Origin of the sequence: Bradyrhizobium forestalis, from assembly GCF_002795245.1 — a bacterium.
GTDB lineage: Bacteria > Pseudomonadota > Alphaproteobacteria > Rhizobiales > Xanthobacteraceae > Bradyrhizobium > Bradyrhizobium forestalis.
In genome coordinates, this window is sequence record NZ_PGVG01000026.1 from 53,568 (window position 1) to 102,305 (window position 48,738).

The window sequence follows — 48,738 nt, forward strand, 5'->3', positions numbered from 1 at the left end:
GGCTGGTCTCGAACACGAAGTCGAACGTGCCGTCCTTGAACGGCATGTCGGTGATTGATCCGAGCTTGTTGTACTTCTTCAGCGCTTTCGGTGTTTTGGCATGGATGGCGCGGTTGCTCTCGATTCCCCATGCATCGATACCGCGATCGCGCAGCGCGCCGATCAGTTCGCCGCTGGCAGAGCCCGCAACCAGCAGCTTGGCGCCCGCAGCCTTGCCCCAGACGATGCCGATCAGCTTGGTGAGGTAATCGGGATCGGTGAAGTGCCGCCACGCTTCATGATAGGGACCGAGGCCGCGATAATTCTCGAAATAATCGCGATCGATCTTGTCCGAGAGCGGCTTGTCCTCCTGCGCGCGTTCGCGGCGCAGGCGCATCATCTCGGTGAGGATGATGTCGGTCGCCGCGTCCGAGGAGTCGAGCAGGCCGTTCAACGTCGAATCGAACAGATAGTCGCCGACCACCACGATGCCGGGATGCTCCTTCGGCTCGGGCCGGTGATTGGTCATGACGTCGCGTACCGGCAGGCTACCCGGCAGCGCGTTCACCGACGACAGCCAGCGGTGGATCTTGCCTTCCACGAAATGCAAACGCGCATCGCCGAGAGAAGCCGGCAGCGATTTCAGAGCGGCATCGATCAGCTCCTGGTCCGACAGATTGGCAAAAGCCAGCGCGTCGGAGCCGGGAATGAGCCAGTTCAAAACGCCATGCCTGCCGACGTCGTGGCGCGCGCCCTCGTTGTAGACGCAGCAGCCGCCGAAGGCCTCCGACATGAACCAGGCGCCCGGAATCTTCTCGCCCCAGAACGGCTCGTCGAACAGGATCGAGACGCGCAGATAGTGCGCGGGGCGGTCGAAATAGGCAACGTGCTTGACCATCGACTTGCGCAGCTGCTCGCCCTCCCAACCGAGGGTAGCGAGCCAGGAATGCGGCAAGCAGACCAGCACGAGGTCGAAGTCGCGGGTCTCCGGTCCCTTGCCGTTCATCATCTTGAGCTGATAACGGCCCGTCGGCGCCTTGCCGACGGTGAGCACGCGGTGATTGAGCTGGATGTCGGCATTGACCTCCGACTGCAGGCATTCGATCAGCTGCTCGTTGCCGTTCTGGATGGAATAGAGGCCGATATAGCCGTCGACGTCCATCAGATAGTTCTTGAGCGCGTTGAGACCGTTGGTGTTGTGGCTCTCGGTCGCGATGTCGGAGCGCGCCATCACCTTGAAGAAACGCTTTGCCGTCTCGTCCTCGACCTCCTCGTCGAGCACCTGCTCGGCGGTCTTGTAGGCCCAGGGATTCTCGTTGTCGTGCGCGCCAACGCCCTCGTAATATTCGATCGGCGACATCACCTCGGTGCAGCGCTTGCGGAACGCCTCGATCGCGGCCGCGGTCTTGGCGCCGTATTTGCGGCGCATGCCCGGCACGTCATTGAGGAGCTCGCCGCCGAAATGCACCTGCTCGGCGTCCATCGGAATGGTCTGGAGGCCGAAATGCTGGATCAGCTCGCGCAGCGGATCGGGGCCGGTCATCGAGTAATCGTAGATCTCGGCAACGCCGGCCTCGTACATCGCGGGCGCCGAATCGAATTTACGCGTGACGATCTTGCCGCCGAGCCGGTCGGAGGCCTCGTAGATGGTGACGCGGCAGAGATCGCCGAGCTTGCGCTTCAGATACCAAGCGCTCATCAGCCCGCCGGGGCCGCCGCCTACGATTGCGAGATCAAGCATGAGAGTCCCGTGGTCTTCCGGCCCTGCCCCCTTCACGGGACCACCGGTCTAAGCTCTCCTAGCAGAAGCGCTTTTGCGACTGAAGGAAAGATGAACAAACGTTGATCCTGCATCGCAACAAGCAAAGAAAGCAGCAAAAAGGCCGGCAAAAGCCGGCCTTTTCATTGTCCTCGGTATTCCTACGGATGAACGATCATTCCGCAGGCGGCAGCGCAGGAAGCTCGGCTTCCGGCGCGGGCGACACGACGGCCGCCTGCTTCTCGCGCTCGTCCAGGATCAGCTTGTCGCGCTTCATGGCGACTTCGCGGATCTTGGCCATGGAGGCGCCGGTGCCCGCCGGGATCAGCCGGCCGACGATGACGTTCTCCTTGAGGCCTTCGAGCGGATCGATCTTGCCGTTGACCGCCGCTTCGGTGAGGACGCGTGTGGTCTCCTGGAACGATGCCGCCGAGAAGAAGGACCGGGTCTGGAGGCTCGCCTTGGTGATGCCGAGCAGAACCGGCGTTCCCGTGGCGGGCTTCTTGCCCTCTTCCTTGGCCTTCACGTTCAGCGCGTCGAACTCGATCTTGTCGACCTGCTCGCCGGAGATCATGTCCGTATCGCCCTGATCGGTGATTTCCACCTTCTGGAGCATCTGACGGACAATCACCTCGATGTGCTTGTCGTTGATGAGCACGCCCTGCAGCCGGTAGACCTCCTGGATCTCGTTGACCAGATAGGCCGCGAGCTCCTCGATGCCCTTCACCGCAAGGATGTCGTGCGGCGCCGGGTTTCCTTCCACGATGAAGTCGCCCTTTTCGACGACGTCGCCGTCCTGAAGGTGGATGTGCTTGCCCTTCGGGATCAGGTACTCGCGCGGCTCGTCGGTCTTGTCCATCGGCTCGATCGAGATGCGACGCTTGTTCTTGTAGTCGCGCCCGAACCGGATGGTGCCCGCGATTTCGGCGATGATCGCCGCATCCTTCGGGCGCCGAGCCTCGAACAGTTCCGCCACCCGCGGCAGACCGCCGGTGATGTCACGCGTCTTGGCGCTTTCGGTCGAGACACGGGCGAGGATGTCACCCGGCTGGACCTTGGCTCCGATGTCGACCGAGAGAATGGCATCGACCGACAGCATGTAGCGGGCATCGCCGCCACGGGCGAGCTTGAGCACCTTGCCGTCCTTGCCCTTGACCACGATGGCCGGACGAAGGTCCGAGCCGCCGCGCGTCGAGCGCCAGTCGATGACCACGCGCTTGGCGATACCGGTGGCCTCGTCGAGCGTTTCCGAGATCGACTGCCCCTCGACCAGATCCTCGAAGCCGATGGTTCCTTCGACTTCGGTGAGCAGCGGACGGGTGTAGGGATCCCACTCGACGATGCGCTGGCCGCGCTTGACCATGTCGCCCTCGTCGACGTGCAGGCGCGAACCGTACTGGATACGGTGCGTCGCACGTTCGGTGCCGTCGGCATCGACGATGGCCACCACCATGTTGCGCACCATCGCGATCAGGTGACCTTCGCTGTTGCGGGCGATGGCCTTGTTCCTGATCACGATCTTGCCGTCGAAGTTGGCTTCGACGAAGGACTGCTCGTTGAGCTGCGCCGCACCACCGATGTGGAAGGTGCGCATGGTGAGCTGGGTGCCCGGCTCGCCGATCGACTGCGCCGCGATGACGCCGACCGCTTCACCGTGGTTGACCGGCGTGCCGCGGGCGAGGTCGCGGCCGTAGCACCTGCCGCAGATGCCGTTGACGAGCTCGCAGGTCAGCGCCGAACGGATCTTCACCTCCTGGATACCGGCCTGATGGATGGCATCCACGTGGCTTTCTTCCATCAGCGTGTCGCGCTTGATGATCACCTTGCCCGAGCCGTCACGCACGTCTTCGCAGGCCGTGCGTCCGAGAATGCGCGAGCCGAGCGAAGCGACCACGGTGCCGGCATCGACGATGGCGCGCATCTTGATGCCGAGCTTGGTGCCGCAGTCGCTCTGCGTGATGATGCAGTCCTGCGCCACGTCGACCAGACGACGGGTCAGGTAGCCCGAGTTCGCGGTCTTCAGCGCGGTGTCCGCGAGGCCCTTGCGGGCGCCGTGGGTCGAGTTGAAGTACTCGAGCACCGAGAGGCCTTCCTTGAAGTTCGAGATGATCGGCGTCTCGATGATCTCGCCCGACGGCTTGGCCATCAGGCCGCGCATGCCGGCGAGCTGGCGCATCTGGGCCGGCGAACCGCGGGCACCGGAGTGAGCCATCATGTAGATCGAGTTGATGTCGGCGTCGGCTCCGCTCGCCGTCTTCTTGGTGGCGGAGATCTCCTTCATCATCGCCTTGGCGATTTCTTCCGTGGCCTTCGACCAGGCGTCGACGACCTTGTTGTACTTCTCGCCATGGGTGATCAGACCGTCGTTGTACTGCTGCTCGAAATCCTTCGCCAGCGTACGGGTGGTGTCGACGATCTTCCACTTGCCGTGCGGCACGACCATGTCGTCCTTGCCGAACGAGATGCCGGCCTTGAAGGCGTTGTAGAAGCCGAGCGCCATGATGCGGTCGCAGAAGATCACCGTCTCCTTCTGGCCGCAGTGGCGGTAGACCTGGTCGATCACGCCGGAGATCTCGCGCTTGGTCATCAGCTTGTTGATGATCTCGTACGAGATGCGCGGGTTCTTCGGCAGCAGATTGCCGAGCATGACGCGACCGGCGGTGGTCTCGATCCAGCGCTTGGAGACCTTGCCGGTCTCGTCCATGCCTTCCCACCGGTACTTGATCTTGGTGTGGAGGTGGATGACCTTCGCGTGCAAGGCGTGCTCGAGCTCGGCCATGTCGCCGAACACCTTGCCCTCGCCGGGCAGGCCTTCGCGCATGATCGAGACGTAGTACAGACCGAGCACGATGTCCTGCGACGGCACGATGATCGGCTGGCCGTTCGCCGGGTGCAGGATGTTGTTGGTCGACATCATCAGGACGCGCGCTTCCAGCTGCGCTTCGAGCGACAGCGGGACGTGCACGGCCATCTGGTCGCCGTCGAAGTCGGCGTTGAACGCGGAGCAGACTAGCGGGTGGAGCTGGATCGCCTTGCCCTCGATCAGCACGGGCTCGAACGCCTGGATGCCGAGGCGGTGCAGCGTCGGCGCGCGGTTGAGCAGCACCGGATGCTCGCGGATCACCTCGTCCAGGATGTCCCAGACCTCGGGCCGCTCCTTCTCGACCAGCTTCTTGGCCTGCTTCACGGTGGTGGACAGGCCCTTGGCGTCGAGCCGCGAATAGATGAACGGCTTGAACAGCTCGAGCGCCATCTTCTTCGGCAGGCCGCACTGATGCAGGCGCAGCTCGGGACCGACCACGATCACCGAACGGCCCGAATAGTCGACGCGCTTGCCGAGCAGGTTCTGGCGGAAGCGGCCCTGCTTGCCCTTGAGCATGTCGGCGAGCGACTTCAGCGGGCGTTTGTTGGCGCCCGTGATGACGCGGCCACGGCGGCCGTTGTCGAACAGCGCGTCGACCGCCTCCTGAAGCATGCGCTTCTCGTTGCGGATGATGATGTCGGGCGCGCGCAGCTCCATCAGCCGCTTCAAGCGGTTGTTACGATTGATGACGCGGCGATAGAGGTCGTTGAGGTCCGAGGTCGCGAAGCGGCCGCCGTCGAGCGGCACCAGCGGACGCAGGTCCGGCGGGATCACCGGCACCACGGTCATGATCATCCATTCCGGCTTGTTGCCGGAGTGGCGGAACGCTTCGACGATCTTCAGGCGCTTGGCGAGCTTCTTGTGCTTGATGTCGGAGTCGGTCTCCTGCATCTCGACACGCAACGAGGCCTCGAGCTTCTCGAGGTCCATGCCCTTGAGCAGCTCGCGGATAGCTTCGGCGCCGATCATGGCGGTGAAGGAATCCTGGCCGTACTCGTCCTGCGCCTTCAGATACTCGTCTTCCGACAGCAGCTGACGGTCCTTCAGCGCGGTGAGGCCCGGCTCGAGCACGACGTAATATTCGAAGTAGAGGATCCGCTCGAGATCCTTCAGCGTCATGTCGAGCAAGAGGCCGATGCGCGAGGGCAGCGACTTCAGGAACCAGATGTGGGCGACGGGGGCTGCGAGCTCGATATGGCCCATGCGCTCGCGCCGGACGCGCGACAGCGTGACCTCGACCGAGCACTTCTCGCAGATGATGCCCTTGTACTTCATGCGCTTGTACTTGCCGCACAAGCACTCGTAGTCCTTGATCGGCCCGAAGATGCGGGCGCAGAACAGGCCGTCGCGCTCGGGCTTGAAGGTCCGGTAATTGATGGTCTCCGGCTTCTTGATCTCGCCGTAGGACCAGGACAGAATCTTCTCTGGAGACGCGATCGAGATCCGGATCTGGTCGAAGACCTGAGCCGGAGTCGTCGGGTTGAAGAGATTCATAACTTCTTGGTTCATCGTGTTCTCCTCGCGTGCCGGTCGCCTCCGGCCGCAAATTCGAAAATCACTCAAGCGGGGCGCCCTGCCCTCAAGGCCTCGGGAGGGGCGCCAATGCCCGGCTGTGAAGGCCGGGCATGAAAGGTCGAATTACTCGGCCGCTTCCGACGTCGGCGCCGGTCCCATCTTGGAGTTGTGCAGGTCGACGTTGAGGCCGAGCGAGCGCATTTCCTTGACCAGCACGTTGAACGATTCCGGAATACCGGCCTCGAACGTGTCGTCGCCGCGCACGATCGCCTCGTACACCTTGGTGCGGCCGGCGACGTCGTCCGACTTCACCGTCAGCATTTCCTGGAGCGTGTACGCCGCGCCGTAAGCCTCGAGCGCCCACACCTCCATTTCGCCGAAGCGCTGACCGCCGAACTGCGCCTTGCCGCCCAGCGGCTGCTGGGTGACGAGCGAGTACGGACCGATCGAACGCGCATGGATCTTGTCGTCGACCAGATGGTGCAGCTTGAGCATGTAGATGTAGCCCACCGTCACCTTGCGATCGAACGGATCGCCGGTACGGCCGTCATAGACGGTCGACTGACCCGAAGCGTCGAGACCGGCAAGCTTCAGCATCTCCTCGATGTCGGCTTCCTTGGCACCGTCGAACACCGGCGTCGCGATCGGCACGCCGCGGCTGAGGTTATGGCCGAGTTCGAGCAGCTCGTTGTCGTTGAGCGTCTTGATCGTCTCGTCCTCGCCGTAGACCTTCTTCAAGGTTTCCTTCAGCGGCTTGATGTCCTGCTTCGACAAATAAGCATCGACCGTCTGGCCGATACGCTTGCCGAGACCGGCGCAGGCCCAGCCGAGATGGGTCTCGAGGATCTGTCCGACGTTCATGCGCGAGGGCACGCCGAGCGGATTGAGCACGATGTCGGCATGCGTGCCGTCTTCGAGGAACGGCATGTCCTCGATCGGCACGATCTTCGACACCACGCCCTTGTTGCCGTGGCGGCCGGCCATCTTGTCGCCGGGCTGGATCTTGCGCTTCACCGCGACGAAGACCTTGACCATCTTCATCACGCCGGGCGGCAATTCGTCGCCGCGCTGAAGCTTCTCGACCTTGTCGAGGAAGCGCTGTTCCAGCCCCTTCTTCGACTCGTCGTACTGCTTCCGCATGGCCTCGATCTCGGCCATCAGCTTGTCGTTCGGCGAAGCGAACAGCCACCACTGCGACTTCGGGTACTCCTCGAGCACCGCACGGGTGATCTTGGTGTCCTTCTTGAAGCCCTTCGGACCCGCAATGCCCTGCCGCCCCTCGAGCAGCTCGGCAAGACGGTTGTAGACGTTGCGGTCCAGGATCGCCTGCTCGTCGTCGCGGTCCTTGGCCAGGCGCTCGATCTCCTCCCGTTCGATCGCCAGCGCGCGCTCGTCCTTGTCGACACCGTGGCGGTTGAACACCCGCACTTCCACGATCGTGCCCTGCACGCCCGGAGGAACGCGCAGCGAGGTATCGCGAACGTCGGAGGCCTTCTCGCCGAAAATGGCGCGCAGGAGCTTCTCTTCCGGCGTCATCGGGCTTTCGCCCTTCGGCGTGATCTTGCCGACCAGGATGTCGCCGGCGCGCACCTCCGCACCGATGTAGACGATACCGGCCTCGTCGAGGTTCTTCAGCGCTTCTTCCGAGACGTTCGGAATGTCGCGGGTGATTTCCTCAGGTCCGAGCTTGGTGTCGCGGGCCATCACCTCGAACTCCTCGATGTGGATCGAGGTGAAGACGTCTTCCTTCACGATCCGCTCGGAGAGCAGGATCGAGTCTTCGAAGTTGTAGCCATTCCACGGCATGAACGCGACCAGCACGTTCCGCCCCAGAGCGAGCTCGCCGAGATCGGTCGACGGACCGTCGGCGATGATGTCGCCCTTCTTGACGATGTCGCCGACCTTCACCAGCGGACGCTGGTTGATGCAGGTCGACTGGTTGGAGCGCTGGTACTTCATCAGACGGTAGATATCGACGCCCGACTTGGTCGGATCGAGATCTTCCGTGGCGCGGATGACGACGCGGGTGGCGTCAATCTGGTCGATCACGCCCGAACGGCGCGCCGCGATCGCAGCACCCGAGTCGCGGGCAACGACGCCCTCCATGCCGGTGCCGACGAACGGCGCCTCGGCGCGAACCAGCGGCACCGCTTGGCGCTGCATGTTCGAGCCCATCAGCGCGCGGTTGGCGTCGTCGTTCTCGAGGAACGGGATCAGCGCCGCGGCAACTGAAACGAGCTGCTTCGGCGACACGTCCATGTAGTCGACCTTGTCGGGCGTCATCGGCACGACGTCGCGGGTCCCGCTCGAGCGGCAGACCACCAGGTCTTCGGTAAAGCGACCCTTGGCATCGACCGGCACGTTGGCCTGGGCCACCGAATAGCGCCCCTCTTCCATCGCCGACAGATACACGACCTCGTCCGTCACGCGGCCGTCTTTCACCTTGCGATACGGCGTCTCGACGAAGCCGTACTTGTTCACGCGCGCGAAGGTCGCGAGCGAGTTGATCAGGCCGATGTTCGGACCTTCCGGCGTCTCGATCGGGCAGATGCGGCCGTAATGCGTCGGATGCACGTCGCGCACCTCGAAGCCGGCGCGCTCGCGGGTCAGACCGCCCGGTCCAAGCGCCGACAAGCGGCGCTTGTGGGTGATTTCCGACAGCGGGTTGGTCTGGTCCATGAACTGCGAGAGCTGCGAGGAGCCGAAGAACTCGCGCACGGCGGCCGCCGCCGGCTTGGCGTTGATCAGGTCCTGCGGCATGACCGTGTCGATGTCGACCGAGGACATGCGCTCCTTGATCGCGCGCTCCATGCGCAGGAGGCCGATGCGGTACTGGTTCTCCATGAGCTCGCCGACCGAGCGCACGCGGCGATTGCCGAGATGGTCGATGTCGTCGATCTCGCCCTTGCCGTCGCGCAGGTCCACTAGCGTCTTGATGACGGAGAGGATGTCCTCCTTGCGCAGCGTGCGCTGGGTGTCGGGCGCATCGAGGTCGAGGCGCATGTTCATCTTGACGCGGCCGACCGCGGAGAGGTCGTAGCGCTCGGCGTCGAAGAACAGCGACTGGAACATGGCCTGCGCCGATTCCAGCGTCGGCGGCTCGCCCGGACGCATCACCCGGTAGATGTCGAATAGCGCGTCCTCGCGCGTCATGTTCTTGTCGGCCGAGAGCGTGTTGCGGATGTAGGGGCCGACATTGACGTGGTCGATGTCGAGCAGCGGCAGCTCCTTGTAGCCCTGCTCGTTGAGCGCCTTCATCAGCTTGTCGGTGATTTCCTCACCGGCCTCGGCGTGGATCTCACCGGTCTTCGGGTTGACGAGATCCTCGGCGACGTAGTTGCCGACCAGCTCCTCGTCGGCCATGCGCAGCGCCTTCAGCCCCTTCTCCTGGAGCTGGCGGGCGGCACGGACGGTGAGCTTCTTGCCGGCCTCGAGCACGACCTTGCCGGTGTCGGCGTCGATCAGGTCGTTGACCGTGGAGTAGCCGCGGAAACGGTTGGCGTCGAACGGAACGCGCCAGCCTTCCTTGGTCCGCTTGTAGAGAATCTTCTTGTAGAACGTGGACAGGATCGCCTCGCCGTCGAGGCCGAGGGCGAACATCAGCGACGTCACCGGAATCTTGCGGCGACGGTCGATACGCGCATAGACGATGTCCTTGGCGTCGAACTCGATATCGAGCCAGGAGCCGCGATACGGGATGACGCGGGCGGCGAACAGCAGCTTGCCCGAGGAATGGGTCTTGCCCTTGTCGTGGTCGAAGAACACGCCGGGCGACCGGTGCATCTGCGAGACGATGACGCGCTCGGTGCCATTGACGATGAAGGTGCCGTTCATCGTCATGAGCGGGATGTCGCCCATATAGACGTCCTGCTCCTTGATGTCCTTGACCGACTTCGCGCCGGTTTCCTCGTCGATGTCGAACACGATGAGACGCAGCGTCACCTTCAGCGGCGCAGCGAAGGTCATGCCGCGCTGGCGGCACTCGTCGACGTCATATTTCGGCTGCTCGAACTCGTAGCGGACGAATTCCAGCATCGAGGTGCCCGAGAAGTCGGAGATCGGGAACACCGAGCGGAACACCGCCTGCAGACCCTCGTCGAGACGGCCACCCTGGGGTTCGTCAACCATCAGGAACTGGTCATAGGACGCCTTCTGAACCTCGATGAGGTTCGGCATCTCGGCGACTTCCTTGATGTGTCCGAAGAACTTGCGAACGCGTTTGCGACCGGTGAATGTCTGCTGCGCCATCGTGGCCTCTCATTTTCGTCGCCCGCTCTGGGCGCGCCGTCCGGAACGCGGCTGCCACCGCTTTCCGGGTTGAATTTTCGAACCCGTCTTGGGGGCCGGAGACGCAGTTTCAGGCGCCGATGTCCTGAATCTGTTCTTCAGACCTTCAAAACGCAAAACGACGCGCGGGGCGCAGATGCGCGCCCGCCCGTCACAACGATCATCTTCACGGACTGCAAAAGCCCGAAATAGCCTGCTCTCCCAACGGCTTACAGGGAAATCCGGCATCCCTGCCCACCGCGCTTTCGTGCTGCCGACCCGATATGGGGCGACAATAGTGCAGATTCGAGGGTTAAACCCTCAAATCCCCACACTTTTTCGTGTTCGGCCTGCGTCGGGACGTTCCGTCGCACGCCTTTTGCATTCGGTCCACCCTCTTGAGGAGCGGACCGGGATCCCGGACCTTGCCGATGCGCGGCCGGGATCCCGCCAGCAAGCGTTGCTTACTTGAGCTCGACCTTGGCGCCAGCCTTCTCGAGCTGGGCCTTGATCTTGTCGGCTTCTTCCTTGTTCACGCCTTCCTTCAGCGGCTTCGGAGCACCCTCGACGAGGTCCTTTGCTTCCTTCAGGCCGAGACCGGTGATGGCGCGGACTTCCTTGATGACCTCGATCTTCTTGTCGCCAGCGCTGGCGAGAACGACCGTGAACTCGGTCTTCTCTTCCGCCGGAGCGGCAGCGCCGCCAGCAGCAGCCGGACCGGCCACGGCGACAGCCGCGGCAGCCGAAACGCCCCACTTCTCTTCGAGGAGCTTCGCCAGTTCAGCAGCTTCGAGCACGGTGAGGCTCGAGAGGTCGTCAACGATCTTCTGCAAGTCAGCCATTGTTCAGTTTCCTTACGTGTAAGTCTGGTTCGGGTTTGAGTTTTGCGAAGGGCGTCAGGCCGCTTCGCCCTTTGAGGCATGAGCCTGGATGACGCGCGCGAGCTTGCCCGCGGGCGCATTGGCGAGCTGGGCCAGCTTGGTCGCCGGGGCCACGATGAGGCCGACGATCTTGCCGCGCAGTTCGTCAAGCGACGGCAGCGAGGCAAGCGCCTTCACGCCGTCGACATTCAGGACGGTCTTCCCCATCGATCCGCCGACGATGACGAACTTTTCGTTCGCCTTGGCGAATTCGATGGCGACCTTTGGCGCCGCTACCGGATCGTTCGAAGTGGCGATCACGGTCGGTCCCTTCAGCATGGGGCCGATGGCAACGACGTCAGTGCCTTCAAGAGCAATTTTGGCGAGACGGTTCTTCGAGACCTTCACCGCAGCGCCCGCCTGCTTCATCTGCTGGCGCAGCTTCTGCATCTGGGCGACGGTGAGGCCGGAATATTGAGCAACGACCGCGACGCTCGTGGTCTTGAAGACCTCATTGAGCTGTTCGACCGCTTCTTTTTTTGCCGCTCGTTCCACAGCAAGCTCTCTCCGGTTGGCGGTCATCGCGAGAAGCGGGACCGCCGGGTTGCACCCATCGTCCCGCCCAAACCTGAACCTCGGGGCCAAATCCCCCAGGACACGCCGGGCAAGACGACAATTCAAAGCCTGCCCTCCGGGAGCCTCTTAAGAGGCCCACGGCGTGTCGAGGTCCGAACCAGACCCGTTTCGCAAAGCCAGCCCTTAAAGCTGGATGCGAAGTGAAATCCGGTCTTCACCCGTCTATGCAGGCCATGCGATTAAGCCTTTGAGAAATCGAAACTTCCCGCGGGCGCCTGCAGTCTTGGACAGGACAAGGTCAGCCGGCGAACCGTCCGACCTCTGCCCGCATCCCAGCCGACCGACGGGTTTTCCTTCCTTTTCGGGCCAATCCTCGCGGACGTCCTGAAAAGGAATGATCTCCTGCCGTATCGGGTTTTTCGGAATGCGTGCACAGACGCGCCAGCCGAGGCCGGCACGTCCGGAGGCGGTTCTTTAACCGCTCTCTGCCTGCTTGCCAAGAGCAAAATTCACACCAGTTCCAATCCATTGCCGGCCGGGCTTGAACCCGGCCGACAAGGGCCGGTTCAGGTCGATCTGACCGCGTAAGGCAGCGGCTTGCCTTCGAAAAACGCAGTCAGGTTCGCCAGCACGCAACTCTGCATGGCGACGTGCGAATCCAGGGTGTGGCCGCCGATATGCGGGGCGAACACCACGTTGGGGAGCGCGGTCAGCGCGTCCGGGGCGTGCGGTTCCTTCTCGAAGACATCGAGACCGGCACCGGCGATGGTCTTGTCGGAGAGCGCCGCGACCAGGGCCTTCTCGTCGACGACCGAGCCGCGGGAGATGTTGACGACATAGCCGTCCGCGCCGAGCCGCTTCAGGATATCGGCATTGACGACATGCTGAGTCTCGGCCCCTGCCCGCACCGCGATCATCAGCACGCTGCACCAATCAGCCAGCGCCTCGAGGCTTGGGAAATATTGATAGGGCAGATCGTACTTGGTGCGGCTGAAATAGCCGACCTCGCTCTCGAAGGCGGCGCAGCGCGCCGCGATCTTGCGGCCGATCTCGCCCATGCCGTAGACGCCGATGCGCCGGCCGGGCATGCCCGCTTGCGGGCGCATCATCGGCGACTGCCTTGACGCCGCCCAGTCGCCGCTGCGGACATATTGGTCGGCAACCAGGATCCGGCGGGTCGTCGCCAGCATCAGGGTCATCGCGATATCGGCGACCGAGGCCGCATTGGCGCCCGGGCTGTGACCGACTGCGATGTTGCGGGCGGCGGCCGCCTTCAGATCGACACCGTCATAACCGGTTCCATAGCAGACGATGGCGCCGAGCTTTGGAAACAGCTCCATCGCCTCCGCGCCGAGCGGGGTGCCGCCCGCGGTCAGCAGCGCGCGAATGCCGCTCAGCTCATCCGCCGAAAACAGCTCGCACGCGGGCTTGCCACCGGTGTCGAGCAGCTCGAACCGCTCGGCGAAACGCGCCATCATCGACTTGGGAAAGCGCGAGTAGATCAGGACCTTGTCAGCCATTTTTTCTTGTTTCCGGTGAGCGCCGCCAAAAACGACGAGGGGCGGAATCGGTTGCCCAATTCCGCCCCTCGGCCTCATGTAATTTCGAGACCTTAGCCGAGGATGGTGCCCGGCTCGACCTTGACGCCGGGGCCCATCGTCGAGGACACCGCAACGCGCTGGATGTAGGTGCCCTTGGAACCGGCCGGCTTTGCCTTGGCGACGGCGTCCGCGAGAGCCTTGATGTTCTCGACCAGCTTCTCCTCGGAGAACGAGGCCTTGCCGACGCCGGCCTGCAGGATGCCGGCCTTCTCGACGCGGAACTCGACCGAGCCGCCCTTGGCGCCCTTCACCGCACCGGTGACGTCCATGGTCACGGTGCCGATCTTCGGGTTCGGCATCAGGCCGCGCGGGCCGAGCACCTTACCGAGACGGCCGACCAGCGGCATCATGTCGGGGGTGGCGATGCAGCGGTCGAAATCGATCGAGCCGTTCTGCACCTTCTCGACCAGGTCCTCGGCGCCGACGACGTCGGCACCCGCAGCCTTGGCCTCGTCAGCCTTGGCGCCGCGGGCGAACACGCCGACGCGGAGCGTACGACCGGTGCCGTTCGGCAGGGTCACGACGCCACGGACCATCTGGTCGGCGTGACGGGGATCGACGCCGAGATTGATCGCAACCTCGATGGTCTCGTCGAACTTCGCTTTCGCGCGTTCCTTGACCATCTTGATGGCGTCCGCGAGCGGGTAAAGCTTTTCGCGGTCAATGCCTTCGCGGGCTTTGTTCAAACGCTTTCCGATTGCCATGACCGCTTACCCCGCAACTTCCAGACCCATCGAACGGGCGGAGCCCTCGACCATCTTCATGGCCGATTCGATGGTGTCGCAATTCAAGTCCTTCATCTTCTTCTCGGCGATCTCGCGCACCTGCGCCTTGGTCACCTTGCCGGCCTTGTCGCGGCCCGGCGCCTTCGAGCCGGACTGGATCTTGGCGGCCTGCTTGAGGAAGTAGGACATCGGCGGCGTCTTCATCTCGAAGGTGAAGGAACGGTCCGCATAGATGGTGATGATCACCGGGATCGGGGTGTTCTTCTCTTCCTTCTGGGTCTGTGCGTTGAACGCCTTGCAGAACTCCATGATGTTGAGACCGCGCTGACCGAGCGCGGGACCGATCGGGGGCGAAGGATTCGCCGCACCGGCCGGGACCTGAAGCTTCAGGTATCCGGTCACTTTCTTTGCCATGTATCACTCCTGTTGTGCCGGCCAGGCCGGCGGTTTCAGGTTCGTGGTCGGGATCTTGAGCGGCTGGCAACCGCCCTCGTCCTCCCACGGCCTCGTTTTAGAGACGTCGCCGTCTCGACTTTTGTCATGCCCGGGCTTGACCGCGGGCATCCATCAATCTTCGCAAAAGCACTTCTACGAAGAAGATGGATTGCCGGGTCAAGCCCGGCAATGACAAACGATCAGACCTTCTCGACCTGACCGAATTCCAGCTCGACCGGCGTGGCGCGGCCGAAGATCGACACCGCGACCTTTACGCGCGAGCGCGCCTCGTCGATTTCCTCAACCACACCCGAGAACGAGGCGAACGGGCCGTCGGCCACGCGCACGTTCTCGCCGATCTCGAACGACACCGACGCCTTCGGCCGTTCCACGCCCTCCTGCACCTGGTGCAGGATGCGCATGGCCTCGGCTTCCGAGATCGGCATCGGCTTGTTCTCGGCGCCGAGGAAGCCCGTGACCTTCGGCGTGTTCTTGATCAGATGAAACGCCTCGTCGGTCAGCTTCATCTTCACCAGCACGTAGCCGGGAAAAAACTTGCGCTCGGCGTCGATCTTGCGGCCGCGGCGCACTTCCGTGACCTTCTCGGTCGGAACCAGCACCAGCTCGAACAGCTCCTCGAGCCCGCGCTGCTTGGCCTGCTCGCGGATCGATTCGGCGACCTTCTTCTCGAAGTTCGAATAGGCGTGGACGATGTACCAGCGCTTGTCGGACACTTGAGCGGTTGCGGTTGCCATCAGTGAATGCCCAGAAGGAAGGTGATGAGGACGCGGATGATCTGGTCGGCGGCGAAGAAGAAGATCGAGGCGACCGCGACCATGACGAACACCATGATGGTGGTGATCGTGGTCTCGCGGCGGGTCGGCCAGGTGACCTTGGCAGTCTCCGAACGCACTTCCTGCAAGAACTTGAACGGGCTGACTGCCATCGTTTGATGTCCAACGTCCGTCGACAGACGCAAAATGAATTTCAGGGATCCGAACAGCCGACGTTGGCCCAACCCTCTGTCTCGAAGGATGAGCCGGGAACCGGGCTCGATTGTTCGGGGATTTAAAGCCGCGCCGGAGATCCGCGTCTAACGGGCCGGCTGCGAGTGCGGGGTATCTACTGCGGATGGGACCAAAGGTCAAGATATAGAGGGTTCGTGCGGGCAAGCCGCCCTCCCCTGGACGACCATGCAGAGGCCATGTGGATCAAGGACTTATCCACCGCCCGCAAGCCGCCATCCCCGGGGAGGCCTTCAGCCGCCCTGCACCCTCAGTCGGCCCGGTCAACCATGGAAATGCCCGGCAGCGGCACCACGAACTTTCCACCTTCGGCGAAATAGCGGGCGTGCTTGGCTCGGATCGGGTCGACATAGCGCCAGGCGAAGACCACGACGAACGCGGGCTTGCGCTCGTAAAGGGCGGCCGGAGGCAGAATCGGAATGTCGTAACCCGGGCCGGCCATCACGTTCCCCTTGTTGGGGTCGTCGTCCACCAGGAAGTCGATCTTGTTCTCCAGGCCGAACTGCGGAAGCAGGGTCGTGGTGCCGACCGAGACGCCGTAGCCGGCGACCTGCTGACCGCGCGCATGCGCGGCATCGGCCATCGCGACCAGCTCATCGCGGATGGCAGCAATCCTCTTCACATAGGGCGCATAATAGGCCGGCTGATCGACGCCGAGCCGGTCCTCCTCGGCGATGAAGCGGGCGACTTCCGCGGACGGCTTCTTCGTCCCGCCGGCGCGCTGGACCGTCACGCGGATCGAGCCGCCCTTGGTCCAGATGTGCTGGACGTCAATCACTTCCATGCCAAGCCGGGCGAAGAAGCGCGTCAGCGGCTTGATGTTAAAATACGACAGATGCTCGTGATAGACGGTATCGAGAAGGTTCTTCTCGGTGACGTCGACGCCATACTGCGTTTCGAACACGAACAATCCGTCCGGCGCAAGCACATCGCGAACCCCGATCACCAGCGGATCGAGATTGTCGACATTGGCGATCATGTTGTTGGCGATCACGACGCTCGCCGCACCATGGCTCTGCAGGATGCGGTGCCCGATGGCATCGGTGAAGAAATCGCCGATGGTCTCGATCCCCGCTTCCGTCGCGCGCCGCGCGATGTCGACAGCGGGGTCGACACCCAGCACCCGCATGCCACGCTCCCTGAAGAAGCCGAGCAGCGATCCGTCGTTGCTGCCGAGCTCGACGACCAGCGAGCCCGGCGCGATGCCGAAGCGGCTGACGACGTCGTTGGCATAGCCCGCGAAATGCTCCCGCAGGCCGAGCGAGAGCGAGGTGGTATAGACGTAGTTGCGGTACTGGATCTCCGGATTGCCGACATGGAGAATTTGGAGATGGCCGCAGTCCCTGCACAGATGCAGCGCCATCGGTACCGCAGCCCGGAAGACGGGATCATCGACGCTGGCGTTCGGCACCTGGAAGTTCGGCGTGCCAATGGGCATGCCTGCCATCGGGACGACCAGCTCTTGCTTGTCCGAATGACAGAGGCGGCAGGTATGGCGGACGTAGAACAGGTTTTTCATCGTGGAACCGAAAAATGAGATACGCGAGCGAGTGAGATAATCCCACCCTGTGAAGACCAGATCGGCAATGGGCTCAAGCGGGTCATGGGTGGCTCGAGGCTTCCTTGCCCAGCCCGTAGCTGGGGGCTTCCTCCGCCGCCTTCGCCGCCTTGTCCGCCGAATACGAGCCACGCTCCGGACTCGCGAGCCAGATCACGCCGCCGACGAGCCCGATGATCACGCTGATCGCCCCCAGCAGAAGCGAAACCGACAGTGCTTCCTCGGACGGCACCCCTGCCAGACCGAGGCAAGCGACCATCGCCCCCTCACGCACGCCCCAGCCGCTGATCGAGATCGGGACGGCCGTCAACAGCACGACCGGCGGAATCAGGATGCCGGCGTCCAGGATCGAGAGCTGCGCTCCGACTCCGCGCGCCAAGGCGTAGCATGCCGCCGCGGTCACAAGATGGATGAGGAGCGCCGATCCGAAAAGCAGCGCGCGGCGCTCGGACTGCAGGAGAAGAAACCTGACCAATGTTCCGAAGCGGACGAAGCTCGCGATCGCGGGAAGCGCGATGAGGCGTTTCGGCAGACGGTCGAGCGTCAACAGGACCACGGTGCCGGCGACCCCCGCCAGCGTCAGCCCGCCGATGGCCAGAATCGCGGCCTGATTGGACACGCGGGACAGCAGAACCGGCAATCCGGCCACCATCAGCACGATGAGCCCGATCAACGCCGTGAAGCGGTCTGCCGCAACGCCCTTGACCGCCTCCGGCCATTGCACGCCACGTTGGCGCAGCAGCCACATCCGCACCGCGTCTCCGCCGACCGACGACGGCAACACCTGATTGAACCAGAGGCTGATCATGAGGATTCGCCATCCCGCGAGCCAGTCGAGCGACACGCCGAGCGCGCGCATGATCAGCTCCCACCGGCCGTTGAGCACGAAGGTCTGAAAGAAGATCAGCGCAAGCGCGACGACGAACAGGACGGGATCGACCGAGACGAGATGAGCTCGCAATTGGCGCAGGTCGAGCCCGCGCGCAATGTAGACCAGCACGGCGATCGACAGCAGCAGCTTCACCGAAAACAGGGCCGCATGCTTGAAACGCGACTGCATCAGATGCCTGCCTCAGGACGCCGGATATTCTGCACGACCGATGACGAGGTCGATTGCGGCCATCATCCAGAACTGGTGCGTGGTCTCGACAATGTTGTAGCTGCGGCTGTCCACCCAGAAATTGACGTCGCCGAGATTGCGCAGCGGATTGTCCGCGTTCATGCCCGACAGCGTGATCACGTCGAGCTTCATCGTGCGCGCCTGCGCAACCGCGTTGAGGATGTTCTTCGAACGTCCCGACGAGCTGATCGCAACCAGGCAATCGCCGGCGCGCGCATTCAGCCGCACGGCGTGCGCGATCCAGTCCTCGAACCCGTAATCGTTGGCGAGGCACGACATCATGCTCGCATCGCTGAAGCAGAGTGCAGGCACTGACGCATTCTTAGCCAGATCGATCGCCAGATGCGAGGCGATGCCGGCCGAACCGCCATTGCCGATGAAGATGACGCGACCGTCCTGCTCGCGCGTGCGCAACCAGGACGCGCGCGTGGCGGAGATCCTGGCAAAAATACCGTCGTCGACCGCCGTCGCGCGATGCAGGCGCCCCACATAATCGTCGAGGAAGGCCTTGTGATCGGGATCGACGGACTCGGCAGGCATGGGCTGGCGGCTCGATTGCAACATGGTCGGGTGATACCGGCTATTACCGAGGATTGCAAAGGTATAATACTTGCAAAGTTTGCGAGCGGCTGATAGTCGGCTTTCGGGTTTCACTCAACATTGGCGAGCCTGTTTCGCTGGGCATTCGCATCACGGATGTTCCCCATGAAATGCATCGTTACTGGCGGCGCCGGTTTCATTGGAAGTCACCTCGTCGATCGCCTGCTCGATGACGGCCACGAAGTCACAGCGCTCGATAACTTCGTGATCGGACGCGCCGAAAATCTGGCCGCGCGCACCGGTTCGAGCCAGTTGAAGGTCGTGCGGGCGGACGTCACCGACCTCGACGCGATCAAACCGTATTTCCACGGTGTGGATTGGGTCTTCCATCTTGCCGCGCTGGCCGACATCGTTCCCTCGATCGAGTCGCCGATCCCCTATCATCGCGCCAACGTCGACGGCACGGTCAACGTTCTCGAAGCGGCACGGCACGCGGGCGCGAGTCGCTTCGTCTATGCGGCGTCATCATCCTGCTACGGCATTCCGGACGTCTATCCGACGCCGGAGAGCGCCGAGATCCGGCCGATGTATCCCTACGCGCTCACCAAGAATCTCGGCGAGCAGTGCGTCATGCACTGGTGCCAGGTCTACAAGCTGCCTGCCGTGGCGCTACGCCTGTTCAACGTGTTCGGACCGCGCCATCGCACCACCGGCACCTACGGTGCCGTGTTCGGCGTGTTCATGGCGCAGAAGCTCGCGGGCAAGCCCTTCACGGTGGTCGGCGATGGCGAGCAGACCCGCGACTTCACCTTCGTCAGCGATGTCGCCGATGCATTCGTGACCGCCGCGCGCTCCGATGTCTCGCACGAGATATTCAACGTCGGTTCGGACAACACCTACAGCGTCAACCGGCTGGTCGAGCTCCTCGGTGGCGACAAGGTCCACATTCCCAAGCGTCCCGGCGAGCCCGACTGCACCTACGCCGACATCACCAAGATCAAACGGGTCTTGAAATGGACGCCGAAGGTGAGGTTCGAGGACGGCGTCGCGATGATGTTGAAATCGATGGACCAGTACAAGGACGCTCCCCTGTGGACGGTGGACAAGATCGCCGACGCCACCAAGGACTGGTTCAAATATCTCGGTGACGACAACGCTGCGCCGCAGAAGGCAAGCCGTTGAGCAGGTTCGTTCACCCCCGACATTTGCCGCCAGCCGATCATTTCCGGGCCGGCCACCTGAGACCTACCGGCGCGTTAGGTAATCCACATGGGTAATGCTGCGACAGACAAGCTGACCGGCCATCCGGCACCGCACGAGAAGATCAAGACGATCGAGGAGCTGGGCGAGATTGCGCGCGCCGCGCAGGCAAAGGGCCTGACCGTCGCGCTCTGCCACGGCGTGTTCGATCTCGTGCACCTCGGCCACGTCCGGCACATCCTGGCGGCGCGCAGCGAGGCCGATGTGGTCATCGTGACCATCACCGCCGACCGTTATGTCAACAAGGGCCCGGGACGGCCGATCTTTCCGGAGAACATGCGCGCCGAGATGCTGGCCGCGCTCGGCACGGTCGACTGGGTCGGCATCAACCGGACCTCCAGCGCCGAGCCGGTGCTCGATACCGTCCGCCCCGACATTTATGTGAAGGGCTCGGATTACGAAAACCCTGAAGATGACGTCACCGGCAAGATCGCCACCGAACGCGAGGCGGTCGAGCGCCATGGCGGCCGCATCGTCTTCACGCGCGACGTGACCTTCAGCTCGTCGTCGCTGCTGAACCGTTACTTCGACATCTACGACCCCCCTCTGCGCGACTACCTCCAGAAGGTGCGCGAAAGCGGCGGCGCCGAACGCCTGCTGAAGCTGATCGACAAGATCCAGGACATGCACGTCGTGCTGGTCGGCGATACCATTATCGACGAATACCAGTACGTCACAGCGCTCGGAAAGGCCTCCAAGGAGAACATCGTCGCCACCCTGCTCAAGAACGGCGAGCAATTTGCCGGCGGCGTCATCGCTGCGGCCAATCACGTCGCAAGCTTCTGCAAATCGGTCGAGATCGTCACGACGCTCGGTGGCAACGACTACCCCGACGAGTTCATTCGCGCGCATGTCCGCCCGAATGTCACGCTGACGCCGATCCGCATTCAGGGCCGTCCGACCACCCGCAAACTGCGGTACGTCGAGATGGGCTACTTGCACAAGCTGTTCGAAGTCTACACGATGGACGACACGCCGCTCGACGAGGCCGCGCGCAAGGAGATCGACCGCGTCACGGCGGAGCGCGTGCGCGGCGCGGACGTGGTCATCGTCACCGATTTCGGTCACGGCATGATCGCATCCAGCACGATCGACACGTTGATTGCGAACTCCAAATTCCTGGCGGTCAACGCCCAGAGCAACAGCGGCAATCACGGCTACAACCTGATCACGAAGTATCCGCGGGCCGACTACATCTGCATCGACGCGCCGGAAGCGCGGCTGGCGGCCACCGACAAGTTCAACGACATCGCGTCGGTGATCGAGGACGGCCTGCACGGTAAGATCGCCTGCGACAACATGATCATCACGCACGGCTCCTTCGGCTGCTACCCCTTCTCGTCGAAGACCGGCGTCGCGCGCGTGCCCGCCTTCACCAAGACCGTCGTCGACACCGTCGGTGCGGGCGATGCCTTCCTGACGATTACGGCGCCGCTGGTGGCGGCCGGCGGCAATATCGAGGACGTCGCCTTCATCGGCAATGCGGCGGGTGCGATCAAGGTCGGCATCGTCGGTCACCGCAACTCGGTCGAAAAGGCCCCGTTGGTCAAGTTCGTCACCGCATTGTTGAAATAGCGCAAAAGAAAAATTCCGGAGAGCGACAGTGATTGGTCAGAAATGGAACGTGATGGTCACCGGCGGCGCCGGCTATGTCGGCAGCGTGCTGGTTCCCCGGTTGCTGGCGGCGGGCCACAAGGTCACCGTGCTCGACTTGTTCATGTATGGCGAGGACGTCTTCGACGCCGTCCGTGACAATCCCAACCTGCGCCTGATCAAGGGCGACATCCGCGATGAGGCAGCGGTCAATGAGGCCCTGCGCGGCAACAACGCGGTGATCCACCTCGCCTGCATCTCCAACGACCCCTCGTTCGAGTTGGATCCGGCGCTGGGCAAATCCATCAACTACGACTGCTTCCGGCCGATGGTGCGCGCCGCCAAGAAGGCGGGCATCAAGCGCTTCATCTACGCATCCTCCTCGAGCGTCTATGGCATCAAGGACGAGGCCGAGGTAACCGAGGAATTGTCCTGCGAGCCGCTTACGGACTACTCCAAGTTCAAGGCGATGTGCGAGACCGATCTTGCCGACGAGGCCGCGTCCGGCTTCGTCACCTGCACGGTTCGTCCTGCCACCGTCTGCGGCTACGCTCCGCGGCAGCGGCTCGACGTCGTCGTCAACATCCTGACCAATCTGGCGGTCAACACTGGCCGCATCCGCGTGTTCGGCGGAACGCAGAAGCGGCCCAACCTGCACATCGAGGACATGTCCGCGGCCTATCTGTTCCTGCTTCAGCAGGATGACGCGAAGATCGACGGCAAGACCTACAACATCGGCTACGAAAACCACTCGCTGATGAAGATCGCCGACATCGTCAAATCGGTGGTCGGAAGCAATGTCGACGTGGCCGTCGAGCCGACCGACGATCTCCGCTCCTACCACGTGTCTTCGGAGAAGATCCGCCGCGAGCTCGGATTTGCGCCGACGCACACGATCGAACAGGCCGTGTCGGGCCTCGTGAATGCCTTCAAGGCCGGCCGCCTGCCGAACTCGCTCAACGATCCCAGGTATTTCAACATCAAGATGATGCAGAACATCAGCCTGAAGTGAGCGGCGTGCGGATCGGTATCGATTTCGACAATACGATCATCTGCTACGACAAGGTCTTTGCCGCCGCCGCGCGCCAGCGTGGGCTGGTGCCGGGGAGCTGGGACGGGCTGAAGACCGACGTTCGGGACTATCTGCGGTCCCGCGCCGGCGGCGAGCTTGCCTGGCAAGGGTTGCAAGGCTTGGTCTACGGCAAGGGAATTGGCGGCGCCGAGATCTATCCTGGTGTCCGCGAATTCCTCGCCGCGTGCCGCAAAGCCGGCGCCAGCGTCTACATCGTCAGCCACAAGACGCAGTTCGGCCACCAGGATCCCGACCGCGTCGATTTGCGCGAGGCCGCGCGCGGCTGGTTGAGGGCTGCGGGTCTCATCGACACCGCCGACGCGGCGCTGGCCGTGAGCGACATCTATTTCGAGGATACGCTGGCGGCCAAGGTCGAGCGGCTCGCGAGCCTTAAGCTCGATATCTTCATTGACGATCTCGTCGATGTCTTCGAGCAGCCGCATTTTCCGAAAGCGACGCGATCGATCCTGTTCACGCAGTCGCGGCCTCCCCATCCCGAACATTGCGAGCCGATCGCGACCTGGGCCGATATCCACCGCGGAGTGTTTGCGGCATGAGCGAGCCGGACATCAGCGTGCAGGATGCGGTCTCGATCGGCAGCCGCCTCTCCGGGGCGCGGGTCGCGGCCGCCCAACCGGCGCGGTCCGGCGGCAACAACCGGGTGTTTCGGCTGGAGATGGCGGAGGGACCGCCCCTCGCCCTCAAGCACTATCCGTCCGACGGGCGCGATCGCCTGGGACAGGAATATGACGCGCTCTCGTTTCTGTTGCGCCACGGCATCACATCGACGCCGCGCCCTATCGCGAAAGATCCGGCGGCATTCTGCGCGCTGTATCAATGGTTCGACGGTGACGCGGCGGTCCTGCATCCCCGGCATGACGATGCCGACCAGCTGGCCGATTTCCTGATCGAGCTGCAAAGGCTGCGCAACGCTGAAGGCGCACAGACTTTGCGGAACGCGTCAGCCAGCATCTTTTCGCCCGAGGAGGCCATCGCCCAATACGAGCAACGCCTGGACGGACTGAGGCGGGCCACGGGTGATCATCCGGACCTGCATGCGTTCATGGACGACAGCCTGGCACCCAGCACAGCCATCGCAATCCGGCAACTCCGTCGATGCTATGCGGAACTGGGCCTGGATCCCGCCGCGGACCTCGCGCCCGCCCATCGCGCATTGAGCCCGTCGGATTTCGGACTGCACAACGCGCTGCGTGCCGACGACGGCAGCCTTCGATTCATCGACTTCGAATATTTCGGCTGGGACGATCCGGTCAAGCTGGTGTCCGACACCGCGATCCATCCCGGCAGCGATCTGCCCGAGGCCAGCGCAAAGCGATTGGTGGAACGGCTCTCGCGGACCTTCGAGGCTGGGGATGACGCGTTTGCGATCCGCCGTGACGTACTGTATCCTGTGTTCGGGGCGATTTGGTGCCTGATTGTCCTGAATGCCTATTTGCCGGAAAGCCGCTCCCGGCGAGCCCTGGCTGCGCAAGGTGGCGATCTCTCGGTCCGCCTTGCCGGCCAGCTCGACAAAGCCCGCCGGCTCCACCAAACGATTTGCCAACGTGATCCAGATCTCACCCCACGCTGAAGCCGCCCTCACCTGCACGCTGGACGAGCGCAGCCTTTATTTGCGCCGCCTGGTGCTCGGTTCTGTCCGTTCTGCGGGACGCGGACATGTCGGACCTGCCCTGTCGCTGATCGAGATGGTCCGCGTGCTCTACGACGACGTGCTGCGGATCGATCCGAACTCCCCGCGCGATCCCAATCGCGACCGCGCGATCCTCAGCAAGGGGCACGGTTGTCTGGCGCTCTATGCGCTCTTGGCCGATCGCGGCTTCTTCCCGCTGTCGGAGCTGGAAGGCTTTTGCGGGCCCGACAGCATTCTGGGCGGACATCCCGAATACGGCATGGTGCCGGGCGTCGAGGCCTCGACCGGCGCGCTCGGCCATGGCCTGTCGATCGGTGTCGGCCTCGCGCTCGCCGCGCGCATGCGCGAGCGCAGCTACCGGACTTTCGTGCTGCTCGGCGACGGCGAGATCAACGAGGGATCGGTGTGGGAAGCCGCAATGGGCGCGGCCAAGCACGGGCTCGACAATCTGGTCGCGATGATCGACTACAATAAGCTCCAGAGCTATGGCCCCACCGACTACGTCCTGCCGCTGGAGCCGCTTGCGGACAAGTGGCGCAGCTTCGGCTTCGCCGTGCAGGAGCTCAACGGCCACGACGTCGGCGCCCTGCGCACTGTCCTGAAGCAGGTCCCGGCCGTTCCGGGCAAACCCACCGCGATCATCTGCCATACCGTCAAGGGCAAGGGTCTTCCGGCCGCGGAATCCAACGCCGATTGGCATCACAAGAACAAGCTGACCGACAGCGAGCTCGACGCCATCCGCGTCGCCGTCGGCGATTTTTGATCGGCTCCCCATGCGCAACACAGCGATGAACATGGTCCACAAGCTCGCCGCGCGTGACGAGCGGGTGCTTTACATCGGCTCCGATCCCGGCGCGGGCACCTTGCGCGCGATGAGCAAGGAGTTTCCCAAGCGCCATCTGATCGAGGGTATCTCGGAAGCGCATATCATCGGCATGTCGGCCGGTCTCGCGATGGAAGGTTTTGTTCCTTACGTGAACACCATCGCAACCTTCCTGACCCGGCGCTGCTATGAACAGGTGGCCGTGGATCTGTGCCTGCACAATCTGCCGGTGCGGCTGATCGCCAATGGCGGCGGGCTCGTCTACGCGCCGCTCGGCCCGACCCACCAGGCGATCGAGGACATCGCGATCATGCGGGCGCTGCCGAACATGACCGTGATCTGCCCGTGCGACGCCGACGAGGCGGCGCGCATGATGGAGCAGACGCTGGACTGGAAGGGCCCGATCTACATCCGGCTCGGCAAGGGCGGCGATGCCATCGTCTCCAAGGCCGAGCACGGCTTTGAGATCGGCAAGGCCATCCTGATGCGCCCGCAGGGCGACGTCCTCATGGTGACCACCGGCATCATGCTCCAGCGCGCCCTCGCTGCGGCCGACCTGCTGGCCGCGCAAGGCATTCGCGCCGGCATCCTGCACATGCATACGGTGAAACCGTTCGATACCGCGGCATTGCTGCAGGCGATCCGTGGCACCAGGCTCGTCGCGACGCTGGAGGAGCACGTGCCTTCCGGCGGCCTTGGCAGCGCGGTCGCGGAGACGCTGATCGACAAGCTCGGCTCCGGCTTCCCTGCGATGCTGCGTCTGTCGCTGCCGGACCGCTTCATGCACAATTACGGCTCGCAGGACTCGCTGCTGAAGAAGCACGGCCTTTCCGCCAGCGCGATTGCGACCTCGATCGAGCATGCGCTCGCGTCGTCGCGCACCCCCTCCCCTCAACTTCATTCCACCTGACGGATCACATGTACGACGTTCGATATTCCTACCTGCTCGAGCAATTCGCCGATCCCGCACCGATCCTCGCCGAGATCGGCCGCCTGGTGGCGACCGGTGACTTCACCCTTGGCAAGCCCGTCGCCGAATTCGAGAAGCGCTTTGCCGAGCTGATCGGCGTGCGTCATGCCATCGGCGTCGGATCGGGCACCGACGCGCTCAAGTTGCCGCTCAAGGCCCTCGGCATCGGCCATGGCGACGAGGTCATCACCGCCGCCAACACGTTCATCGCCACCGTCGGCGCGATCGCCGAGACCGGCGCGACGCCGGTGCTGGTCGACTGCGACGATTCGTTCTGCATGAACGTCGACCAGGTCGAGGCCGCCATCACCAAGAAGACCAAGGCGATCATGCCGGTGCAGCTCACCGGCGAGGTCACCGACATGGGCAAGCTGATGGCGATCGCCCAGCGCCACAACCTTCCCGTGGTCGAGGATGCCTGCCAGGGCATCCTGTCGGAGTTTGCCGGAAAACGTTCCGGCACCCACGGCATCGCGGCTGGCTTCTCCCTGCATCCGCTCAAGAACCTCAACGTCTGGGGCGATGCCGGCGTCGTCGTCACCAATGACGACGGCATGAACGAGAAGCTCCGCCTGATCCGCAACCACGGCATGAAGAACCGCGACGAGATCGCGATCCTCGGCTGCAATTCGCGCCTCGATTCCCTGCAGGCGGTGGTCGGCAACTGGCTGATCGGCCAAACCAGCGAGATCACGCGCCGCCGGATCGAGAATGCGGCGTATTACGATGCAGGTCTCGCCGGCCTGCCCGGCCTGCGCATCCCGCCGCGCCGGCCCAACGTGAAGCACGTCTACCATCTCTACATGGTGTTCGCCGAGCGCCGCGACGAGCTCTACAAATACTGCCTGGACAACGGCATCGAGGCCAAGATCCACTATCCGATCCCGCTGTATCAGCAGGAAGGCCTGAAGCATCTCGGCTACGCGCCCGGCACCTTCCCGGTCACCGACCGCCACGCCAAGGAAGTCATCAGCTTCCCCGTCGACCAGCATCTGACGCGCGCGCAGCAGGACCGCGTCATCGAGACTGTCAGGAAGTTCTGCCATGGACGCTGACACCGGCCGCCGGCGCATCGGTTACGTCAATCTTCCCGCGCAATTCGAGGAAGAACGCGCCGAGATCATGCAGGCGGTGGAGGGCGTGTTCCAGCGCGGCGATTTCATCGGCGGCGCGGCGGTCGCCAAGCTCGAGGAGGAATTGTCGGCCTATCTCGGCTCGCCGCACGTGGTGACGCTGAATTCCGGTACCGACGCGCTGATCCTCGCCATGCGGGCGCTCAACATCGGCCCCGGCGACGAGGTCATCACCCCGCCGAATTCGTTCGTGGCATCGACCGCCGCGATCATCGCGGTCGGCGCCACGCCGGTGTTTGCTGACGTGCTGCCGGACCAGAACATCGATCCGGCCGCGGTCGAGGCCGCCGTCACCCCGCGCACCAAGGCGATCATGCCGGTGCATCTGACCGGGCGCATGGCCGACATGACCCCGCTGATGGCGATCGCGGACAAGCACGCACTCGCCGTGATCGAGGACAGCGCACAGGCGATCGGCTCGACCTATGATGGCCGGATGAGCGGCACCATCGGCACGTTCGGCTGCTTCTCCGCCCACCCCCTGAAGAATCTCAACGCCGCGGGCGATGCCGGTTTTCTCGTCACCACCGACGCCGGGCTCGCCGCGAGAATCCGCCGGCTGCGCAATCACGGCCTGATCAACCGCAGCGACGTCCAGGAATGGGGCATCGTGTCTCGGCTCGACACGCTTCAGGCCGAGGTGCTGCGCATTCGCCTGCGTCACCTGCCGTCGGTGATCGAACGCCGGCGGCGCAACGCCGCGCAATATCGCGCCGAGCTTGCCGGCTTGCCTCTGTTCATTCCGCCCTGCCGGAACATCGAGTTCAACACCTTCCACACCTTCGTGGTGCAGACCGACCGTCGCAACGACTTCCAGAAATATCTTGCCGACAAGGGCATCGAGACCGCGATCCACTATCCGGTCCCGATCCACCTGCAGCCGGCAGCGGCGCATCTGGGCCATGGCCGCGGCGCGTTCCCGGTGACGGAACGGCAGGCAGACCAGATCCTCACCCTTCCCATCAACCAGTTCCTCTCGGCCTCCGACATCAGCTATATTTGCGCGACCGCCCGGGAGTATTTTGCATGACGGACACGGACTTCCTGCACGCCGACGAGCAGGCGCTGGCGCAGCGCTTCATCGACGATGGCTTCGTCACCACGCCGGCCGACGATCGCGCCGGGCTCGACCGGATCCAGCGTCGTGCCGCCGAGCTCGCAGCGGACTATCTGAAGCTGCCGCACAGCAACGATCCCTACGCGATGCTCGACACCATCCACACGCGGGTCAGCGTGGATGATCTCAACGGATTGCGGCTGCACGTCTTCAACGGCCTCAACGCCGAGCCGTGGTTCCGGCCGACCTACTTCCGTCTGGCGCGCTCGACGATCGAGACCATCGTCGGCAACGAGCTTTGCATGCAGCGCCGCGTCAATCTCAGCATCCAGCTTCCCGGCGACAGCTCATCGCTGCTCGCCACCCATTCCGACGTGTGGTCGGGCGACTCGCCGTTCGAGGTCGTGGTGTGGGTGCCGCTGGTCGATGTCCATCGCACCAAATCGATGTATCTGCTGCCGCCGTCCCTGAACGGCGACATGCAGGACCGGATGGCCAGCCTGCGCAGCGCCGAAGAGCTGTACAAGAGCATCAAGCCGCACGCGACCTTCATCGAAATTCCCTACGGTCACGTCATGCTGTTCAACCAGACCCTGATGCACGGCAATCGCGTCAACGAGGAAGCCGGCACGCGCTGGAGCATGAACTGCCGCTTCAAGAGCATCATGTCGCCCTACGCGGACAAGCGCTTCGGCGAGTTCTTCGAGCCGATCCTGCTGCGCCCGGCGACCCGGGTCGGTATGCAGTACAAGCTGCCGGGAGGCTTCCATGGCTGAGCGAGCCGGCCATCGCGGCTATATCGGCGCCCGGCCGCTGAACGGCAGCCGCACCCCCCAGCACGTCCAGAACATCGTGATCCGCGACTATGCGCGGCGGAAGAACCTGCATTATCTGCTGAGCGCCGCCGAGCACACCATGCCCGGCAGCTACATGGTGCTCGAGGACATCCTGGACGAGCTGCCGCAGCTGCGAGGCCTGATCCTCTACAGCATCTTCATGCTGCCGCCCGACGAGGCACGGCGGCGGCAAATTTACGACCGCGTGCTGCGCGAGGGCTGCGACCTCCACGCAGCGGTCGAGGAGATCACGCTGTCGTCGCAGAAAGACATCCAGGCCGTTGAGGACATCCTGCTCGTCAACAAGTTCGCGACCATCCTGTGATGATGCCGCGGACCGGTTGGGCCCCATGACCGAGATCAACCTGCTTCAGCCGATGCACGCATCGACAAAGCGGAACTACGTCCAGCGCGTGGTCGAGCACGACAAGGCTGAATCCGCCACCGTCGCGCGGCAATGGGGACGCGATTACTGGGACGGCGACCGGCGCTACGGCTACGGCGGCTATCGCTATGACGGACGGTGGCGCCCGCTGGCCCAGACCCTGATCGATCGCTACGGCATCAAGCCGGGCATGAGCGTGCTCGACGTCGGTTGCGGCAAGGGCTACCTGCTCTACGAGTTCACCCAGCTCGTCCCCGACCTCAGGATCGCCGGCATCGACATCTCCGAGTACGGCATCGCCAACGCGAAGGAGGAGGTGCGGCCGCTGCTCCAGGTCGGCAGCGCCGTCGAGCTTCCCTATCCCGATCACTGCTTCGATCTCGTCGTGTCGCTCGGCGTGCTGCACAACCTTCCGCTCGAGGACGTGTTCCGCGCGGTCCCTGAGATCGAACGCGTCGGACGCGGCACCTCGAAATATCTGATGGTCGAATCCTTCCGCAACGAGTGCGAGAAGGCGAACCTCCTCTACTGGCAGCTCACCTGCCTGAGCTTCCACGGTCCGCAAACATGGGCCTGGATCTACGACAAATGCGGGTACCGGGGCGACCATGGGTTCATCTTCTTCGAATGAAGCAGGCTTGCGCGGGACGACCTCGTTGCGCGCGCAAAATCCGGAAGTGTACTATTCGGACGACGCCATCGTCACCGCAGACGACGCCACGATCGCGGAGCTGAAGCGCATCGCCGCCGGCAACCCGCGCCTGCGCAGCCGGCTGTGCACGCATCCCGATCCCTCGTCCAACCTGCACGAGATGCTGATCGTGCATCATCGCGAGGCCTATGTCCGGCCCCACAAGCACCTTGGCAAGCCTGAATCGTTCCACGTGATCGAGGGCACCGCGCAGGTCGTGATCTTCGAAGATGACGGCCGCATTCGCGATGTGCTCGAGATGGCGCCCTATGGCCAGGGCAAGCGTTGCTATTACCGCATGCCGGAAAAGGTCTTCCACTCGATCCTGATCACCTCGGAATGGCTGGTGTTTCACGAAACCACCGCCGGCCCGTTCGATCCCTCCCGCACCGCATTTCCCGACTGGGCACCCGACGGCAGCGATGCCGCCGCGGTCCAGGCCTACGTCACAAGAACCGGTACGCTCGCCGCGGAGCATCTGGCGAGACAATAGACTCCGACCGCTATCGCGGCTCGACGATCCCGCCGTGACTGATCGAGGACGACACCAGCCGATGAAGCCGCCTGCAAAAGCACTGGTTACTCTGGCCAAGTTCGCCGTCTCGATCGGTATCCTCATCCTGTTGGTGCGTACCCAGGATCTGTCGTCCCTGAAAGCCGATCTTCTCGCCGTCCGATTGGACATGCTGGCATTCGCCGTGCTGCTGCTGTTCGCCCAGACCTTCGTGCTCTGTCATCGCTGGATCCTGATCCTGCGCGCCATGAACGTGCCCCTGGATTGGCTGACCGGCTGGCGCATTCTCATCGTGAGCACCTTTTTCAATCAGGTGCTGCCCGCGGGCGGCGATGCCGTCCGGATCTGGATGCTGCGGCGGCACGGCGTTCAATGGTCGCCAACGATCAGCAGCATCGTGGCCGATCGCTTCCTCGCGCTGCTGGCGCTCGGTACCGTGATATTGGCGGGAATGCCGTTTCTGCTGCCGCGGATCGGCGATAACTCGCTCCTCGTCGCGATCGTCATCGTTCTCGCATCCGCGTGTTTCGGCCTCATCGCCCTCGCCACCCTGAACCGGTGGCCGCCTCGCATGATCGCTGCCGTGCCGGCGCGGATCGTGCAATTCGCCATGCTGGTCAGGGCTCCGCTGGCGGCTAAAGGGCGCGGAACGCTGATGGCGGCCGCCATCATCATCCATCTGATCACGGTCGCAGCCTGTGATGTCCTTGCGATCGGCCTCGACGCGCCACTCTCCGCGCTTGATGCATTCGTTCTCGTTCCGCTTGTGATTCTGTCGTCCGCGGTGCCGATCTCGATCGGCGGATGGGGCGTGCGGGAAGGCGCAATGGTTGCAGCGCTTGGCCTGGCCGGGATCGCATCCGACAAAGCGCTCGCGATATCGGTCTTGCTCGGTCTCGGCGGCCTGATCGTGGGCCTGTTCGGCGGCCTGGTGTGGCTGGCTGCGCCGGAGCGCGCCAATTTCAGCGCCGACCAGGCACGAGCCGTCGCCGAACCGACTGACGCCGCATCGGTCTAGCAATGGCCAACATCGCACAAGATCAAGCTATGGGAGCTGCCAAGGTGCGCTTGCCCACCATCCTCGCGGCGTGGCTGCGGCGCGTACTTATTTTCGTGCCGGCGGCTGTCTCGATCTGGTGCCTGAATCAGCCTGGCACGTACCGGACGTTGCTATTCGAGGGCGGTTGGACGACGCGTTTCTACGTCGTCGCCTGGATCGTCCTGACGCCGTATCTTGGCTGGCTCATCATGGCGACCGGCCGCCTGACCTTCTCGCTCATCAAGCACGAACCCGCCCAACGGGTTGACGAGTTCTTCGTTGGTGCAGCCACGCTGATCTTGGCGGGATCCGGGCTTGGCTTTCTGTCGCTTCTCTATCCGCAAATCGTGCTCGGGTTATCGATCGCACTTCTGTTGTGGGACCTGCGGAGTGTCTGGAAGCCGCAGAAGCTCGCGCCAAGTTTCTCGCTGCTCGCGCTATCGCTGCTCGGCCTTTGGCTTCTGGCGATGGTGTTTCTGGATCGCGCCGTCATGCCTGACGTCGTTTCGACCGACGTTCAGCAGCTCTATGCACCCTATCTTGCGGAAGTTGCGAGAAATCACAGCACTTGGCTCGCGGCAGACAACCCCATCTTCTCCGACTTCGAGATCGGCCACGGAAACGGGCTGCACTTATGGCTGGCAACGTTTCTGCCTCCACACGTCGCCCAGATCGTTTCATTTCTCTATTTCGTCGGGATCGGCGCGGTCATTTTCGAACTCGTCCGCATCGTCCTGCCATTGCAGGCTCTGGGATGGCGGTGGCAAGACGCAGCGGTACCGATTGCACTCGGCCTGGCCATCCTCGGCCTTACTTGGCCCAAGACGGTGCCGAGCGTTACACCCGGTCTCCACACTATGGAATTCGGGAAGTACCATCTGCAGACCGCGGCGTTCTTCGTCTATTTCCTGCTGGTTGTCACTCGGTCTTCCCAACGCCGAGACAGGCTTGCCGCCGGCATTTGCGCCTTTGCCATCACCGCCTCCTATCCGCTCTACGCCGCGTTTGTCTGGTTGATTTCAGCATTGGGAATGCTCACCAAGGCACTTCAGCGAGACCGATCAGGACTCATGACCGGCGCGCTGCTCGGGCTGGGCGCGATCGCAGGATGCATACTGGCCTTTTCTATTAACTATCTCTACCTGGGAATACCGGCAACCAACCCGTACTCGCTCTTCCGGAACGTCGCGTCGGTGGAACGTTTCTCAGAATTCGGCAGCCTCGATATTCTGGATTTTTTCGTTCTGGCGCAGTCGCTGGAGGTCAGCGATTTCTTCAGCAATGCGGGATTGTTCGCCTTCTTCAAGCAGGTCAAGTCCGTTCTCCTGGTTGCTGTTCTTCTCGCGGCGACGACTTGGGCGGTGGTTTTCGCCGACTGGAAGCTGTTTCCCGATTGCTCCGACGTCTCGAAGTCGCGGACATTGCCCAATCCCGCGGGGCTTTTCATCGTCATCGCCTACTTGGCCAGCGTCCGCCTTCTGGACATGACCTTGAATATCCCGAGCTTGATCAGGCTATCCGTTCACGCCAACGCTCTATTCCCGCTTGCAACTGTCGCAATCGCTTGTTGGGGCCTGCTCATCATCCGGCGGTTGACCCCGATTTGGTTCGCCGGGCGCCATGCTCCTGAAGTAGCTGTTCTGGCGCTCTTGATCGCCTCTGCCTGCACAACCGTGTGGTATCCCTGGCGAAGCTTTAGGGATGACGGGGCGATCGCTTTTGCAAGCGGACGTCCCCTTCGCCAGATGCCGCGTGTCGCCCTGGACTGGCAACGCTGTGACGAGCTGCAGCAATCGACGGGCTCTGACCGCATTCTGCCTCTCAATGGCTATCGCACGATGGTGCCATGCTATTTCTCGCCCCTGCTCACGCGAGGCAAGATCATTCATACCTATGAAAGCGATGTCGCGCGCGATTTCAGAAAGATCGCGGCGGGCAGCGCTGACACGGCAGAAGCCACGCTTCGCGCGCTGGGAGTGAATCTCTTTTATGTCCAGAAGGAGAATTGCGATTTTTGGCTGAATGGGTTCTCTGACCTTTTTCGGAAAGACGAACTGCCGAAACGCTTTACTGTTCGCACGGAGACCCCGGATTACTGGCTGTTGACGTGGAAGAATGGCAATCAGCCGATGAGTCCAGATGCTGAGGCCGAGATCTCGACGCTTAGGACGAGATCGAAAGATATCTACCGGGAAGCCTATGGCGTGGAACCATTCGAGGCGATCAAGCACGGTCTGCCATCAAACGACAAGCGCAGAGATCTCAAGGCTCTCGAACAACTCTCCAAATGCCGCTGAGGAGTTGCTGATTTGACGAGGGAAAGCGATCTTGCACGAGGATTTGCACATGCGTTTCGGTAGCTGCCCGTCCTGGAGGAGCACACGCTGGCAAACAAGCGCGCGCGCCGCCTTGATGACAGCTCCGCTCCTCGTCGCTGTATTGGGCCTTCTGGTGAAGATTCCTCCCGAGGTCCAATTTTTCAGCGGCGGCTACCTGACAGCGTGGAACAGCTTGTGTCTCGCCATCCTCGCTCCCTATGTCGTTCTCGCGTTTATCGGAATGGGGGCCCTGTTCGTCCGCCCACTCGCCGGCGAAGATATCTACCTCGACATGGCTGACTTGCTCGTGCTGCAGTTCTTCGGCGGTGCGGCTCTTTGCAGTTTGATCGGCGTCTGCCTTGGCGCGGCTGGACTGCTCTTCCCGTGGATCACCATCCCGTTCCTAACGGGCCTGGTCTTCTGGTATCTTGCGCAGCATCTGGATCGGCCATCCCGCATCCATTGGACACCATCGACGGCAGCCGAATGGCTGCTGATCGGGTTACTGGGTTTATCCGCGCTCGTACTCCTGCTCGTGAAGGGCGTCGTGCTCGACGCGACCCGCGGCGATATCCCGCAACTTTATCTTCCGCTCCTCGCTGACCTGCAGAACCGGCACACCCTCTGGCTCGATCGCGAAGAACCGAAACTGTTCTGGTTCCTGCTCGGCCGTGGCCACGGGGCCGACATGTTGCTTGTGAGCTTCGGAGGTCCGATCGCTCATCAAATCCTCTCTGTTGTCTACTTGCTGTCGATCACGGCGTTGGTCCATCGCATGGCGGCGCGGCTGACAACAGGCTGGATATTGCCGGGCTGTGCGGCCTTGATCGCAATGTGGTCGAGCTTTATCGGACTGGAAACTGGACGCTTCCACTACGAGACAGGGGCCTTCCTCCTGTTTGTGTGTTGGGCCGGGGTCCTCTATGCCACCACAAAGGTCCGCGTAATCTTCCGTGCCTTGGTACCGGCCGTGATATCCATCGCGATCATGGTCCCCCAGGCCGCAATCATCGCCGCAGCGTTCTTGATGGCGGCAGCAGGAGCCGGGTGGTTTGCTCACGGCCCGCGCGGTTTCGTGCGGCCGCTCGTAGTGGCCACAATCGGTCTTGGCACAGCGGCTCTTAGCCTCCTGGTCAACCAGATCTATCTCGGCATCGCCGAGGTCAATCCGATCGGCGTATTCATGCCGCTCATCAACGTGGAGCGCTTTCGCCAAATCTCTAGCTTGGATCTCATGGTCTACGTGAACAACGCGCAGGGCATCAAATACGCAGGATTTTCGATGCTCGACATCGTGGCCGCTGCGCGTCGCTTCTGGATAGTGCTCTCCGGCCTGTTCCTTGCGGCGAACTTCTGGGCGTACCCGGCTTTCATTGTCGCATGCGCCGCCTTGCTTGACGTGCGGCAACCACAGAAGAACGGCCCCTTCGTCGTTGGCCTCGGGCTTTCGCTGCTTGCCATAGTTTGCCTCATCACTCTCACTTCGCATGGAAGTTTGGAGCGCATGCTGGCCTTCCGATCAGTCGCAACTCCTCTGATTGCCACTTTAGCAATAGTGCACCTTACCGGCGTCTTTCGACGATATCGATTCAAGGATCGTTTCAGTTCCCTGCCAGCTGCGACAGTTGCCGTCTGTTTGGCGGCCCTGGTTGCGATCGTGGTAGCAAGGTCGCAGGGCGAGATAACCCGCGCGCGTGTGCAAGGTGCCTTGGCATATGTCACCGGCCGCATCGGCCTGGTTGGCACTTCCCCGTCCTTTGACGATCTGGACCCGCGCCGCTGTCGGGAGGTCTCGCGCCACGTTCCATCCGCCTGGCACATTCTGCCCGTGAATTCCGCTCTGCGTTTCCTGCCGACCTGCGCCGAATCCCCTCTCCTGCCGTCCGGCCGAGTGGTCGACACCCTCCATCCGGTGTTCCTGCCGGACTATGGAGACGTTCTGCTCGGACCGTCCCCACTCAGCATTGCCGCCTTGCGCCGGCACAATGTGAATGCCTTTTACATCGAGAGCAACAGGTTGGACTTCTGGGCGCACGGGCAGAGCCCGCTCTTCGATGCAGACAGCATGCAGCGCAATCTAGACGTGCTCCACGTCGGAGCCGACTACATATTGCTGACGTGGAAGGGATTGGGAGTCGAAATGAGCGACGCGCAAGTTGCAGCAATCACCGAGCTGCGGAACCGTAGTCGCGTGACCGGTGGAAGCAAAGAGTATTGGGAGGGCATTGCAGCACTTGCCGCATGGCGGTCCCAGCAAGACTCCGGCCGAAAGTGAAGAGCAGCGTGCTCCCCTACATGCCGCACGGCAGCGGAGGGCGCTGGAAGTTTTCGCGGCCGTCGGCCCCCACGATGGTCATCGCAAATCCTGCCGAACTGGCTCCGTTTCTGAACGGCCGGCCATCCGACAAGATGCTCGCGGACAGCGTGGAATCCTAACTTATCAATTGAGGTGAACGCTGGGGCCCTATATAGGCGTACAATGGCTGTCAGCTGCGGGCCGCAATGGCTCGGGACGCCGATTCACAACTGTTCCTGCAAAGAGCCAAAGCCGTGACCGACCATTGCCGCCTCTGCCATTCGACCAACCTGCGACCGGTCATCGACCTCGGCCTGATGCCGATTGCGCATCGGCTTCGGCATAGCCGAAACGAGCAGGAGGAACGGTATCCGTTCGAGGTGCTCGCGTGCGGCGAATGCGGCCTGCCGCAGATCGTCAAGCCGATCGATCCCGACATCCTGTACCGGCAGTTCAACTACAATTTCAGCAGCTGGAAGCCGGAGCCGCACCAGGTCGACGAGCTCGACACCATCGCAAAATTCTCGAAACATCAGTCCGTGTTCGAGATCGGATGCAACGATGGCCTGTTCATGGACAGGCTGCGCGAACGCGGCGCGAAGGTCTTGGTGGGCGTGGAGCCCAACCCCGTGTCGGGCAAGATAGCCCGCGAGCGCGGCATCAAGGTCTATTCCGACATGATCAGCCCGGCGCTGTGTCACGACGCGGTCGCCCAGGCCGGCAAGTTCGACCTCGTCGTCTCGCGTCAGGTGCTGGAGCACATCGTCGATTTCGAGAACTTCTTCGACTGCGTGAAGATCGCGCTGCGCGAGGACGGGCTGCTGTTCATCGACGTGCCTGATTTCGCGCCCGGATCTACGGCGGGAGATCTCTCCGTCCTCTGGGAGGAGCACGTCAGCTATTTCACCGAACCGACCCTGCTCGCGCTCTTGGCGCGTCACGGCTTCGAGGCGGTGTCCGTGAAGAAATACAATTTCAGCGGCGGCAGCCTCGCGATCGCGGCCCGCCGTGCCGCGGGCGACGTGACGCCGCCGCCTACGCCGTCCGGCGTCGGCGAGAAATTCGGTCAGCGCGCACGGGAATATGGCGCGCGCCTTCGTCCGATCCTCGCCAAGGCCCGCGCCAATGGTGCCGAGATCGCCATCTACGGCGCCGGCTGCCGCGCCTGCACCTTCACCAATGCCCACGAGCTGGCGGATCTCGTCGATCTCTCGGTCGATGATCAGAAGGAGCGCCAGGGCTTATTCCTGCCCGGCACCGGCATTCCTATCCGCTCGCCGGATGACCTCGCCGGCAAGTCAAATCCGCTCGTCTGTCTTCTCGCCGTGAACCAGGAAAACGAAGCCAAGGTCAGCAGCCGGCTGCGCGAGAACGTGAAGCGGCCGCTGCACATCGTTTCGATCTTCGCGCCCTCCGACATCTGGAGCGAGCTCGACCGCCTCGAGGCGGCCGCAGGGTCGCGGCATGGCTGAGGACAAGCTCTTCAACTACTACGAACGTCAGGATGTTCTGCCGACGTTCGGAAATTTCAAGTCGTCGGCCGAGCTCGAAGCCTATGCCAGCCAGCGGCGCGAGCTGTTCTCGGACAAGCTGGTGCTGCCGCCGCGGCTGTTCCGCGGTGCCGAGGTGCTCGAATTTGGTCCCGATTCCGGCGAGAACGCTTTGGTGTTTGCGGGCTGGGGCGCGAATATGACGCTCGCTGAACCGAACCGGCATGCACACCCGAAAATTCAGGCCTATTTCGCGCATTTCGGCCTGACCGAGCGTCTCCGCGAGCTCGCGCTCGCCGATGTCGAGGGCTTCCGCAGCGATCGCCGCTTCGACATCATCGATGCCGAAGGATTCATCTATACGGTGCAGCCGAGCGAAAAATGGCTCGGCATTTTTCACCGGCTGCTCAATCCGGATGGCTACGCCGTCGTCTCCTATTACGAGCGCTATGGCGGCTTCTTCGAACTGGCGCTCAAGGCGATCCATGCGGCCGGCAAGGTGTTGACAGGCCGTCCTGCGCTCGAAACGGCGAAGACGCTGTTCGATGCGAAGTGGAACAGCATTCCGCACACCCGCAGCTTCGAATCCTGGCTGATGGACGTGCTGGAAAATCCCTTCGTCCGGTATCGGTACTTCCTCGACGCAGCGGCCTTGTGCACGGCAGCGCATGAACAGGGATTCGACATCCATTCGGCATGGCCAGCCTATCGCGACGGCCTGGACGTCTACTGGCACAAGAAGATCCTGTCCGACGACGAGAAGCTGCGGCGCGCGACGCGCCATCTCGACCGCAGCCGCCTGAGCTTCCTCGGCGGACGAAAGCTCTACCTGGTCGGCAAGGCCGATGCCGTGCAGGAGATCTCGGCATCGATCGAGGCGCTGGTTCTCGACGTCGATGCGATGATCGACGATCCCTTCGGCGCGAGCCTGCCGCGCGTGATCGCGAGCCTCGCGTCGCTACGCGAGACGATCCGCACGACGGACATCCTCGCCGACGATGCCCCCGATATCGAAACCATCGTTGCGACGCTCGACAGTTTCCATCGCATCTTCGGCGCGATCGGGCGACGGGATGCGTCCGCGGTCGCTGCCCTCACCCAGACTGATCCGGCGTTCATCAACACCTGGGGACAGCCGGCACATTTCCTCGTCATCCGGAAGCGCTTCAAGGGATCGTAGCCAGTGAAGCCAGGCATTGGCATCATCGGAACGGGCATGGTCGGCCAGATGTGCCACCTTGCCAATTTCGCCGCCAATCCCGCCTGCCGCGTCGTCGCGATCGCCGATCTTCGGCCGGACCTTGCGGCCGCCGCTGCGCAGAAATTCGGCATTCCCCAGGTTTACGGCACGCATCGGGAGCTGCTCGCAGATAGTGCGGTGTCCGCCGTCGTGGTCGTGACGAAGCGTCGCGCCACCGGCCCGATCGTGCTGGACGCGTTGAACAGCGGCCGGCACGTGCTGTCGGAAAAACCGATGGCCTACACGACGGCTCAGGCTACGTCGCTAGTCGAAGCGGCACGGCGGCAAAACCTCGTCTACAGCATCGGCTACATGAAGCGTCACGATGCCGGTGTGGCACGGGCGCTCGAGGTGCTGGCGCGGCTGCGCAAGGACCAGTCGCTCGGACGCGTTGTCCGCGCCAAGGGCTGGTGCTTCGGCGGCGACACCGGTCGATCACGCGACAATTTCGTGATGACCGGCGAAGCACGGCCGGACGGGATCGAGCTCTGGCAGGATGGTCCCGACTGGATGCCGCGCGCGCTGCGCCCCGGCTACGACAATTTTCTGAACGTCTTCAGCCATATCATCAACCTGGCGCGCTACCTGCTCGGATCGTCGCCAACGGTCGCCGAAAGCTCTGTCGAGACTTCGGGAGCCGCGCGCATCACCCTCGACTTCGACGGCATCGCGTGCACGCTGGATCTCGTGAACGGATCCGAGGGGGCCTGGCGCGAGGGACTGACGATCGATTTTGAGCGCGGCGCGGTGACCCTTGATTTGCCCCCGCCCTTTGCCGAGCAAGAGGCGGAGGTCATTGTCGAGCACGATGGTCAAAGCACGCGGCTGACGGGTGAAGGGAGCTGGGCATTTCGGCGCCAGGCCGACGCCTTCGTGTCCGACATCGCCGAACGTCGCATACCCCTGGCCTCCGGCGAGGATTCGATGACCGACATCGCGCTTGCGGAGACGGTCTGGAAGCGGCGGGCTAGCGGCCAGGCGTGACACTCTTGCTTGCGCCCTCGAGCGGCAGGACGCCGGCGATCGGGCCCAGCTTGATCGTGACCTCTGCGACTTGAGCCAGGAACTCTCCAACATCGCAGCGCGCCAGCAACCGGCACGCGTAGTACTTCCGCACCAAGGTCTGGTTCGGCGCGGCTCCTGTCCCCGGCTGCAACGAGATCGTTGCCTGCGGCCCCGAAGGATCGAAATGATGGAACGCACTTCCCGGAGCCTTCCGCGCCTCGTCCATCCCCCGGAGGATGTCGGGCCGCTCGGCACGCAGAGCAAATCCGAAGAAGGGCTGATTGCCCCAGGCAAGGCGGAGCATGCCGGTGACCTCGGCGAGACCGAACGGTACATGCCGTGACGGATAGTCGAAAAAGCCGTCATCGAGCGCATAAACCGTCGCCGCCGGCTGGATCCGGCTGGCAAGGTCCCGTGCCAGCGCCTGCTGCTTCAGGGTTCTCGCCTGCATGAAGACGTAGTCGCTCCACAGCATCCCGATCGACACGATCAAGCCCACTCCGAACATGACCGCAAAGGCGGCGCCGGGGCCGGACCGACGTTCGGCCTGTCGCTTGAACGCCAGCAGTGTCAGCGCGAGCGGCACGCCGAACATCAGCAGGTGGCGGCTCTCATAGAAATGCGTGGAAGACGGCCGCAGGCCGGCAATCAGATAGGGCGACGACAATGCGAGGAACAAGACCACGGCGAGTGCGAGCGGTATGGTGATCGCGCTTCTGGATGCGGTCGACTTCGTGTCCGGACGCAGCAGCAACAATACAATGCCGACGAGGACCGCAGCCGCGATGAAGAGCGCTGGGACCTGAATCGCGGCGCGGATCGCGTGGGCCACGACGTCCCTGTAGCCGGTGACGAAGAACGCCCACCATCCCCTCGCCAATTCGCCGAGCGTCGGGAAATGGGCGTCATAGTGCTGTGCGTACACACCGATCCGCTTGAACCAGATATTGAGCGTGCCCCAATAGACCAGAGGAAGCACCATCAATTCCGGATAGCCCAGGGCGCAGCGCCAGGCTGCGAGCCATGTACGGCGAACGAATCCGTGCGCCGCGTCTCCGCTCCGCCATATCGCAACGAACAGGCCGAGCACCATGAAGGCATAGAGCACGATCGTCGAGTTGAGCGCGAAGCTCAGCAGGAAGACGAGCGAGGCGAGCACGCGAAGCAGCACGCGCCGCGGGCCGCGGGCGCTGAAGGCGAGCGTCAACAGCCATGCGCCGATGAACAGCAGCCCAAAGCTGAAAACGTAGACTGCGTTGGCCTTGCCCGCCCACAGCTGGTAGCCGGGATAGGTCCAGACGATCAGTGCGAAGCCGACCGCCTCGGCACGGTCGAGCAGATCGAGCCGGATCGCCGTCAGCGTCAGACACACCGCGCCGAGGACAATTCCAGCGAGCGCCAGCGATACCATCACGACGACCGGGGCGCCCGTCCAGTTCGCGAACGTGTCGTAGCTGAAGAAGATCGGATGACCGGCGCCATTCAGCAGGAAATCAATGTCGACGAAATAGTCCGGACGCGGCTTGAGCACCAGCCAGTCGTCCATGAAGAGGCCGTCATTCAGGAGCATCGGCGCATGTGCTACCAGCAACACGATGATCAGAATGGCTATCGCACGCAGCAACGGGGGCAAGCTCGGACGGGAAAGGGAGGACATCGCCGGCCAGGATTCGCACGCCCACGTGGCGACCGCAAGTGCTGGGCGCCGGTCTCCCTTGACCGCAAAAATACGACCTCCTATAGACTTTCGCTCTGGCTGGGCCTGAGAGGCGTCCGGGACGATTTTCCACGATGAACATGCTACCGGGCCCGGCGCAAGCCGCCGCGATTGGTCTCAGCATCGCCTTTCCACTGCTGTTGCTGTGTTATGCGCGCATCGCCGCCACTGGCGGATCCGGCCGCCGCTTCCGGTTGGGCTGCGTCAGCATCCTCGCGCTTTACGCGATCGTCTGTATCGCCCTTCCAGGGCAACGACACCTCGACGACGTGCTTGGTGGTCTCCTGCTGTTGGGGACAGCGATGATGTTCTGCTACATCCTGTTCAGTCTGCTGGCGTGGGGCTTTACCCTGACGCTGCTCACGGCACTTGTTCAGGCAGAACGTCCCCTCACCCTGGAGCAATGGGCCGAGGCGTACATGCAGGGCGGAGATCTCGGCACGTTCACACACAACCGCCTGAAGCTCCTGGTCGGCGCAGGGATGGTGATCACGGCAGGAGACAGGCTGGCTCCGACGGCCAAGGGCGTAGCGGTCGCGCGTCTAGTCAGACTTGTTCGTCTGTCGACAGGCCTTGGGTGAGCGGCACGATGTCCTTCGCTGTCGGTCTCGTCGCCGTCGTCGTCTTCGCCCTGCTGGCGCCGGCCTTGCAGCTCATGGCCCGCGCGCGCTCATGGTCGCTCGGACCCGTCACCCTGCTCGCGATCGCCGCGGTCGTCTCGCATGGTCTCGGCGTGACACTCGGAATTTTCGTCATCCCGCAATTTCAGTACTGGGACGCGGCTTCGGTCTTCGGATTTTGCGTCATGGCTTACGTTTTCGCCTTTGGCGCAGTGTACAAATCGGTGTCCCTGGACATCCTGCTCAGCCTCGTCGAGCGGCCCGGTCGGAGGGCCCCACTTTCGGAGATCGCCGAAAGGCAGGTTCCAGATCTGTTCCGGGGACGAATTGGGAACCTGGTCGATGGCGGCCTAGTCGAGCCGGTCAATTCGAACTTCGTGGCGACCGCGGCGGGCCGGACGATGGCAGGTCAGGTCGGACGGCTGCGCCGCGCCTTCGGCATTGGCGATACCAGCCTCTATGATTTTTCCGACTAGTTGCGCAGAACACACACATCGCCGGTTTCGTGACAGTTGTGTGGACCGTATCCGCGAGCCGCATTGTTCGCTCGGCTCGGATGACCTAGAGTTGCACCGGGGTTCCACAGTAAAGAGTGGCCGGCAACGGCGGCATAAAATGACACCTTCCAGGGCGGCAAAAAAGCTTACGATCGTCATCCCTGCGCTGAACGAGCAGGACAAGATCGCCGACACCATCGACGGCGTGCTGCCGCTCGCCCGCGAGCTGCTTGATGATTTCGAGATCTTCCTGATCGACGACGGCAGCACCGACGCCACCGGCGCGATCATGGATGAGTTCGCGGCCGGCGAGCCGCGCATCATCGTGCATCACAACGCCGAACGGCGGGGTGTCGGCGCCGGCTTCGAATATGCGCTGTCGCGTGCGAAATTCGATGCCATCACGCTCATTCCCGGCGATCACGCCTTCCAGAACGAAGGTATTGCCCGCATGTTCAAGGCGGCGGGCGCCGCCGACATCGTCATCACCTATCGCGACAACCAGTCGGACCGCTCCATCAACCGCTCCATCCAGTCGCATTCGCTGCGGTTCATCCTGAATTGCCTGTTCGGCTTCTGGCTATCCGACTATCACAGCATGATCGTCTATCCCGTGAAATGGCTGCGCCAGATCGCGGTCAAGGCCGACGGCTACGGCTACCAGATCTGTGCGCTGATCTCCCTACTCCAGCTCGGCCTCACCCACGTCCAGGTCCCCGTGAGCCTGAATGCGGAGCTGAAGGGATCGTCCCGCGCGCTGCGGCTGCGCACCTATTTCGAGCTCGGCGGGACCATCGTCTCGCTGCTGCGCCGCGTTCCGATCCGAAACGTCGATCTCAGTCAGATTCCCACTGGCGCGGAGCGGACCCCGGCGCGCTAGCCGCGCCGGTCCTTGACACAGGAATCAGAGGTTTAGGCCGCCACTTGGCGTGCGACACGAGGGACGCGTGTCCCTATCCCGCCAGCGTCTAATCTAAGTGATTGATTTTACTGGCAGGAGTGGCAGGGCTCGAACCTGCGACCCCCGGTTTTGGAGACCGGTGCTCTACCAATTGAGCTACACTCCTACGAACCCGCGTCACCGCGGATCAGGGGCGCTTTCAAGCACAGAGGGCGGCCGGTTTGCAAGGGTGAACCGCGCCGGCTTCGCTTGTTTGTGCCTGGGTTTCTGGGCCACAGTCCGTTGGCCATAACGAAAAACAATCGGGAGTGCCCATGACCGTTACAGCGACCGCCACAGCTGCTCCACAGGCCACGAGCGCGCTCCACACCCCGCCTTTGCCGGAAGCCCGCCCCGAAACGCTGGGGCTGTCGCGTCCCCGTCTCCAGGCCATGTCGGATGCGTTCAGCCGCGATATCGACAAGGGAACCGTTCCCGGAGTCACCGTGCTGGTGGCGAGGGGCGGCCAAGTCGGCTGGTTCGAGGCGCTCGGCAAGCAGAGCCCGGCGGGCGCGGCGCCGATGGCGCGCGATTCGATCTTCCGGATCTTCTCGATGACCAAGCCGATCGTCTCGGTCGGCATCATGGCGCTGGTCGAGGATGGCCACCTCCTGCTCAGCGACGCCGTCGCAAAATTCATCCCGGAATTCGCGAGCCAGCGGGTCGGCGTCGTCAAGGACGGCAAGTTGGAGCTGGTGCCGCCGACACGGCCCATGACCGTGCAGGACCTGCTCCGCCACACCTCCGGCCTCACCTACGAGCATCAGGGCGACGGCCCCGTGCACAAGCTCTACCAGGAGTCCCGCGTCCGCAGCCGCAAGATCACCAACGCCGAGCACGCCGCGCTGGTGGCGAGCTTTCCGCTGGTCTGCCATCCCGGCGCGGAGTTCAACTACAGTCGCTCCACCGACATCCTCGGTCGCATCATCGAAGTCGCCAGCGGCAAAACGCTCGGCACGTTCCTCACCGAGCGCGTGCTCGCGCCGCTGCAGATGGCCGAGACCGGCTTCTCCACACCCGCGGCCAATGCCGGCCGGCTCGCCGAGCCGTTCGCGGCCGACCCCTGGACCGGCGACAAGGTCGCACTGTTCAACATGCTCGAGCAGCCGGTGATGGAGTCCGGCGGCGGCGGCCTGGTCTCGACCACGATGGACTATGCCCGCTTCTGCCTGATGCTGCGCAATGGCGGCACCCTCGACGGCAACAGGATCATCGGCCGCAAGACGCTGGAGCTGATGGCCTCCGATCACCTCGGGCCGCACGTTGTGACGAATGGCACGCTGCTCTCGCCCGGCCACGGCTTCGGTCTCGGCTTCGCCGTGCGTCGCGAGGCCGGCATCGCCCCCTTCCCCGGCAGCGTCGGCCAGTATTTCTGGAGCGGCATCGCCGGCACGTTCTTCTGGATCGACCCGAAGGAGGACCTGTTCGCGGTGTTCATGAGCCAAGGCCCCGGCCAGCGCGACTATACGCGGACCTTGGTGCGGGATCTCGTGTACGCGGCGGTGGAGTGAGGCGGCGCCGCTAGACGCGGCGCTGCATCCACATTTTCGCTGTCATGCCCCGGCTCGACCGGGGCATCCAGTACGCCGCGGCGGATGTGGCAAGAGCGAGCTCTCCAACGAAGGCCTCTGGGACACTGGATCGCCCGCCCCAGTGCGCAATTGCGCACAAGGCGGGCGATGACACCGGTGTTGGAGTGGACCCGCGTGCCCCTTCCCTCGCGCAACCTGCCTCAGCTAATCGTCGCGCCGCCGTCGATCACCATGGTCTGGCCGGTCATGAAGTCGCCGGCCTTCGAACCCAGGAACACGGCCGCTCCCGCGATCTCGTCGGGAATGCCGATGCGCAGCAGCGGCGAGCGCGAGGTCGAGGCTTTCAGGTTCTCCGGATTGTCCCACAGCGCTTTGGCAAAGTCGGTCTTGATCAGGCCGGGCGCGATGCAGTTCACGCGGATGTTGTCCTTGCCGTATTCGCAGGCGAGGTTGCGCGCGAGCTGCATGTCGGCGGCCTTGGAGATCGCGTAGGCACCGAGGATGGTCGAGCCCTTCAGGCCGCCGATCGAGGAGACGATGATGATCGAGCCGTCCTTGCGCTCGATCATCTGCGGCACCACCATCGAGATCAGCCAGTTGTTGGCGACGATGTTGTTGTCGAGGATCTTTCGAAACTGATCGTCGGAGATCCCGGCGAGCGGGCCGTAATACGGGTTCGACGCCGCGTTGCAGACCAGCACGTCGATCTTGCCGAAGGCGCGGTTGCTCTCGTCGACGAGGTTTTGCAGATTTTCCTTCGAGGAAATGTTGGCGGCGATCGCGACCGCGGTGCCCTTGCCGAATCTGTCGTTGATGCCCTTCGCCACCTGCTCGCAGACGTCGGCCTTGCGCGAGGAGATCACCACCTTGGCGCCGTGCTCGGCCATGCGCTCGGCGATTGCGAGCCCGATGCCGCGCGTCGATCCCGTGATGACGGCGACTTTCCCCTTCATGTCGAACAAGGTCATGTTTCTCTCCCAGAGTACGATTTGATTTGGCTCGAAGCTTACGCCGCGTCCGCGCGAGCGGGCAACGGCTCTAGGCGAGCTTCTTGACTTCCGGTCCCGCCGGCTGATGCATGGCCGCGTGCGCATCGTCGGCGATCCACGGCTGCTGATTCACCATCGGCAGCCGCCAGACCGTGCGCTCGGGGCTTGCGAAATGATCGAGCCGCGTCACCGACACATTGTCGATATCGAAGGCGAGTCCCCGCTCTGGCTGACCGTCGAGCGCAAGGCCGAGCGCCGCCTTGATGGTGCCGCCATGCGCAACTGCGATAATGTCCTGCCCGGCCGCCTCAACATTGATGCGCTCGATGGTGCGGCGCGTGCGGTTGTAGAGGTCCATGAAGCTCTCGCCGCCGGGCGCGGGCTCGTTGATGTCGGCGAACCAGCTCGTGCCGACGGGGCGGCTCGCGATGAACTCGGCGCGGTTCATGCCCTGCCAGCGGCCGAGATTCTGCTCGGCGAGATCAGCTTCCCATGTCATCGACGCAGGCTTTGGGAAACCGGCCGCCCAGATCGCCTCGGCGGTCTGGTGCGTACGCATCAGATTGCTCGAATACCAGACCGCCCTGCGTGGCAGCACCTTGGCAACAGCATTGAACACGTAGGTGTCGCTGGTGTCGCAGGCGATATCACTCTGCCCGTAGATGTTGCCGCCGTCATTGCGCACCGGCGCATGACGGACCCACCACCACCGCGTCGTGACGACCTTCTTGCCGGAGTCGGACATCATCGAAACCCTTCCATCCCGTGTGATGTCGCTGTACGTCAGTAGCGAACGTGTCTCAAGACACTTTACCGTTTGAAATCTTGTTTGAAATTCCGTCGCGCGGCAAGGGCCGCGCAGCACACCAAAGGGAGAAGCGCATGGGCCGCCTGCAAGGCAAATCCGTCATCATCACCGGCGCCGGCAGCGGCATCGGCCGCGCCGCCGCGCTGCTGTTCACCAAGGAAGGCGCCAAGCTGATCGCGGTCGATCGGACCGAGGCGGTGAAGGACACAGTCGCGGAGATCAAGTCCGCCGGCGGCGTCGCTGAAGCCATGGTGGCGGATGCGGGCTCCGAGCAGGACGTCGTCGCAATGATCGACAAAGCCGTGAAGGCCCATGGCCGGCTCGACGTAATCTGGGCCAATGCCGGCATCTCCGGCGGGCTCGTGCCACTCGCCGAGCAGACCGTGGAACACTGGCAGGAGATCTTGCGCGTCAACCTGATCGGGCCGTTCCTCGCGGTGAAATACGCCATGCCGCACATGGTCAAGCAGCAGTCCGGCGCGATCGTGCTCACGGCGTCCGTCGCAGGCCTCAAGGCCGGCGCGAGCGGACATCCCTATGCGGCGAGCAAAGCCGGCGTGATCAGCCTGGTGCAGACCACGGCGTATTCGCTCACCGGCACCGGCGTGCGCATCAACGCGGTCTGCCCGGGCCTGATCGAAACCGGCATGACCAAGCCGATCTTCGACCGCGCCATGGAGCGCGGCACCCAAGACAAGATCGGCCAGCTCAACCCGCTCAAGCGCCCGGGACAGCCGCACGAGCTCGCGGCGATGGGGTTGTTCTTGGCGAGCGACGAAGCCTCGTATGTCAACGGCCAAGCGTTTCCGGTCGACGGCGGCTTGACGGCGTCGATGCCGTATACGGGGAAGCCGGTTTAACACAGGTCTCGTGTCCCGGACGCGCTGCAGCGTTCTTACGCTGCTGCGCAGAGCCGGGACCCAGGAAGCCGCAGGGCTCGCTGCTACATGGGCCCCGGCTCTGCAGCGCGCCGCTGAAGGAGCGCTGCGCTCCGTCCGGGGCACGCGGCTGGAGTTTTCGCGCACGGTGCTTCGCTGCGCTCGCAATGACGATGCAAGTGGCGTCGGCGTCGCTCTGCAGCAGGCATCTCAATTGCAGACACGCCTTCGCATCCTCGCGGCTCATCTCGCCCGAGCTTTGCTCCGTCCGCCTCACCCTCAATTGAAAGAGGGCGCAGGGAAGGCCGGGAGCCGGCTGGCTCCCATCGACCGCCATGCCACGAGTAGATTGCGCTACAATGCACAGCGGGTAACAGGGCAACCGGAAACATCCCGGCCTTCCCTGCGCAGTGGTTTTACGGCTTATGTCGCGCTCTTGTGTCCGCAAAATCTGCCAGGATGTGCGAACGGGCGGTTCTGACCAACCGCCCGTCGCTGGATCCGAGCCCGTTCGTGCTCAAAGGCCTAGAGCCTGTCGGGGAGCGTGGGACGGATTCGGCGT

40 protein-coding genes and 1 tRNA gene (1 of these 41 cut by a window edge) are annotated in these 48,738 nt (G+C 63.2%); 24 read left to right on the forward strand and 17 right to left on the reverse strand.

Annotated elements, in window-relative coordinates; translation table 11 throughout:
- The 13 genes from CVM73_RS26480 to CVM73_RS26540 all read right to left on the reverse strand — a co-directional run.
- Positions 1–1,720, reverse strand: the 5' portion of a protein-coding gene (locus CVM73_RS26480) for an FAD-dependent oxidoreductase (protein WP_100234752.1). It extends 335 nt beyond the left edge of the window; 1,720 of the gene's 2,055 nt are visible here — the first part of the coding sequence; it begins with the start codon at positions 1,718–1,720; the stop codon falls past the left edge of the window.
- A 193-nt stretch (positions 1,721–1,913) separates the two neighbouring features.
- Positions 1,914–6,110 carry a DNA-directed RNA polymerase subunit beta' gene (rpoC, locus tag CVM73_RS26485; protein ID WP_100234753.1) on the reverse strand — a complete coding sequence of 1,399 codons (4,197 nt, stop codon included), beginning with the start codon at positions 6,108–6,110 and terminating at the stop codon, positions 1,914–1,916.
- A gap of 129 nt (positions 6,111–6,239) precedes the next feature.
- Positions 6,240–10,364: a DNA-directed RNA polymerase subunit beta gene (gene rpoB / locus CVM73_RS26490; protein WP_100234754.1), complete on the reverse strand. Its 4,125-nt coding sequence runs from the start codon at positions 10,362–10,364 to the stop codon at positions 6,240–6,242.
- A 482-nt stretch (positions 10,365–10,846) separates the two neighbouring features.
- Positions 10,847–11,224: a 50S ribosomal protein L7/L12 gene (rplL, locus tag CVM73_RS26495; protein ID WP_027574047.1), complete on the reverse strand. Its 378-nt coding sequence runs from the start codon at positions 11,222–11,224 to the stop codon at positions 10,847–10,849.
- 54 nt (positions 11,225–11,278) lie between these two features.
- Entirely contained in the window at positions 11,279–11,797 is a 519-nt protein-coding gene (gene rplJ / locus CVM73_RS26500) for a 50S ribosomal protein L10 (protein ID WP_025037001.1), read from the reverse strand.
- Between the two features lie 587 nt (positions 11,798–12,384).
- The gene (locus CVM73_RS26505) at positions 12,385–13,338 is read right to left on the reverse strand and encodes a 2-hydroxyacid dehydrogenase (protein ID WP_100234755.1); all 954 of its coding nucleotides are present in this window, start codon (positions 13,336–13,338) and stop codon (positions 12,385–12,387) included.
- Positions 13,339–13,430: 92 nt separating this feature from the next.
- Entirely contained in the window at positions 13,431–14,123 is a 693-nt protein-coding gene (gene rplA, locus CVM73_RS26510; RefSeq protein WP_100234756.1) for a 50S ribosomal protein L1, read from the reverse strand.
- A gap of 6 nt (positions 14,124–14,129) precedes the next feature.
- Positions 14,130–14,558, reverse strand: a complete 429-nt coding sequence (gene rplK, locus CVM73_RS26515) for a 50S ribosomal protein L11 (RefSeq protein ID WP_011088164.1) — start codon at positions 14,556–14,558, stop codon at positions 14,130–14,132.
- Positions 14,559–14,779: 221 nt separating this feature from the next.
- The gene (gene nusG / locus CVM73_RS26520) at positions 14,780–15,334 is read right to left on the reverse strand and encodes a transcription termination/antitermination protein NusG (protein ID WP_018647229.1); all 555 of its coding nucleotides are present in this window, start codon (positions 15,332–15,334) and stop codon (positions 14,780–14,782) included.
- Positions 15,334–15,525 (reverse strand): preprotein translocase subunit SecE, encoded by a 192-nt coding sequence (secE, locus tag CVM73_RS26525; RefSeq protein ID WP_007602984.1) that lies wholly within the window; start codon positions 15,523–15,525, stop codon positions 15,334–15,336. Before secE ends, nusG begins: the two co-directional genes overlap by 1 nt.
- Positions 15,526–15,854: 329 nt before the next feature.
- Positions 15,855–17,123 (reverse strand): class I SAM-dependent methyltransferase, encoded by a 1,269-nt coding sequence (locus CVM73_RS26530; protein WP_100234757.1) that lies wholly within the window; start codon positions 17,121–17,123, stop codon positions 15,855–15,857.
- Between the two features lie 82 nt (positions 17,124–17,205).
- Positions 17,206–18,186 carry a lysylphosphatidylglycerol synthase transmembrane domain-containing protein gene (locus CVM73_RS26535; protein WP_245452434.1) on the reverse strand — a complete coding sequence of 327 codons (981 nt, stop codon included), beginning with the start codon at positions 18,184–18,186 and terminating at the stop codon, positions 17,206–17,208.
- A gap of 48 nt (positions 18,187–18,234) precedes the next feature.
- Positions 18,235–18,822 carry an SIS domain-containing protein gene (locus CVM73_RS26540; RefSeq protein ID WP_245452435.1) on the reverse strand — a complete coding sequence of 196 codons (588 nt, stop codon included), beginning with the start codon at positions 18,820–18,822 and terminating at the stop codon, positions 18,235–18,237.
- Between the two features lie 165 nt (positions 18,823–18,987).
- Here CVM73_RS26540 and CVM73_RS26545 point away from each other — a divergent pair, with 165 nt between their 5' ends.
- The 19 genes from CVM73_RS26545 to CVM73_RS26635 all read left to right on the forward strand — a co-directional run bounded on the left by CVM73_RS26545 (position 18,988) and on the right by CVM73_RS26635 (position 40,174).
- Complete coding sequence (locus CVM73_RS26545) at positions 18,988–20,004, forward strand: SDR family oxidoreductase (protein ID WP_100234786.1); 1,017 nt, start codon at positions 18,988–18,990, stop codon at positions 20,002–20,004.
- 87 nt (positions 20,005–20,091) lie between these two features.
- The gene (locus CVM73_RS26550) at positions 20,092–21,657 is read left to right on the forward strand and encodes a PfkB family carbohydrate kinase (RefSeq protein WP_100234760.1); all 1,566 of its coding nucleotides are present in this window, start codon (positions 20,092–20,094) and stop codon (positions 21,655–21,657) included.
- 28 nt (positions 21,658–21,685) lie between these two features.
- A complete protein-coding gene (locus CVM73_RS26555) occupies positions 21,686–22,687 on the forward strand; it encodes an NAD-dependent epimerase/dehydratase family protein (RefSeq protein WP_100234761.1) in 1,002 nt (333 codons plus the stop codon).
- A 5-nt stretch (positions 22,688–22,692) separates the two neighbouring features.
- On the forward strand, positions 22,693–23,304 hold the full coding sequence (locus CVM73_RS26560) for an HAD family hydrolase (protein WP_245452436.1): 612 nt from the start codon (positions 22,693–22,695) through the stop codon (positions 23,302–23,304).
- A complete protein-coding gene (locus tag CVM73_RS26565; protein WP_167407070.1) occupies positions 23,301–24,338 on the forward strand; it encodes a phosphotransferase in 1,038 nt (345 codons plus the stop codon). Before CVM73_RS26560 ends, CVM73_RS26565 begins: the two co-directional genes overlap by 4 nt.
- A complete protein-coding gene (locus CVM73_RS26570) occupies positions 24,313–25,161 on the forward strand; it encodes a transketolase (protein WP_100234763.1) in 849 nt (282 codons plus the stop codon). The genes CVM73_RS26565 and CVM73_RS26570 overlap by 26 nt, the downstream gene beginning before the upstream one ends.
- 10 nt (positions 25,162–25,171) lie before the next feature.
- Positions 25,172–26,131, forward strand: coding sequence for a transketolase family protein (locus CVM73_RS26575; RefSeq protein ID WP_100234764.1), 960 nt, complete (start codon positions 25,172–25,174; stop codon positions 26,129–26,131).
- An 8-nt stretch (positions 26,132–26,139) separates the two neighbouring features.
- Positions 26,140–27,246, forward strand: coding sequence for a DegT/DnrJ/EryC1/StrS family aminotransferase (locus CVM73_RS26580; RefSeq protein WP_100234765.1), 1,107 nt, complete (start codon positions 26,140–26,142; stop codon positions 27,244–27,246).
- The gene (locus CVM73_RS26585) at positions 27,236–28,354 is read left to right on the forward strand and encodes a DegT/DnrJ/EryC1/StrS family aminotransferase (RefSeq protein ID WP_100234766.1); all 1,119 of its coding nucleotides are present in this window, start codon (positions 27,236–27,238) and stop codon (positions 28,352–28,354) included. The genes CVM73_RS26580 and CVM73_RS26585 overlap by 11 nt, the downstream gene beginning before the upstream one ends.
- Complete coding sequence (locus CVM73_RS26590; protein WP_100234767.1) at positions 28,351–29,157, forward strand: sporadic carbohydrate cluster 2OG-Fe(II) oxygenase; 807 nt, start codon at positions 28,351–28,353, stop codon at positions 29,155–29,157. Before CVM73_RS26585 ends, CVM73_RS26590 begins: the two co-directional genes overlap by 4 nt.
- On the forward strand, positions 29,150–29,542 hold the full coding sequence (locus CVM73_RS26595; protein ID WP_100234768.1) for an LIC12192 family sporadic carbohydrate cluster protein: 393 nt from the start codon (positions 29,150–29,152) through the stop codon (positions 29,540–29,542). The genes CVM73_RS26590 and CVM73_RS26595 overlap by 8 nt, the downstream gene beginning before the upstream one ends.
- A 25-nt stretch (positions 29,543–29,567) precedes the next feature.
- Positions 29,568–30,233 carry a class I SAM-dependent methyltransferase gene (locus tag CVM73_RS26600; RefSeq protein ID WP_100234769.1) on the forward strand — a complete coding sequence of 222 codons (666 nt, stop codon included), beginning with the start codon at positions 29,568–29,570 and terminating at the stop codon, positions 30,231–30,233.
- Positions 30,211–30,786, forward strand: a complete 576-nt coding sequence (locus tag CVM73_RS26605) for a WbuC family cupin fold metalloprotein (RefSeq protein WP_100234770.1) — start codon at positions 30,211–30,213, stop codon at positions 30,784–30,786. Before CVM73_RS26600 ends, CVM73_RS26605 begins: the two co-directional genes overlap by 23 nt.
- Before the next feature lie 61 nt (positions 30,787–30,847).
- Positions 30,848–31,825 (forward strand): lysylphosphatidylglycerol synthase transmembrane domain-containing protein, encoded by a 978-nt coding sequence (locus CVM73_RS26610; protein WP_100234771.1) that lies wholly within the window; start codon positions 30,848–30,850, stop codon positions 31,823–31,825.
- Positions 31,826–31,827: 2 nt separating this feature from the next.
- Positions 31,828–34,143 (forward strand): hypothetical protein, encoded by a 2,316-nt coding sequence (locus CVM73_RS26615; RefSeq protein WP_245452438.1) that lies wholly within the window; start codon positions 31,828–31,830, stop codon positions 34,141–34,143.
- Between the two features lie 49 nt (positions 34,144–34,192).
- The gene (locus tag CVM73_RS26620; RefSeq protein WP_100234772.1) at positions 34,193–36,439 is read left to right on the forward strand and encodes a hypothetical protein; all 2,247 of its coding nucleotides are present in this window, start codon (positions 34,193–34,195) and stop codon (positions 36,437–36,439) included.
- 275 nt (positions 36,440–36,714) lie between these two features.
- The gene (locus CVM73_RS26625) at positions 36,715–37,932 is read left to right on the forward strand and encodes a class I SAM-dependent methyltransferase (RefSeq protein ID WP_167407071.1); all 1,218 of its coding nucleotides are present in this window, start codon (positions 36,715–36,717) and stop codon (positions 37,930–37,932) included.
- Positions 37,925–39,130, forward strand: coding sequence for a class I SAM-dependent methyltransferase (locus CVM73_RS26630; RefSeq protein WP_100234774.1), 1,206 nt, complete (start codon positions 37,925–37,927; stop codon positions 39,128–39,130). Before CVM73_RS26625 ends, CVM73_RS26630 begins: the two co-directional genes overlap by 8 nt.
- Before the next feature lie 3 nt (positions 39,131–39,133).
- On the forward strand, positions 39,134–40,174 hold the full coding sequence (locus CVM73_RS26635) for a Gfo/Idh/MocA family protein (protein WP_100234775.1): 1,041 nt from the start codon (positions 39,134–39,136) through the stop codon (positions 40,172–40,174).
- On the opposite strand, the gene CVM73_RS26640 is transcribed toward CVM73_RS26635, so the two are convergent.
- A complete protein-coding gene (locus tag CVM73_RS26640; protein WP_245452439.1) occupies positions 40,158–41,819 on the reverse strand; it encodes a hypothetical protein in 1,662 nt (553 codons plus the stop codon). The genes CVM73_RS26635 and CVM73_RS26640 overlap by 17 nt on opposite strands.
- Before the next feature lie 167 nt (positions 41,820–41,986).
- On the opposite strand from CVM73_RS26640, the gene CVM73_RS26645 reads away from it, so the two are divergent.
- From CVM73_RS26645 to CVM73_RS26655, 3 genes are all read left to right on the forward strand, one after another.
- Complete coding sequence (locus CVM73_RS26645) at positions 41,987–42,493, forward strand: hypothetical protein (protein ID WP_100234777.1); 507 nt, start codon at positions 41,987–41,989, stop codon at positions 42,491–42,493.
- 8 nt (positions 42,494–42,501) lie between these two features.
- A complete protein-coding gene (locus CVM73_RS26650; protein WP_100234789.1) occupies positions 42,502–43,008 on the forward strand; it encodes a hypothetical protein in 507 nt (168 codons plus the stop codon).
- 139 nt (positions 43,009–43,147) lie between these two features.
- Positions 43,148–43,909, forward strand: a complete 762-nt coding sequence (locus CVM73_RS26655; protein WP_100234778.1) for a glycosyltransferase family 2 protein — start codon at positions 43,148–43,150, stop codon at positions 43,907–43,909.
- Between the two features lie 111 nt (positions 43,910–44,020).
- Here CVM73_RS26655 and CVM73_RS26660 read toward each other — a convergent pair.
- Positions 44,021–44,096, reverse strand: a tRNA-Trp gene (locus CVM73_RS26660).
- 148 nt (positions 44,097–44,244) lie between these two features.
- On the opposite strand from CVM73_RS26660, the gene CVM73_RS26665 reads away from it, so the two are divergent.
- Entirely contained in the window at positions 44,245–45,480 is a 1,236-nt protein-coding gene (locus CVM73_RS26665; RefSeq protein ID WP_167407072.1) for a serine hydrolase domain-containing protein, read from the forward strand.
- Positions 45,481–45,701: 221 nt separating this feature from the next.
- On the opposite strand, the gene CVM73_RS26670 is transcribed toward CVM73_RS26665, so the two are convergent.
- A complete protein-coding gene (locus CVM73_RS26670; protein ID WP_091894773.1) occupies positions 45,702–46,469 on the reverse strand; it encodes an SDR family NAD(P)-dependent oxidoreductase in 768 nt (255 codons plus the stop codon).
- 70 nt (positions 46,470–46,539) lie between these two features.
- The gene (locus CVM73_RS26675) at positions 46,540–47,238 is read right to left on the reverse strand and encodes a histidine phosphatase family protein (RefSeq protein WP_167407073.1); all 699 of its coding nucleotides are present in this window, start codon (positions 47,236–47,238) and stop codon (positions 46,540–46,542) included.
- A 134-nt stretch (positions 47,239–47,372) separates the two neighbouring features.
- Between CVM73_RS26675 and CVM73_RS26680 the strand changes: the two genes are divergently transcribed.
- Positions 47,373–48,158, forward strand: a complete 786-nt coding sequence (locus tag CVM73_RS26680; protein WP_100234780.1) for an SDR family NAD(P)-dependent oxidoreductase — start codon at positions 47,373–47,375, stop codon at positions 48,156–48,158.
- Positions 48,159–48,738: the final 580 nt, after the last annotated feature.

Coding starts and splice junctions, on each gene's coding strand:
- nusG (WP_018647229.1), bottom strand. CDS start 15,334: ATGGCAACCGCAACCGCTCAAGTGTCCGACAAGCGCTGGTACATCGTC.
- CVM73_RS26530 (WP_100234757.1), bottom strand. CDS start 17,123: ATGAAAAACCTGTTCTACGTCCGCCATACCTGCCGCCTCTGTCATTCG.
- CVM73_RS26650 (WP_100234789.1), top strand. CDS start 42,502: ATGTCCTTCGCTGTCGGTCTCGTCGCCGTCGTCGTCTTCGCCCTGCTG.
- CVM73_RS26505 (WP_100234755.1), bottom strand. CDS start 13,338: ATGGCTGACAAGGTCCTGATCTACTCGCGCTTTCCCAAGTCGATGATG.
- CVM73_RS26620 (WP_100234772.1), top strand. CDS start 34,193: ATGCGTTTCGGTAGCTGCCCGTCCTGGAGGAGCACACGCTGGCAAACA.
- CVM73_RS26605 (WP_100234770.1), top strand. CDS start 30,211: ATGGGTTCATCTTCTTCGAATGAAGCAGGCTTGCGCGGGACGACCTCG.
- CVM73_RS26655 (WP_100234778.1), top strand. CDS start 43,148: ATGACACCTTCCAGGGCGGCAAAAAAGCTTACGATCGTCATCCCTGCG.
- CVM73_RS26675 (WP_167407073.1), bottom strand. CDS start 47,238: ATGATGTCCGACTCCGGCAAGAAGGTCGTCACGACGCGGTGGTGGTGG.
- CVM73_RS26630 (WP_100234774.1), top strand. CDS start 37,925: ATGGCTGAGGACAAGCTCTTCAACTACTACGAACGTCAGGATGTTCTG.
- CVM73_RS26575 (WP_100234764.1), top strand. CDS start 25,172: ATGCGCAACACAGCGATGAACATGGTCCACAAGCTCGCCGCGCGTGAC.
- CVM73_RS26565 (WP_167407070.1), top strand. CDS start 23,301: ATGAGCGAGCCGGACATCAGCGTGCAGGATGCGGTCTCGATCGGCAGC.
- CVM73_RS26610 (WP_100234771.1), top strand. CDS start 30,848: ATGAAGCCGCCTGCAAAAGCACTGGTTACTCTGGCCAAGTTCGCCGTC.
- CVM73_RS26670 (WP_091894773.1), bottom strand. CDS start 46,469: ATGACCTTGTTCGACATGAAGGGGAAAGTCGCCGTCATCACGGGATCG.
- rplL (WP_027574047.1), bottom strand. CDS start 11,224: ATGGCTGACTTGCAGAAGATCGTTGACGACCTCTCGAGCCTCACCGTG.
- rpoC (WP_100234753.1), bottom strand. CDS start 6,110: ATGAACCAAGAAGTTATGAATCTCTTCAACCCGACGACTCCGGCTCAG.
- CVM73_RS26550 (WP_100234760.1), top strand. CDS start 20,092: ATGGGTAATGCTGCGACAGACAAGCTGACCGGCCATCCGGCACCGCAC.
- secE (WP_007602984.1), bottom strand. CDS start 15,525: ATGGCAGTCAGCCCGTTCAAGTTCTTGCAGGAAGTGCGTTCGGAGACT.
- rpoB (WP_100234754.1), bottom strand. CDS start 10,364: ATGGCGCAGCAGACATTCACCGGTCGCAAACGCGTTCGCAAGTTCTTC.
- rplA (WP_100234756.1), bottom strand. CDS start 14,123: ATGGCAATCGGAAAGCGTTTGAACAAAGCCCGCGAAGGCATTGACCGC.
- CVM73_RS26680 (WP_100234780.1), top strand. CDS start 47,373: ATGGGCCGCCTGCAAGGCAAATCCGTCATCATCACCGGCGCCGGCAGC.
- CVM73_RS26615 (WP_245452438.1), top strand. CDS start 31,828: ATGGCCAACATCGCACAAGATCAAGCTATGGGAGCTGCCAAGGTGCGC.
- CVM73_RS26540 (WP_245452435.1), bottom strand. CDS start 18,822: ATGCCTGCCGAGTCCGTCGATCCCGATCACAAGGCCTTCCTCGACGAT.
- CVM73_RS26585 (WP_100234766.1), top strand. CDS start 27,236: ATGGACGCTGACACCGGCCGCCGGCGCATCGGTTACGTCAATCTTCCC.
- CVM73_RS26665 (WP_167407072.1), top strand. CDS start 44,245: ATGACCGTTACAGCGACCGCCACAGCTGCTCCACAGGCCACGAGCGCG.
- CVM73_RS26645 (WP_100234777.1), top strand. CDS start 41,987: ATGAACATGCTACCGGGCCCGGCGCAAGCCGCCGCGATTGGTCTCAGC.
- CVM73_RS26595 (WP_100234768.1), top strand. CDS start 29,150: ATGGCTGAGCGAGCCGGCCATCGCGGCTATATCGGCGCCCGGCCGCTG.
- CVM73_RS26545 (WP_100234786.1), top strand. CDS start 18,988: ATGAAATGCATCGTTACTGGCGGCGCCGGTTTCATTGGAAGTCACCTC.
- CVM73_RS26580 (WP_100234765.1), top strand. CDS start 26,140: ATGTACGACGTTCGATATTCCTACCTGCTCGAGCAATTCGCCGATCCC.
- CVM73_RS26590 (WP_100234767.1), top strand. CDS start 28,351: ATGACGGACACGGACTTCCTGCACGCCGACGAGCAGGCGCTGGCGCAG.
- rplK (WP_011088164.1), bottom strand. CDS start 14,558: ATGGCAAAGAAAGTGACCGGATACCTGAAGCTTCAGGTCCCGGCCGGT.
- CVM73_RS26600 (WP_100234769.1), top strand. CDS start 29,568: ATGACCGAGATCAACCTGCTTCAGCCGATGCACGCATCGACAAAGCGG.